At 40.7% G+C, this 50,494-nt stretch carries 39 protein-coding genes, 15 tRNA genes, 2 rRNA genes and 1 pseudogene (1 of these 57 only partly in view); 13 read left to right on the plus strand and 44 right to left on the minus strand.

From position 1 onward, the window contains the following. Both AC1FXZ_RS08385 and AC1FXZ_RS08390 read left to right on the plus strand, forming a co-directional pair. Positions 1 to 33, plus strand: partial view of a hypothetical protein gene (locus AC1FXZ_RS08385; RefSeq protein ID WP_480052508.1) — the 3' end only. It extends 1,356 nt beyond the left edge of the window; 33 of the gene's 1,389 nt are visible here — the last part of the coding sequence; the start codon falls outside the window, past its left edge; the stop codon is at positions 31 to 33. A 205-nt stretch (positions 34 to 238) separates the two neighbouring features. Continuing rightward, positions 239 to 775 (plus strand): CueP family metal-binding protein, encoded by a 537-nt coding sequence (locus AC1FXZ_RS08390; RefSeq protein ID WP_480052510.1) that lies wholly within the window; start codon positions 239 to 241, stop codon positions 773 to 775. A 160-nt stretch (positions 776 to 935) separates the two neighbouring features. Here AC1FXZ_RS08390 and AC1FXZ_RS08395 read toward each other — a convergent pair whose 3' ends face one another. After that, positions 936 to 1,517, minus strand: coding sequence for a hypothetical protein (locus AC1FXZ_RS08395; protein ID WP_480052512.1), 582 nt, complete (start codon positions 1,515 to 1,517; stop codon positions 936 to 938). 445 nt (positions 1,518 to 1,962) lie between these two features. On the opposite strand from AC1FXZ_RS08395, the gene AC1FXZ_RS08400 reads away from it, so the two are divergent. Together AC1FXZ_RS08400 and AC1FXZ_RS08405 are read left to right on the plus strand one after the other, a co-directional pair. Continuing rightward, on the plus strand, positions 1,963 to 2,217 hold the full coding sequence (locus AC1FXZ_RS08400; RefSeq protein WP_480052514.1) for a hypothetical protein: 255 nt from the start codon (positions 1,963 to 1,965) through the stop codon (positions 2,215 to 2,217). Positions 2,218 to 2,384: 167 nt separating this feature from the next. Next, on the plus strand, positions 2,385 to 2,714 hold the full coding sequence (locus AC1FXZ_RS08405; protein WP_480052516.1) for a hypothetical protein: 330 nt from the start codon (positions 2,385 to 2,387) through the stop codon (positions 2,712 to 2,714). 66 nt (positions 2,715 to 2,780) lie between these two features. Here AC1FXZ_RS08405 and AC1FXZ_RS08410 read toward each other — a convergent pair whose 3' ends face one another. Further along, positions 2,781 to 3,722 carry an ATP-binding protein gene (locus AC1FXZ_RS08410; protein WP_480052588.1) on the minus strand — a complete coding sequence of 314 codons (942 nt, stop codon included), beginning with the start codon at positions 3,720 to 3,722 and terminating at the stop codon, positions 2,781 to 2,783. 6 nt (positions 3,723 to 3,728) lie between these two features. Further along, entirely contained in the window at positions 3,729 to 3,908 is a 180-nt protein-coding gene (locus AC1FXZ_RS08415) for a hypothetical protein (protein WP_480052518.1), read from the minus strand. Positions 3,909 to 4,135: 227 nt separating this feature from the next. Between AC1FXZ_RS08415 and AC1FXZ_RS08420 the strand changes: the two genes are divergently transcribed. After that, on the plus strand, positions 4,136 to 5,629 hold the full coding sequence (locus AC1FXZ_RS08420; protein WP_480052520.1) for a bifunctional metallophosphatase/5'-nucleotidase: 1,494 nt from the start codon (positions 4,136 to 4,138) through the stop codon (positions 5,627 to 5,629). 106 nt (positions 5,630 to 5,735) lie between these two features. Here the strand turns inward: AC1FXZ_RS08420 and AC1FXZ_RS08425 are convergent, their stop codons facing one another. From AC1FXZ_RS08425 to AC1FXZ_RS08455, 7 genes are all read right to left on the minus strand, one after another. Further along, positions 5,736 to 7,007 carry a TRAP transporter large permease gene (locus AC1FXZ_RS08425; RefSeq protein WP_480052522.1) on the minus strand — a complete coding sequence of 424 codons (1,272 nt, stop codon included), beginning with the start codon at positions 7,005 to 7,007 and terminating at the stop codon, positions 5,736 to 5,738. Beyond that, positions 6,985 to 7,524, minus strand: coding sequence for a TRAP transporter small permease (locus AC1FXZ_RS08430; RefSeq protein WP_480052524.1), 540 nt, complete (start codon positions 7,522 to 7,524; stop codon positions 6,985 to 6,987). Before AC1FXZ_RS08430 ends, AC1FXZ_RS08425 begins: the two co-directional genes overlap by 23 nt. Positions 7,525 to 7,591: 67 nt before the next feature. After that, positions 7,592 to 8,638: a TRAP transporter substrate-binding protein gene (locus AC1FXZ_RS08435; RefSeq protein ID WP_480052526.1), complete on the minus strand. Its 1,047-nt coding sequence runs from the start codon at positions 8,636 to 8,638 to the stop codon at positions 7,592 to 7,594. Further along, the gene (locus AC1FXZ_RS08440) at positions 8,635 to 9,963 is read right to left on the minus strand and encodes an allantoate amidohydrolase (RefSeq protein ID WP_480052528.1); all 1,329 of its coding nucleotides are present in this window, start codon (positions 9,961 to 9,963) and stop codon (positions 8,635 to 8,637) included. Before AC1FXZ_RS08440 ends, AC1FXZ_RS08435 begins: the two co-directional genes overlap by 4 nt. A 132-nt stretch (positions 9,964 to 10,095) precedes the next feature. Further along, the gene (locus AC1FXZ_RS08445) at positions 10,096 to 11,868 is read right to left on the minus strand and encodes a helix-turn-helix domain-containing protein (RefSeq protein WP_480052530.1); all 1,773 of its coding nucleotides are present in this window, start codon (positions 11,866 to 11,868) and stop codon (positions 10,096 to 10,098) included. 290 nt (positions 11,869 to 12,158) lie between these two features. Beyond that, the gene (locus AC1FXZ_RS08450) at positions 12,159 to 13,637 is read right to left on the minus strand and encodes a GGDEF domain-containing protein (protein ID WP_480052532.1); all 1,479 of its coding nucleotides are present in this window, start codon (positions 13,635 to 13,637) and stop codon (positions 12,159 to 12,161) included. Between the two features lie 42 nt (positions 13,638 to 13,679). Continuing rightward, on the minus strand, positions 13,680 to 16,055 hold the full coding sequence (locus AC1FXZ_RS08455) for a bifunctional diguanylate cyclase/phosphodiesterase (RefSeq protein ID WP_480052534.1): 2,376 nt from the start codon (positions 16,053 to 16,055) through the stop codon (positions 13,680 to 13,682). Positions 16,056 to 16,444: 389 nt separating this feature from the next. On the opposite strand from AC1FXZ_RS08455, the gene AC1FXZ_RS08460 reads away from it, so the two are divergent. Continuing rightward, entirely contained in the window at positions 16,445 to 17,599 is a 1,155-nt protein-coding gene (locus AC1FXZ_RS08460) for an MFS transporter (RefSeq protein ID WP_480052536.1), read from the plus strand. Between the two features lie 32 nt (positions 17,600 to 17,631). On the opposite strand, the gene AC1FXZ_RS08465 is transcribed toward AC1FXZ_RS08460, so the two are convergent. After that, a complete protein-coding gene (locus tag AC1FXZ_RS08465) occupies positions 17,632 to 18,603 on the minus strand; it encodes a C40 family peptidase (RefSeq protein ID WP_480052538.1) in 972 nt (323 codons plus the stop codon). Between the two features lie 329 nt (positions 18,604 to 18,932). Between AC1FXZ_RS08465 and AC1FXZ_RS08470 the strand changes: the two genes are divergently transcribed. After that, a complete protein-coding gene (locus AC1FXZ_RS08470) occupies positions 18,933 to 19,574 on the plus strand; it encodes a hypothetical protein (RefSeq protein WP_480052540.1) in 642 nt (213 codons plus the stop codon). A gap of 115 nt (positions 19,575 to 19,689) precedes the next feature. Here AC1FXZ_RS08470 and AC1FXZ_RS08475 read toward each other — a convergent pair whose 3' ends face one another. The 5 genes from AC1FXZ_RS08475 to xylE all read right to left on the minus strand — a co-directional run bounded on the left by AC1FXZ_RS08475 (position 19,690) and on the right by xylE (position 27,274). After that, complete coding sequence (locus AC1FXZ_RS08475) at positions 19,690 to 20,955, minus strand: trypsin-like peptidase domain-containing protein (RefSeq protein ID WP_480052542.1); 1,266 nt, start codon at positions 20,953 to 20,955, stop codon at positions 19,690 to 19,692. A 213-nt stretch (positions 20,956 to 21,168) separates the two neighbouring features. Next, the gene (locus AC1FXZ_RS08480; protein ID WP_480052544.1) at positions 21,169 to 22,206 is read right to left on the minus strand and encodes an aldose epimerase family protein; all 1,038 of its coding nucleotides are present in this window, start codon (positions 22,204 to 22,206) and stop codon (positions 21,169 to 21,171) included. 19 nt (positions 22,207 to 22,225) lie between these two features. Continuing rightward, positions 22,226 to 24,235, minus strand: a complete 2,010-nt coding sequence (tkt, locus tag AC1FXZ_RS08485) for a transketolase (RefSeq protein WP_480052546.1) — start codon at positions 24,233 to 24,235, stop codon at positions 22,226 to 22,228. 176 nt (positions 24,236 to 24,411) lie between these two features. Then, positions 24,412 to 25,737 carry a xylose isomerase gene (gene xylA / locus AC1FXZ_RS08490; RefSeq protein WP_480052548.1) on the minus strand — a complete coding sequence of 442 codons (1,326 nt, stop codon included), beginning with the start codon at positions 25,735 to 25,737 and terminating at the stop codon, positions 24,412 to 24,414. A 118-nt stretch (positions 25,738 to 25,855) separates the two neighbouring features. Next, entirely contained in the window at positions 25,856 to 27,274 is a 1,419-nt protein-coding gene (gene xylE / locus AC1FXZ_RS08495; protein WP_480052550.1) for a D-xylose transporter XylE, read from the minus strand. 369 nt (positions 27,275 to 27,643) lie between these two features. Here xylE and AC1FXZ_RS08500 point away from each other — a divergent pair, with 369 nt between their 5' ends. Continuing rightward, the gene (locus AC1FXZ_RS08500; RefSeq protein WP_480052552.1) at positions 27,644 to 28,822 is read left to right on the plus strand and encodes an ROK family protein; all 1,179 of its coding nucleotides are present in this window, start codon (positions 27,644 to 27,646) and stop codon (positions 28,820 to 28,822) included. A 51-nt stretch (positions 28,823 to 28,873) separates the two neighbouring features. Here AC1FXZ_RS08500 and AC1FXZ_RS08505 read toward each other — a convergent pair whose 3' ends face one another. The 3 genes from AC1FXZ_RS08505 to xylA (AC1FXZ_RS08515) all read right to left on the minus strand — a co-directional run bounded on the left by AC1FXZ_RS08505 (position 28,874) and on the right by xylA (AC1FXZ_RS08515) (position 32,771). Further along, positions 28,874 to 29,857, minus strand: coding sequence for an aldo/keto reductase (locus tag AC1FXZ_RS08505; RefSeq protein WP_480052554.1), 984 nt, complete (start codon positions 29,855 to 29,857; stop codon positions 28,874 to 28,876). Between the two features lie 63 nt (positions 29,858 to 29,920). After that, the gene (xylB, locus tag AC1FXZ_RS08510) at positions 29,921 to 31,420 is read right to left on the minus strand and encodes a xylulokinase (RefSeq protein ID WP_480052556.1); all 1,500 of its coding nucleotides are present in this window, start codon (positions 31,418 to 31,420) and stop codon (positions 29,921 to 29,923) included. A 25-nt stretch (positions 31,421 to 31,445) separates the two neighbouring features. Then, complete coding sequence (xylA, locus tag AC1FXZ_RS08515) at positions 31,446 to 32,771, minus strand: xylose isomerase (RefSeq protein ID WP_480052558.1); 1,326 nt, start codon at positions 32,769 to 32,771, stop codon at positions 31,446 to 31,448. Positions 32,772 to 32,965: 194 nt separating this feature from the next. Between xylA (AC1FXZ_RS08515) and AC1FXZ_RS08520 the strand changes: the two genes are divergently transcribed. Continuing rightward, entirely contained in the window at positions 32,966 to 33,574 is a 609-nt protein-coding gene (locus AC1FXZ_RS08520) for a YesL family protein (protein ID WP_480052560.1), read from the plus strand. Between the two features lie 40 nt (positions 33,575 to 33,614). Here the strand turns inward: AC1FXZ_RS08520 and AC1FXZ_RS08525 are convergent, their stop codons facing one another. From AC1FXZ_RS08525 to AC1FXZ_RS08535, 3 genes are all read right to left on the minus strand, one after another. Continuing rightward, positions 33,615 to 34,436: a carbohydrate ABC transporter permease gene (locus AC1FXZ_RS08525; protein WP_480052562.1), complete on the minus strand. Its 822-nt coding sequence runs from the start codon at positions 34,434 to 34,436 to the stop codon at positions 33,615 to 33,617. 15 nt (positions 34,437 to 34,451) lie between these two features. Further along, positions 34,452 to 35,330, minus strand: coding sequence for a carbohydrate ABC transporter permease (locus AC1FXZ_RS08530; protein WP_480052564.1), 879 nt, complete (start codon positions 35,328 to 35,330; stop codon positions 34,452 to 34,454). A gap of 237 nt (positions 35,331 to 35,567) precedes the next feature. Continuing rightward, a complete protein-coding gene (locus AC1FXZ_RS08535; RefSeq protein ID WP_480052566.1) occupies positions 35,568 to 36,893 on the minus strand; it encodes an extracellular solute-binding protein in 1,326 nt (441 codons plus the stop codon). 248 nt (positions 36,894 to 37,141) lie between these two features. Between AC1FXZ_RS08535 and AC1FXZ_RS08540 the strand changes: the two genes are divergently transcribed. Together AC1FXZ_RS08540 and AC1FXZ_RS08545 are read left to right on the plus strand one after the other, a co-directional pair. Beyond that, entirely contained in the window at positions 37,142 to 38,329 is a 1,188-nt protein-coding gene (locus AC1FXZ_RS08540) for an ROK family protein (RefSeq protein ID WP_480052568.1), read from the plus strand. Positions 38,330 to 38,425: 96 nt separating this feature from the next. After that, positions 38,426 to 40,036, plus strand: a complete 1,611-nt coding sequence (locus AC1FXZ_RS08545) for a glycoside hydrolase family 43 protein (protein WP_480052570.1) — start codon at positions 38,426 to 38,428, stop codon at positions 40,034 to 40,036. Between the two features lie 63 nt (positions 40,037 to 40,099). On the opposite strand, the gene AC1FXZ_RS08550 is transcribed toward AC1FXZ_RS08545, so the two are convergent. Further along, positions 40,100 to 41,311: an FAD-dependent monooxygenase gene (locus tag AC1FXZ_RS08550; protein WP_480052572.1), complete on the minus strand. Its 1,212-nt coding sequence runs from the start codon at positions 41,309 to 41,311 to the stop codon at positions 40,100 to 40,102. An 862-nt stretch (positions 41,312 to 42,173) separates the two neighbouring features. Between AC1FXZ_RS08550 and AC1FXZ_RS08555 the strand changes: the two are divergent. Continuing rightward, positions 42,174 to 43,323 (plus strand): annotated as a pseudogene (locus AC1FXZ_RS08555) (MFS transporter). 143 nt (positions 43,324 to 43,466) lie between these two features. On the opposite strand, the gene AC1FXZ_RS08560 reads toward AC1FXZ_RS08555, so the two are convergent. The 5 genes from AC1FXZ_RS08560 to AC1FXZ_RS08580 form a co-directional block, all read right to left on the minus strand. Beyond that, positions 43,467 to 44,678, minus strand: coding sequence for an FAD-dependent monooxygenase (locus tag AC1FXZ_RS08560; protein ID WP_480052574.1), 1,212 nt, complete (start codon positions 44,676 to 44,678; stop codon positions 43,467 to 43,469). 35 nt (positions 44,679 to 44,713) lie between these two features. Continuing rightward, complete coding sequence (locus AC1FXZ_RS08565) at positions 44,714 to 45,829, minus strand: cupin domain-containing protein (protein ID WP_480052576.1); 1,116 nt, start codon at positions 45,827 to 45,829, stop codon at positions 44,714 to 44,716. A gap of 579 nt (positions 45,830 to 46,408) precedes the next feature. Continuing rightward, on the minus strand, positions 46,409 to 47,617 hold the full coding sequence (locus AC1FXZ_RS08570) for an MFS transporter (protein WP_480052578.1): 1,209 nt from the start codon (positions 47,615 to 47,617) through the stop codon (positions 46,409 to 46,411). Beyond that, positions 47,618 to 48,034: a MarR family winged helix-turn-helix transcriptional regulator gene (locus tag AC1FXZ_RS08575; protein ID WP_480052580.1), complete on the minus strand. Its 417-nt coding sequence runs from the start codon at positions 48,032 to 48,034 to the stop codon at positions 47,618 to 47,620. A 195-nt stretch (positions 48,035 to 48,229) separates the two neighbouring features. Continuing rightward, a tRNA-Lys gene (locus AC1FXZ_RS08580) sits at positions 48,230 to 48,305 on the minus strand. Positions 48,306 to 48,359: 54 nt separating this feature from the next. On the opposite strand from AC1FXZ_RS08580, the gene AC1FXZ_RS08585 reads away from it, so the two are divergent. After that, on the plus strand, positions 48,360 to 48,548 hold the full coding sequence (locus AC1FXZ_RS08585) for a hypothetical protein (protein WP_480052582.1): 189 nt from the start codon (positions 48,360 to 48,362) through the stop codon (positions 48,546 to 48,548). Positions 48,549 to 48,643: 95 nt separating this feature from the next. Here AC1FXZ_RS08585 and AC1FXZ_RS08590 read toward each other — a convergent pair. From AC1FXZ_RS08590 to AC1FXZ_RS08665, 16 genes are all read right to left on the minus strand, one after another. Next, a tRNA-Leu gene (locus AC1FXZ_RS08590) sits at positions 48,644 to 48,728 on the minus strand. Positions 48,729 to 48,748: 20 nt separating this feature from the next. Next, positions 48,749 to 48,824, minus strand: a tRNA-Thr gene (locus AC1FXZ_RS08595). A 7-nt stretch (positions 48,825 to 48,831) separates the two neighbouring features. Then, positions 48,832 to 48,908: transfer RNA gene (locus tag AC1FXZ_RS08600), tRNA-Asp, on the minus strand. A gap of 8 nt (positions 48,909 to 48,916) precedes the next feature. Continuing rightward, positions 48,917 to 48,990, minus strand: a tRNA-Met gene (locus tag AC1FXZ_RS08605). A 165-nt stretch (positions 48,991 to 49,155) separates the two neighbouring features. Then, positions 49,156 to 49,231, minus strand: a tRNA-Val gene (locus AC1FXZ_RS08610). A gap of 7 nt (positions 49,232 to 49,238) precedes the next feature. After that, positions 49,239 to 49,313: transfer RNA gene (locus AC1FXZ_RS08615), tRNA-Glu, on the minus strand. 45 nt (positions 49,314 to 49,358) lie between these two features. After that, a tRNA-Ile gene (locus tag AC1FXZ_RS08620) sits at positions 49,359 to 49,435 on the minus strand. A 15-nt stretch (positions 49,436 to 49,450) separates the two neighbouring features. Further along, a tRNA-Gly gene (locus AC1FXZ_RS08625) sits at positions 49,451 to 49,521 on the minus strand. Positions 49,522 to 49,541: 20 nt separating this feature from the next. Beyond that, positions 49,542 to 49,613, minus strand: a tRNA-Cys gene (locus AC1FXZ_RS08630). Positions 49,614 to 49,619: 6 nt separating this feature from the next. Continuing rightward, positions 49,620 to 49,694 (minus strand) — tRNA-Gly (locus AC1FXZ_RS08635). Positions 49,695 to 49,701: 7 nt separating this feature from the next. Continuing rightward, a tRNA-Gln gene (locus tag AC1FXZ_RS08640) sits at positions 49,702 to 49,776 on the minus strand. Positions 49,777 to 49,850: 74 nt separating this feature from the next. Continuing rightward, positions 49,851 to 49,924 (minus strand) — tRNA-Trp (locus AC1FXZ_RS08645). Positions 49,925 to 49,928: 4 nt separating this feature from the next. Next, a tRNA-Tyr gene (locus AC1FXZ_RS08650) sits at positions 49,929 to 50,013 on the minus strand. Between the two features lie 10 nt (positions 50,014 to 50,023). Beyond that, a tRNA-Ala gene (locus AC1FXZ_RS08655) sits at positions 50,024 to 50,099 on the minus strand. A gap of 45 nt (positions 50,100 to 50,144) precedes the next feature. Beyond that, a 5S ribosomal RNA gene (rrf, locus tag AC1FXZ_RS08660) occupies positions 50,145 to 50,260 on the minus strand. Positions 50,261 to 50,377: 117 nt separating this feature from the next. Beyond that, positions 50,378 to 50,494 (minus strand): 23S ribosomal RNA (locus tag AC1FXZ_RS08665); the annotation flags it as partial.

Genomic DNA, 50,494 nt, shown 5'->3' on the forward strand with positions numbered 1-50,494 from the left:
CTTCTTACACAACTACAACGGCGAACTTCATAGTCAAATTCCAAGCTAATTTGACGAACATTTTATCTTTTCCACTCAAGTAATTCGTCCCAAATCACTCTAGACACACAAGCTATAGTATGTCATCAATTTGACATACATAGATGTAGATATTGTGAACACCTATACCCAAATAAACGGATTGGAGTTACACTATGTAATAGAGTATTGGGACAAAGAGTGGGAGGTAAATACAACAATGAAACGAAAAGTCTTTGCGAGTATTGGAGTTATTTCCGTAGCTCTTGTAGTATTTTTTCTTTTAGCAACCGGCAATACTAATGCTCCAACCGATCAAGAAGCACAGGACATTAAAGAATTAGTCCATGATTATAGCGTAGGAAATATTAGCAACCAAACTGCTTCAATCACAGGTCTGGAACTCATTGTGACCGACAGCGATGATACGAAGGTAACGTATGATTTACCTGTAGATGAATTTTTTGTTTCTATCGCACCATATGTCGATCAAACCCATCCTTGAACATTCCATAACTTGACAGGTTGTCAAGGAGAGCTGGTAGAAGAAGAGTTTGACTTATATATTGAAGATATGGAAGGCAATGTAATACTGGACGAATCCGTAACATCCCTTCCTAATGGATTTATCGATTTATGGCTACCACGAGATCAAACGTACCTCGTTACGATTGCGCATAATGGAAAAACTGTCGAATCAGAGTTATCTACTTTTGATGACGACGCTACTTGTATTACAACTATGCAGTTGTTGTAGCACAAAGAGGTTTTCTCATTAGGATCTGTCCCTCAACTAGGAGACAGATCCTTTTTGCTTCCAAAAATGTAACTTTCCTCCTCCACTCTAATAAAAAAGCAACTTATCCACTTCAAAATTGGTTAAGTTGCTCCTCGGTACAGTCAGTATTGCTTTTTCTTCAATTTTTTCCAGCTTGTTTGGCTTCTCCTTGCTGTCTTTTAGCTTCCGCTTTTTGGTTTCTTTTCTGTCCCTTTTGTGCCTCTTGTTGCTTTTTTCCAGCCTTTTCCCATGCTTCTTTTTGTTTTTTAGCCGCTTCCCGTTTTTTCTCTTCCGCTATTTGCAACCCTTTTCCACGATTTCCCGGATGAGCACTCGCATTACTCCGTTCATCTTTGCTTTCTAGAGTTTCCTCAGCTTCCTCAGCTTCCTCAGCTTCCTCAGTTTCCTCAACTTCTACTTCTTCTTGTTTCTCAATTTCCTTTACCTGTTCTACGCCTTCTTCAACAATTTCTTCTTCTTCTGCAACAGTTGCAACCGCCAAAACTGTCTTAGATTGCTCAAGTTCATCTGCTTCATCTTCTATTATAGGTTGCGTCTCGCTTTTTGGCTCCATTACTTCAGTCACTTTCGTTATTTCCTCACTAGAAGTGCTAGCCAAAATTTCTGTCGATTCTGTTACTGGCTCCCCCGCAAATGCTAGTCCTGTCACGAAAATAATAACTAGACCCACACCAAGAAAACATGCTACAAGCTTTGCCATTAAAACTCCCTCCTTATCCTCAAAAAGCAGACTGAATTCCTCAGCTTCCCTTTGAATGTTATTACAACCTTCAAAATCAAATTTCTTCTCGTTCTGAAACGATCTATACTGCCTCAAAACAACTATACTTCATCATAGAAACAGAGCATATAGACGATTTTTCCTGTTATCTTATCCAACTAAGCTCTTATTCTCCTAAATGCTTACTTGTAAATGACTTTCTTCACGTTCTGGCCATAGGTCGCAGGACTAGTAATCGTTGAATCTAAGACAAACCATCAAAAAATGAAAGAAACTCAGAAAGTTTAGGAGAGATATCGCAAACGTTGTAAAAATCTATAAGAGAAATGTAGAAGTCGTGGATTTACTATACTTCTCGCAAAAAAATAATACACTGATATCACAATTAAATAATTCAACAAAAACATTTAGGAGGTTTTTTATTATGAAAAAGTTATTTCTTTTGTCAGCTACAGCTATTCTTTCACTAGGTGTTCTTGCAGCTTGTGGAGACGATGCTGAGGATCCAACGTTAAATGAAGACGCAGAGATTGAAACAGAAACAGAAGGGATTGAAGATCCATTTGATTCTCAAGAAGACGAAACTGGTCTTGATGCAGAACCTGAACTAGACGGAGCAGAGGACGATGCCATTGAATTTGATGTAGACGAACCTGTTGAAGATGAAATACAAGAGTAAGACTATAATGGCAAAATAATGAGGACTACTGTTTCCACCTCTTTAAAGGTTCCTACACGATAGAGAGGTGTTTATATAGATCTCACTCAACATGTTTGAGTTATCTTTATCCGGGTATCATTAGATTACGAGCGCTCCTAATCAATTCAACAAAAGGAAGGATTGTAATGGAACAAAATGAACGTAATCACTCCAGCAATACTGGATATGAAAGTGGATCTAACAAACGAAGTAGAAAACCTTGGTACAATAAAGGCTGGATTTGGTTACTAGTTGTGACAATCGGGGTCAGCGTTTTGTTTTATGCTTTATCTGGGTTAACTGATGAAGTAGCAGATGTAAATGACTCGCTCCAGGAACAAACAGAAGCAATGGAAGATCAAACAGAAGCGATAGAACATCAAACACAAGTGTTCGATTCAATGAAAGAAGGACTAAATGACCTCGTTGTCGTGATTAAAGATGCACTCAATACTATGACCGATTCAGATCGTTAAACAAGTAACAAAACAGGAGTTGGCAAAATAATGCCGACTCCTGTTTCATTGAATCTAACGTTGCGCCTACACAACCAACGGTAATGTCACCACAACCTTCGTTCCATCGTTGAAATTCTCAAAGCTGATTCTCCCTTTATGCTCTTCGATAATTCGCTGAGAAATAGACAGCCCTAAACCAGTTCCTTCCTCTTTCGTTGAAAAGAATGGTTCTCCTAACCGTCCGATAATGGAGACAGGAATTCCTGGTCCGTTATCGATAATTTCAAGGACAACCTGATGTTTTTTGTCAACTTTCACATCGATTATTACTTTCCCATCTTGAGTGCCAGCAGCTTCAATCGCATTTTTTACTAGATTGATAAGAACTTGTTTCATTTGTGATTTATCTACATGTACGATTGCTATCGGTTCTTTGAATGACAGTGACACCTCTACGTTATGTAGGGTTGCTTCATTTTTCATAAATTCAGCTGTTTCACTCACAAGCTCATTTATATTATAAAAGTCTCTCTTAGGAGCCGTAGGCTGAGTTGCCATTAAAAAGTCATTAATTAACTCATTCATTCGATCCATTTCACTTAAGACAATATCCCTAAAGTGATTGTCCTTTTGATCTTCAAACAAAAACTGAACAAAGCCTCTTACGGACTGCATCGGATTACGCAGCTCATGGGCTAGACCTGCAGATAATTGCCCTAGCAATGATAATTTTTCGAGCCTCATCAGCTTATCATCAAATTCTTCATAACTTGATTGCTGAGCATTTTCTAAGATGACAGAAACAACATGCGATAACCGTACAATTGTTTCGATTTCTTTTTGTGTAAAAGCATAAGGTTCCGGGTCAATTGCGCAAACGGTTCCATAAAACTTCCCGTTTGAAAGATAGACAGGCATCCCTAAATAGGATCCTATTCGCGCGTCATAAATAGCATCAAGCACACTCGTTCTATCGTCATTCTTTGTATCATTTATAATTAACGGTTCACGACCGTCACAAGGAATTAAACTTCATATGGCATGATCTTTCGGCAATTCTATTCCCTCGTCCAATAAACAGCCATCTTGATTAAACACCTTTATCACTTTAAACGTTTCTTCAATATGACTAACGAAAAGCGTCCTTGCACCGATCGCTTGGCTTGAAAACCATAGCATATCATCCAATGCTTGTTCATACCGATTTGACATACCCTCACCCCCTTATAGCCAAAATCAATAAGTCGCCAATTCGTACCTATTACTTGCTAGCTCCTCTTTATTATAATTTATTGATCTTTCTCGCGACCAGCTATTCTTACCTGTATTAGAGAATTCCCAACTAAAGTTGTAGGATCATTAAACTGAGTTAAGGCGCAAACCCAAATACATATTTCAGCAGTAACTGGAAAAAATACATGTCACATTGGAGGTTGCTTATGTATCTTACGAAGAAAAAAACTTGGTTAGCATCAGCCCTAGCTATGTTCACTTTTTTGTTTGCTACAGTTGGTCTACATGTGTTTGCAAGCGAAGACGAAACAGTTTCGCTTACGATTTTGCATACGAACGATATCCATGCTTCGATTGATGATTTAGGAAAAGCAGCTGCGTACATTGAAAGTATACGCGCAGAATCTGAACATACTCTTTACGTCAATGCTGGTGATTTTTTCAGTGGAAACCCTGTTGTTGACTTGCAACACGGGAAGCCGATTGTCGAGCTGATGAATGAGATGAAGCTTGATGCAACGGTAATTGGCAATCATGAGTTTGATTACGGCCAGAAGCACTTAGCTTCTCGCATTGATGAATCAAATTTCCCTTGGTTAAGTGCCAACACAAAAGTCGTCCAGGACATTCCAGTTAAACAGCCTGAACCTTACTGTATTTTTGAGTTTGACGGTATAAAGGTTGGTGTGATAGCTCTAACACAAAGCCCTCCGGCTTCAGCACCAGCTAGTGTTGACGGCCTTGAGTTTTCTGATTATGTCGGAACCGCCACTGAATACATTTATGTAGCTGAGGAAGTCGATATCCTGATCGCACTTACCCACATCGGGTACGGAGATGATCGCCAGTTAGCTGAGGAAGTGGACTTTTTTGACTTAATTATTGGTGGGCATACCCATACTGTACTTGATAAACCAGTTGTTGTAAATGGAACGCCCATCGCACAAGCCGGCAGTAATGGACGCTATGTTGGCAACGTCACGATTGAATTTAACAAGACAACTGACAAAGTGAATGTGACTGGTTTTTTACAAGATGTTACGGAATTAACGGAAGTCGATGATCAAATCCAAACCAAAATTAATCAGTATAATTCTGAGATGGACGAGCTCTTAAGTGAAGTGATTGCATACACGAACACAGGCCTTAATCGTGATGCTCGTTTTGAAATGGACGTTTCAATCGGAAACTTTTGGACAGATTCAATGGTAAATCTATTTGATGCTGATGCGGCCTTTATAAATAACGGTGGAATTCGCGCCAGCATTGAACAAGGAGAAATGACACCAAGAGATATTTACACAATCGAACCTTTTGCAAATGAGGTCGTCGAAATACACATGACCGGTGAGGCAATCAAAGAGGTCATCGAATACTCGTATAAAAGGCAAAATAAAATTGACCTACAAGTTGCAGGCCTTACCTATAAAGTGATTACAGACAAAGAGGGCTACCTGAACTCGTTAGAAGTATTTGAAGCGAACGGACAACCGATTGATTTAGAAAAAATTTATGTGGTAGCGACATCCGATTTCCTAGCATCTGGTGGAAATGGCTACAATTTGGATGGTGAACTCGTTCAAGGAAACGCTGGTTACATGACAAATGCGATGATTACGTACGCTAGAGAACTAGGAATAGTCGATTACGAACCAACGGAAGGTCGAATTACAGTAGACGTAGAAGAAACTCTCAATTAATAAGTGAAAAAAGCTCCCCCAAGGTAAACAGATTTTTATTTTTTAATCTGTCTACCTTTAGGGGAGCATATCAGACAAGGACAGCTTTTTTCTGTTACACGAGCTCTTAATTAAAGAACTCTGGTAACCACAACGTAAAGAATGGAATATATGCAACTAGGATAATGACAATAATTCCTGCAATGAAGTACGGCAGAATATCTTTAATCGTCTTCTCTATGCCTATTTTTGCAATGAAACATGAGATAAATAGTGTTGCGCCCACTGGTGGCGTGAACATCCCTAGCGCAAGGCTGATTAACATCACGATCGCAAACTGGATTGGATCCATACCGATTTCAGTAGCAATCGGGAAGAAAATTGGAATAAATAAAAATAAGTTTGGAACAAGCTCCATGATCATTCCAGCTACTAACATGATGGCAATCATCACTAAAAGAAGCGCCCAAGCTGGTAGTCCAAAACCGTGTAGCGTATCTGAAATTAACGCTGGAATTCCTTCTGAGATTAACACCCATGTAAAGATCATTGATGTACAAACGGTGACCATAACAACACTTGTCCCATGAACGGTTTCCTTAAGGGAAAGCATAATATTTTTAAAATTTAACGTGCGATATACAAACAACCCTACAAGCAACGCATAAATAACAGAAAGTGCTGCTGCCTCGGTCGCTGTAGCAATTCCTAAAACAATAGAACCGATTAGGATAATTGGCAGTAGCATCGCCCACGACGCTTTACGAAGATTTGTGAGAAACTCTCCTAACGTTGGTTTCGTTTCTCGTGGATACCCTCTTTTTATCGCAATTAAGACCGTCGTAATTAAATAAACAATTCCAATTAACAAACCTGGTAAAATACCAGCGATAAACATTTGTGCGATTGATAAATTCGATAGCCACGCAATGATGATCATTGTACTACTCGGTGGAATGATGATCCCAACAACAGAACTAGATGCATTGATCGCGGCAGCAAACGAAGCCTTATAGCCTTTTCGCTTCATTTCTGGAATTAAGACACTTCCCGTTGAAGCAGCATCGGCAACTGAAGAACCTGAAACACCGGCCATCCCCATACTCGTAACAACCGATACACATCCTAAGCCACCTGGAAGCTGACGAACCATGGAATCAGCGACGCTTATAATCTTTTGTGCAATTTTTCCGTGGATCATTAAGTTTCCGGCAAGGATAAAAAACGGAATCGCTAAGAATGCGAAGGACTGCGTGTTTGAAAAGAAGCGTTGGGCAACCATTTCAAGTGGAATTCCAGCAACCATAATATACATAAGAGCAGATGCTCCCATCGCAAAGGCAATTGGAACGCCAAATACAATTAATGCGAAAAAACTAAGAATCATTACCCAAATCATGCATGATGTCCTCCTCTCTTGGTGGCTCTAACCGTTTTAAAATAATTAACACAATTTGATAGACTAAAATAATAACAATAAGGGCAAAGGATACGGTCAGTGAATAAAACAGCCATACTCTTGATATACGCAATACCGGCATTACTTGGTTGGCAACGGACTGCGCTAGGTTGTAGCTTGATAGCATCATATAAAAAGAAAAATACAGCATGACAACCTTTGATAATAAAAACGCCCATCTTTGCATCGCAACCGGCAGCTTTTCGCGAAACACATTAATGGATAAATGCCCTTCATTTTTGGTAACAGATATCGCTGCGATAAAAATGACCCATGGAAATAGCAGCATCGTCAACTCATTCGAAAAGGCCATCGGTAAGCTGAAAAAGTAACGACTCACAACCTCAGCAAAGACAACGAGCGTTAAAAGTGCCATCATAATACTAGCTACTACATCAATTACATCAATAAATCGGTCAACCACAACAGAGATGACGTTCCTTTTCCCATGTTCCATAAAATGTTCCCTCCTTTAAGCAAGAATGAGGCCCCGATGAGGCCTCATCTAACAAAGCTATATAAAATTACTGACGGTACTCCTCTAGGAAGTTTTGCATATCAGCGATAATTTCAGCACCCATGACATCTTCCACTTCTGTATATACAGATTGAACTGCTTCTTGGAATGGAACTAAATCAGGATAAGTCACTTCTACAAATTCTTCCTCTGCTCTTTCAAGATTTACTTCTTCATCTTGTGCAACTACTGCACGTGAAGCTTCTTTTGCTTTTTGTGAACCTTCTAATACGACTTGTTGCAAATCTTCATCAAGACTGTCAAACACATCTTGGTTAATGATTAGGTAGCAGTAGTAGTACGTGTGGTTCGTAATTGTTAAGTAATCTTGAACTTCATGCATATTTTGATCAAAAATATTTCCTAATGGGTTGAATTGAGCGTCAATAACCCCTTGTGAAAGACCACTATAAATTTCTGTATAAGCCATTGTTGAAACTGATGAACCGAGTGCGTTAAACGTTTCGATTAAACTTACATCGTTCGGAGATCTCATTTTGATTCCTTCTAAATCTTCTGGTACGTTAATCGGACGTACGCTATTTGTAATTTGCGTAAAGCCAAGCTCTGTATCTGCTAACGCTTTAAAGGCATGTTCCTCACTTAAGTCCAATAACTTTTGCCCAACAGGCCCGTCTAAAATCGCATGCGCTTCTTCAAAGCCTTCCGTTAAGAACGGAAGAGATAACGCAGCATATTCAGGAATAACATTAGCTAGCTCATTCGAACCAGGAATCGCAAGCTCAAGCGCACCGACTTGAACAGCATCGATCATCTCAGGTGATGTTGCATACGTTTCATTCGGGAAAAATTCAATTTGAATACGACCATCTGAATGCTCCTCAACGTATTCTTTGAACGCGATCGCTGCTTCCCCTTTTGAATCTCCTTCTAGCCCAGAGTTCCAGCCAAGCTTCCACTCATAAACCTCTTGACCGTCTCCAGCTGCTGGAGCATCTGCTCCTGCCTCTTCACTTCCACTATCACTGCCGCAGCCTGCAAGAGCTGTCATCGCAGCAATTGCCATAACGCCTACCCATTTAAATTTTTTCATGATTGTTCGCCCCCATTATTTTCACATAATTTCTCTATAAATTTTTTCAATACATGTATCGTTTCGACACAATCTCCAAGCGTTGACCATTCTTTCGGATTATGGCTAATTCCGTCTTTGCTTTGTGTAAAAAGCATCGCCATTGGCACATGACGGCCCACTACCATCGCATCGTGCCCAGCTCCACTAGGTAAATAATAAGGATTTACATTTAGGGCACTTTGCGCAGCATCTGCCGCCATCTTTTGCATTTTTTCTCCTACAGCGACAGGCTTTACGTTCAGTGTTTCCTCAATTTCAATGGTAGCACCATATTTCGCAGCAATTTTTTCAGCTGAATCGATCACAAGACGAACCACTTCCTCCTTCGTCTCGAAATGAATATCACGAATGTCCACAGTCAATCGCACTTCACCCGGAATGACGTTGACGCCATTTGGCAGCACTTCGACTTTTCCAACTGTTGCGACTGCAGAGGAACTAACTTTTGGAGGAAAGTCCTTTACACCAGCAATAAATTCACTTGCTGCAATTAGTGCATCTTTGCGATCGTTCATTGGTGTATTCCCAGCATGACCGGCTTCCCCTTTAAAAGAAATGCGCAGCCATGATGGACCAGCAATTCCTGTCACAACTCCAGTTGATAACTCTTCTTTTTCAAGACGCTTTCCTTGTTCAATATGGACCTCAACAAAAGCAGCAATCTCAGCTAAATCTCTCTTCGCTTCACCAAAGCCTGCTACTGTCAACCCATCACGTCCGACCACTTCTTCAAAGGAATCACCATTAAAATCTTTTAACTGCTTTAAGTCTTCTAGGTTGAGTTCGCCAACCATTGCCTGACTTCCAAGCAGCCCCCCATTAAAGCGAGCACCTTCCTCATCGGTAAAAATAACAACTTCAAACGGCTTGTCCGGTTGATAGTTAGAATCATCCCAAGCAGATGCAACTTCAAGCGCCGCGATCACACCGAGTGGCCCGTCAAAATGTCCACCTGTTGGTACACTATCAACATGGGAACCTGATAAGACTGCAGGTTGATCATATTTTCCTTCAAGGCGACCAAACACATTCCCAGCGCCATCTTCTTTTACTGTGAGCCCTGCCTCCTTCATCCACGTTTTGACTAATTCTTTCGCTGCACGCTCTTCTTTAGAGAAGGCAATCCGGTTGCATCCCCCTTCAACCGTACGTCCGATCTCAGAAAGCTTCGCTAATCTCTTTGCAACACGTTTTCCATTTATCCCAGCGCGATCGAGTGTTTCATCATAACCATCTAGTAATTTCAACAGGAAGTCATCTTGAACTTTCGCTTGCTGTGACATCCAACTCCCCCTCCCGATACTTTTTTAGTATATTTAATGTTATTGAAATTATAAGATAATTCTATCAACTTTGTAATGTACGGAAAGCACAAACAAAACTGTAGGTTTTTGTCGAATTCGGACAATGGAAAATTATTGAACATGTAAGTATTCATAGATGGACAGGCCCAATTGCAACTCAAAAGCTTTTTTACCGTCTAACGAATCCAGATCTAACATTTGTTTAATCGTTAACAAGCGATACTTAATTGTATTGGTATGCACATATAATTCTTTTGCGCTGCGAGCCATATTTTGATTGCATTCTAAATACACTTGTAACGTCTTAATAAGGTCCGTCTCATTTTCCCTGTCGTAGGCAATGATGAGCCCAAGTGTATCATCGACAAAGTCTTTTAATTCATCGATTTCCGTTTTTAAAAACAAGCGTTGAATCCCGAGCTGTTGATAGGAAAGGACCGTATCGCTTACTTGAGTTGTCTGCAAATAATCAATGCATTTTCTTGCATCTCGGTACGAAATCCTAACATCATCTAATTCCTCTACCAAACGACCAATCCCAATCAAAAGATCAAGGCCAATGCTCACTTTAGCTCGCTTTTTAATGATTTCAAACACTTTTCGGATCTGCTCATAAAATCGCGAATCCCCCTCTGTCACAACAAACATAAATGTTATTTCCATGTTCTTATCAAGCGTTAATGTCTTCACATTACTAGTTGAAATTTCTCGATAAATAAGGCGAAGTAGATGATGCTTCTTTTCAGACATGCTTTTTAACGACACCATCGGATCTTTGATTTCCAATTGCGCGATAATGTATTGGTGATTTTCACCTTCAAGCAAGTTAACCTTGGATAGTTGCTGCATCGAAAGTTGGCTCTTTTGATTATGTAAAAGCTGCTCCAACATATAACCTGAATACTTCAAGTCTTCAAAGCTTGTTCGCTCGCGTCGGTTCATTTCAAGAGCAAAAATGACACTCGCTTGTTCAATCGCAAATCGGTCAAGTGGGTCAAAATCAGCATCTTCATCCAAAAAGACGGCCAATAGTCCAATCGTATAGTCACCGGACTTTATTGGGAAAAAATAAGCATCCTTTTTCTTTTGATCGATCTCTATGCTTCGATTCATCACCTTATCTGGATGAATCGGATCATCAACTAAATTATCAAGTTGTGAGGCCATTTGCTCTGCTGCTTTTCTCGCTTGCATTGACGATGACTCCAAAACATCATAAAATTCGTTATATAGAGCAACCTTGCAACTGACAAGATCAGCCAAGGCCTTTGTCATTTCACTGAGTCCACCTTGTGCTAATGACACCTTCGACAATTCTTCATGGACTTTCTGTATTCGCTCATTCCGTGAAAACAACATCGCATTTTCAACGGCAATCGAAGCTTGAACCCCAAATGTTTCGAGCAGCTTTAAATCATGCTCATTAAACTCGTAATTTTTATCGAAAATATCTATCGTCAACACGCCAATACACTCCCCCTTTAAAATGAGGGGGACACAAAGTGTGCTGACAGGATATTGAAGGTCACCGAGAGATTTCCCATATAACTCTCTTGTCTTTGGACTAATATCTTTCATTCCTTCAATCGTATCTTCCTTTGAATGAAAGATCCGACCTTTTCCCGACAAAAATGTTTTTCCACTCATCCCTTCACCTGGTTCTAGTAAAATATGCTTCAAATACTCCATATTAAAGCCAACTCCAGCTTTTGGGTACAGCTTATTAAGCTTTGGATCATATAAAAATAATACGCTTGCATTCGAGCCCTCGATGACATTCAACACCTCTTTAATCAACTGATGCAGCACTTTATCTAAATCAAGGGTTGATGTTAAGACCCTAACTGAATTGATGAGACTCATTAGTTTTTTCTCTGTATTCATGCTCTTCCTCCTATATGATGCCTTTACGTTTCTCCGGCACTAGGCATCATTTTACCACATAGTGCTTACATTTTATTCTATTTCTAGTTTTGACGATTTTATTAAAATCAAAAGAGAAGGGGTGTCTCAAAAGGTTTAGTTTTTAACCTTTTGAGACACCCCCGAAGCAATGAGCTAAGCCGTCGCAATCTTTTAAGTCAGTTATAAGTGGGCTTCTTATAAATGGCGCGCGACGAGCATGCCATTGCCTTTAATGCAAAAGGTTTGGTTCTTAACCTTTTGAGACACCCTCACAACGAATTATCCCAAATACAAAATTGGTTTTTCCCCTTCGCTTTTGCTTCATACAAGGCAAGATCGGCTTTCTTAAAAAGTGTTACGTGGTCGTTTCCGTGCTCTGGCGCTAAGGCAGCACCTATGCTCACCGTCACATTCTTCCCATTTAAGTTATAGCGCTGCTTGCTAACTTCTTGAACGGCATCGATCATGCGCTGTGCAACCTTACCGACATCCTCTTTTGTTGCCTTTCGTATCACCATCGCAAATTCATCGCCCCCAAGTCGGGCGGCGATATCCTCTTTTCTGGCATTCGTCCGTAATACTTGCGCAATGCTTTTTAACAGTTCATCTCCCAAATCATGGCCATAGCTGTCATTTACTAATTTAAAGTTATCTAAATCAATCATGAGCAGCGCAGTTGACCCTTTCTTTTCTGCTAGTGTTGATTGGAGCAATTCATCAAAGGCAGCTCTGTTTCTAAGTCCTGTTAAGCTATCATGAAAAGCAAAATACATTGGCCTTGCCAGCCATCTTGATAGAAACACTGAGATTCCTATCGCAAAAGCAAGCACTACACTTAATTGAATAAAGAATGTCTGTCTATGTGATAATAGAACAGCCTCTAAGTTCTGTTCATTGTAAACCAGCTCAATTACTTTATGTTGTGTCGTTCCTTTATCGAATTCTGACTTATATGGAATATAGCGAAAGACGACAGGTTCCCCCTCCCACTCACTTCGTAGTTCTGTTACGGCTTTACTTGTGAGTGTTTGTTCAAACGCCTCTCGCCTTTCTTGTGTCAGTTTCGCTTCTTCAACCGGTTCCCCTAGCGAAAAGCCCCCAATGTTAAGTATATTGATTTCATTGATTTCCGAATACGTTTCGGCAAGTTCTTCTACCGTATGAAGAAAATTAAACTCCTCAAAGATCGGACCACCTTCCAGAGCATACCCTAATTGAATGATATAGGTTTTATCAAGAGTTGACATATAGCTATACTTTTTAATTTCTCCCGTATGCTGTTCGATGTCCATCCCGTCAGAATAAAACTCACCAGTAGCTCTTCTTTCTTCTAAAACATGCGCCAACTTCTGGCAACACGCCCAAAAATCAAGTCCAATATCTGCTTCAAAACTGCTGTGTGTAATCACTAAATCCTCATCAATGATGTAAATATCAAATTCCAATATCTCTTTCAACTCTTCGAAATCCCATTCGTCAAAGGAAGGCTGTTCATCATATAACTTTAACAAATGCGTAGAGCTTGACTCCATTTTCGCCGCTGTTTCTTCCTCAAATAAGAAATATGCTTTTTCTATCGTCCCTAACGAATACTCGACCATACTCTCGATCTGTTCAATTTGGAATTGTTGACTGTTAATCACTTGTTGTTTCAATCTCATATGATCGATAAGAGCAATAGTAAGTGAAATGACAATCGCAAAAGCAATCATAATAAGAGATAGTTTTAGTCTAAAGCGCGACTTCATTCTCTCACTCCTCTGCTGCATACTTACTCATATATAATGAAATTATCGGAAAGATTTCATCTCTTGTTCAATATTGTGAACTGTTTCAATCACATCTTCTGGTTTTACTGGCTTACTATAAAGATAGCCTTGAATTTTGTAACAGCCTTTCTCCTGTAAAAGCTTAGTTTGATCAACATTCTCGACACCCTCAGCAATGACATCCATCTGCAAATGGCGAGCCATCGATATGATCATTGAAACAATTGTGCCATTATTTTCTTGCCGAGTATCACAGTCTCGCACAAAGGAACGATCAATTTTCACAAGATCAAACGGCAAATGCTTTAAGTAGCTTAACGACGAATAACCAGTCCCAAAATCATCTACGGCAATGCTAACTCCTACTTTTTTTAGTTCATTTAAAATCCGAATTGAATGCTCAACATTAACCATTGCCATGCTTTCTGTTATTTCAACTTCCAAACAATTCGCAGGCAGCTCATACTCATGTAAAATCTGTTCAATGCGACTAACTAAATTGTCCTGATAAAATTGTCGAGTAGATAGATTCACAGAAACACTTAAGTTAATCAAGCCTTGATCATGCCATGCTTTCAATTGCTGGCATGCTGTTTTTATTACCCATTCACCGATTGGAACGATTAACCCACTTTTTTCTGCAATTGGAATGAATTCAGCTGGCGAGATAAGCCCCCTAGAAGGATGCTCCCAACGAATTAACGCTTCAAGTCCATAGACTTCACCCGTCTTTACATTGACTTGTGGTTGATACACTAAGAAAAACTCATCATTCGCTAAAGCCCGGTGAATATCACTTTCTAGTACCAATTGGTCTTGTATTTCATCCGACATACTAGGCTCATAGACTGCAATCAGACTTCCTGATTGTTCAGCCTGCAACATCGCAATATTGGCATGTTTCAACAACTCATCAATATTGCTGCCATGTTTAGGATAAACAGCAATCCCGATATTGACTGACACTTTTAAAAGTAAATCTTCTACTTGGATTGTCTCTTTTAATCGTTTTTGAATATCGTAACAAACCTGCTTGGCTTCTTCTTCCTTTTCAATTTCTAGCAAAAGTGCAAATTCGTCACCCGTCAGCCTAGCCAATTGAGCATTTTGGGGAATAGATTGACGAAGGAGAGTCGCAAATGACGTTAAGAGTTGATCGGCAAATGCATGTCCAAATGCCTCGTTAATGCTTTTGAAACGATCAACATCAATGAGTAGTACTGCTTTTCTTTGGAGTGGTTTGGTTTTTACACTCTCAAGCAAACTCTCTTTGAAGTAGCGCCTGTTTGGCAACTCAGTAAGTTCATCGTAATAAGCCATATATTCAATTTTTTCTTTATCCTGCTTTTGCTGGCTAATATCTCGAAAAACGATAATGGCCCCTTTTTTAAAACAACCTTCCTCATATGGAGCAATGCTATAGGAAACAGGAACCATACTTCCTTTCCACTTTATAAACCAATCCTCATCGACCCGGTAGCTTTTGCTTTCGAGTTTAGAGAGCTTCGTGAACTGTGAAATTGATGGTTGCTGAACGGTTTGAAAGAAATCCTTGCCTAGTAAATTTTCATTCTCCCATTGCAAAATTTGTTTTGCCTCTCGATTCGAAAAAGTTACCTTTCCGTCTCCATCAAGAACAATAATCCCTTCTCCCATATTGGACGTAACAGCATGAAGAAATGTCTCATTTTGCTTCAAATTTTCCTCAGCTTGCTTTTGAATAAAGAAAGGCTCTTCAACCGCCGTGTAATAAAGCGCTCTCAATAAAAAGTAAAACCCAAATATTTGAAAAATATGACCTAAGAAGTTCTCAAAACCGAATACACTTACATACGCAGTGAACATTACATCACTAAACACCATATAAACAGATGCGACCGTAATCGTTAAGTAAAACTCATTTTTTACTGCTTTCCTTTTGAGAATCACAAAAATAACCAGAGCCTGGATAACCAGTGCGACATATTGCAATCCGTTCTTCAAAGCCGTTGTACCGACACCTTCAATAACTAATTCAGGTAAAAGCTTCTCTGGCGCATAAACCGTGATAATCGACACGACCGCAAACAAAAGAGCAAGCCCATAAGCCCATTTTCGATTACGAAGCGATGTTTGCTTCTCATTCATCAACACAATCACAAGTAAGCCGATCGCAAGGCTCAACCTGCTAATCATGTAAAACCAAGTAGCCTGATATGGTGAGCTTTCAATAAAAAAGTAAGGCATTCCTTTATACGTAATCGTATGCACAATCTCCCAAATTGTTATAGAAAAGAAGATCGCGCCTAACCACAGTTGCTTCTTTGATAATGTATAAGGAAAAATAGCCCACGCCTGCAAAAATATCGTTGCACAAACGACAACAATAAAAAAGTGCATAATCAAATGGGTTGTCACGAAATTTTCTCCCAAGAACAATTTCAAAAAAGCATCGTGCATGAAAACTAGCAAAAGTATCATACAAATTTGTAATACAAAACTATATCGATACTTGTTAATAAAATGGTTTACTTCTCTCCCCTGTAACACCATTTCCCCCCCAATAACAAGATTTAACATCATCCCCCTCTATGTTACTAGTTCATTTTAACTAAAATCCACAGATTATACTACAACTTTTGACATATTTTTAAAACATTGTCATTATGTTCCCATCGGGGTCTGACCCCGCTTCACTGCACAACAGTGGTAAAGTGGGGTCTGACCCCGTTTCAAAACGTTTTCTTGCTTTAATCAATGAAACATCATATCCTTTTTGTACGTTAACTTGAAATTAGGTGAGTAAATTGATATTACTTTACATGATCATTGCCGTAGCATTCATTGATACATTTTCACAGCTGCCGATTATTGCTCCATTTTCAATTAGCCTTGGAGCTAATCCGATGACAGTCGGGATCATTATCGGAGCTTATTCATTTTCCAATATCATCGGAAACATTATTTCTGGCATTTATATCGATCGCATTGGCGCTAAAAAAATCCTTTTTGCCGGAATGCTTTCTGTAGGGATCATCCTTTTGTCCTATACGTTTGTGACTGATCCGAATCAGTTAATCGTCGTGCGCTTTTTACATGGACTTGCAGGTGGATTAATTGTGCCTGCTGCTTTCACATTTTTAGGTTCGATGAAAAAGAAGCTGGCAAAAGGAAGAGTAATGGCTCTATCTGGTGGTTCCGTTGGAGTAGCCGCTGTTGCAGGTCCTGCACTTGGGGCAATCATCAGTGGACGGCTAGGCTTTCATTCGTTATTTTATTTGATCACAGTCTTAATGGTCGTATTTGCATTTCTTGCTCTCTTCTTTCTAAAAGAACGCCCAATACAGGCACAAACGCAAGAAGCATCTCAATTCAACCAAAACGGTTTCTTGCTAACAAGACCACTTCTCTACTCGTATATTTCAATCTTTTTATTGGTTTTCTCGTTAGGGATCTTAACCTTTGCTTTGCCGCTAAAAGTTGAAGAACTCGCTTTACAAACTGAACTAACAGGTTTATTGATCAGTACTTTCGGTATCGTCGCTATCTTAATTTTTGTTCTCCCGACAAATAAATTGTTTGACCGCATCAAAAAGCCACGCCTCATGGCCATCGGCTTATTAACAATAGCAATGGCCTTAAGCGCACTTTCTGTTTCGATTAGCTTTATTCAAATACTAGTAGCAATGATTATTTACGGAGTAGGTTTTGCTTTTATTTTTCCTTCTACGAGTGCGACGGTTGCAGAGAGCTCCGGAGAAACGAGACGTGGGAAGGCATTCGGAATCTTCTACGCATGCTTTTCGTTCGGTGTCGTGGCCGGCTCTTTTTTCTCAGGCGCATTAGCATTGCAACCTTCAGCGTTATTTTTAACGGGGGCGATCATAATCGTCGTGGTTGTGTTGATCGTTGGTTTGAACATAGTGTTTAACCGAAAAAAACGACAAAAAAACTCTGTCTAGCAATAGAGCTATGACAGAGTTTTTCATTTGTATTATCGAACCGTTTTCGCACCTAAATAACGAGGCTTCCAATATGAATTGTTCATATCACTAATCGTCACACCAGTGCTTGATCCGGCATGGATGAACTTATTATCTCCCATATAAATCCCTGCATGAGACGCTCCTGGAGCATACGTTTCAAAGAATACTAAATCGCCCTTTTTCGGGGATGATACAGGCGTTGTTGCATTCCAGATTTGCGCAACCGTCCGTGGCAACGTGATCCCTTGTGTTCTGTATACGTGATTCAAAAAGCCCGAACAATCAAAGCCAGCAGGGGTACTTCCTCCCCACACATACGGCACTCCGATATAGTTTCTAGCTTCAGCGATTAATGCATCAGCATTGAATGATCTCACTTCAGGGGCCGGTGCAGGTGCAGGTGTTGGCGCTGAGCCTGCAGTTAAGCGTAACACTTGTCCAACATGAATCGTATCTGAAGTTAAATTGTTAAATGTTCTTACTTGTTGAACTGATAGATTGTGATTTGTTGCGATTCTCCATAACGAGTCACCAGCTTGTACGGTATAAGTATTTGCTGATGAAGAAGACGTTGATGTTGTTGGTGCCTGTCCTGCTGCATTAGGAATTCTCAAAACTTGGCCTACGCGAATGAGATCAGAAGGTAAGTTGTTCAGCGATCTCAATTCTGTGACTGTCGTATTGTGATTTCTAGCAATCACTGAAAGGCTGTCACCTGATTTAACAGTATAAGAGATTGTACTATTAGTAGCCGTTCGCTGTGTTGTTAATGATAGTTGTTGGCCAACGTGAATTGTTGATGATGATAACTGGTTGTATTGCATTAATTGATCAACAGTCAAATTATTGCTCGTTGCGATTCTCCAAAGCGTATCACCGGATTGTACAGTATAGGTGCCTACACTAGCAGAAGCTTTGTCTGATAACCCTGCAGTCATAAATCCAAAAGCAGCAACAGCAATAATAATATGTTTTTTCAATGAACAACACACTCCTATGGAAGTTTTTTGTCTCGTACCATTTGCTTTTCTTTCAACGAGACTCATCATAACCCGATTAGGAGTGTGGCGATAGCCCTCTTTTGTTGGGTGAGTTACCTGAAATCACCAGGTCATATATTAGTGAGAGGTGCATTCGCCTATCCGCTCTTTCGCAATTATTTTCGAAAAACCACAAACTTCCAGAGAGCGTTTCCATGCTAAAATAATGGTAAGTGCTACTGGCACTTACTAAAGAAACACAAGCTCTCACTAAATTTTTGATTACGCTTTCTATTTTTACCATTTTAAAAAAGAGGAGGTCAGATGAAATGAAAAGATTTAGTTTTGTATTCATTCTATTGCTGTTTGTTTTAGCTGCGTGTGGAACAAATGACCAAACTGAAGAAACAGAGATTCCTGAAGATGTAGAGGAGCAATTGAATGAAGAGGTTGAAGAATCAGTAGACGTCGAGGTACCTAGTGAAGAGGCTGAGGCTGAGCAACCGTCATTACCTGTATTAGATGCAACAAAGACAGTCATTATGCAAATTGAAGGAATGGATGAGGAAATGACAGTAAGTCTTCATCAACATGAAACGTTAGGTTTCTCAACGTATATACCAGAGGACATGACAGTCGAATCCGATGAACTAACATTCAACGTGTACACAAATTATCAAGGAAATAAAAACGAGGATGCTAGACTATTTATTACGAAACAAACAAAAGAAGAAATAACTGATAGCTTTGAATCAGAAGGGGTTGTATTGACTGATGCCGATGAACACGCATTTAGCTTTTCTGAAGAAGAATATTTAGTAGAAAAAGAAGGGTTTTCTGGACGCGTTTCACTCTTTACACAAGGTGACGAACATTATCTAGTAGCCTATTACTATCCAAGTGAATTTGCTGACGGCTTTAGCGCCCGTTCACAAATTATTATTGATGAATTGGTCTGGCACGATAAGTAAGTTTTGAATTAAAGAAATGCCCTCAGTGTAAAACGGAAACTAGATCATTCCGGTTTCCGTTTTACACTGAGGGGAAGACATATGTTGAAACTTTTTTCAATCTAACAGCAACTACCTATTCTTCAACTTCCTCATCATCATCATCATAATCATACTCATTCTCGTATTCCTCTTGAACACTAGCGTCATAATCATGGCTAATCTCGTATTCATCATCTAAATCGTAATCGTAGTCATACTCCTCTTCAGAATAGTCATGCTGGTGCCCTTCTGTATCATAGTCATGATACCATTCATCTTCATACTCATACTCATCATACCAATCATATTCTTCATATTCGTATTCATCGTACTCGTATTCATCGTACCAGTCATAGTCATACTCCCAGTAATCATAGTCGTAGTAATCCTCTGAATAGTCTCCCCCGTCAAAGTAGCCACCATCGTAATATTCCCATAAATAATCATAATAATATAGATCATCAGAATAAAAGAATTGCGCATAGACTTGCTCTTCTGTCATTGGGGCGCTGATCCAAGATTCTATTAAATCATATACTGTGTAAATCGGAATACTAAACCCAATGCCTACTTCCCGTGTGTCCTTTGCAGAGTTAATCGCAATGATCCGTTCGGTTTTTTGCGATAAGAGAGGTCCTCCACTGCTGCCTGGTGAAATCGGAGCAGAAATTTGATACAGGTTTGAGTAAACAAAATTTCCAATATGAAAATCTCGGTTCACTCCAGTCACATATCCCATTGTAGCTGTATTCTCAAGACCATGTGGACTTCCGAGCGCAATTACATCTTCCCCAATTAAAGTCGGTTCAGTATACTCAATTTGTGAAGGCGTCCTACCTGAAAAGTCAGGTACTTCAATAACAGCAACATCTGTTTGATTGGAATAGCCAATGACTGTGCCGGAATGATTAGTGCCATTCATCGTTCGAACCGACACATACCGGCTCCCCTCTACAACATGGGCATTGGTAATGACGATTCCTGAGTCATTATATAGGAAACCTGAACCTTGGCTGTAGGGAGTTTCAACTGTAAAGACATTTTCTTGCGCATCAGCAATAATATCGGTCAGTTCACGGGTTTCACTCTCCTTCTCAGGTCGATCTATATTTTCATCCTGGCTGTCATCAACCGGTAGAGGAGCTAATTCTCTATCACTCTCTAATACTAGTGGTGCAGGTTGAACAGTTTCCGTCACCATTTCACGTCCGATATACAGATAACTGCTAACCATCAGTAAGATGACAACCCTTGCAGTAGTGATTACCGGTACTACCGGGAATCTTTTTCGCTTATTCCCACATCCACTACAGAACCTCATTTTTTCTTTTAGCTCTGTTCCACAATTTGGACAGTACATTTCAAGTACCTCTCCTTCTTCTAAAGATATTACTTTTACTCTAGCATAAAAAAAGGAAAACAACGTCCATTTTCATAAAATACCAGAAACGCTTTAGGTTACCAGCCTTTGCCTCTTTTATTGGGCACGTATCGAAAAAGACCTCTCCAATGCAAAAAAGAGTGGCTGCATCACTGGCAACCACCCTTAAAAGTCAAACTTCTATTTTCCTTCTTATTTTTCCACCGAAAAACGGTACACCGTCGCCGTTTCATACACCTCATTCTCATTTAGGACAATCTGTGGAAAGTCCGGATGATGAAGGGCGTCTGGGTGATGTTGCGTCTCAAGACAAAGCCCTAAATGTTTGCGCGCTCTTACGCCTCTTATATGAAAGTCATCATCCATCATGTTTGATGTATAAAAGACCACCGCCGGCTCATCTGTTTCAATCGTCAATTTCCGACCACTAGAACGTTCGGTTACTTGAATTTCTTCTGAGTGGTTAGCACGTAACACAAAGGGGTGATCATACCCACCACCGACAAGCTCAATTTGTGGGTGAGCCGATCCAATCCCTTCCCCGATTCGTTTCCCGTCCCTAAAATCAAATGGCGTCCTCTCAACAGCAAGGGCTTCGCCTGTTGGCAGCAAGGAATCATTCAGCTCTAAATAACGTTCACTCTTCATGGTGACTTCATGATCAAGGATGTCACGTTTCGCGTTTCCACTTAAGTTAAAATACGAGTGGTTCGTCAGATTAACAGGCGTCTTTTGATCAGTTGTTGCTCGGTAAGAGATAATCAGCTCATTTTCATTGGTTATGCGATAGGTGATGGATACCCGGAGATTTCCCGGGTAACCTTCCTCACCATCCTTGCTTACATAGGAAAAGCAAACAGCATCGTCCTCTATCTTTGAATCCCAAATGACCTTATCAAAACCACGCAGACCTCCATGAAGATGATTGCTACCTTCATTACGTGCCAACTCGTATGTTACACCGTCTAGTTCAAACTGTGACGAGCTGATTCTCCCTGCCACACGGCCGACAACGGCACCAAAATACGGAGAGTATGAGCTATAGTCTTCGATTGTGTCAAAACCAAGCACAACATTCTCGATCGTTCCATTTTTATCTGGCACATTGATTTCCGTAATCGTACATCCATAATCTAGGCAGACAACTTCCATTCCATTGTCATTTTTCAGCCGGAACGATGTTACTTCCTGTCCGTCTAACTTGCCAAATATCGCTGCTTGAACGTTCATGGAACTTCTCCTTTATTTACTATTTCTTTAAAGCTTGTTTCATTTTGGCCACAACATTCTCAACCGTAAACCCATACTCTTTTAAAACTTTACTAGCTGGAGCCGATGCGCCAAATTGATCAATCGAAAGAATTTCTCCTGCATCGCCGACATATTTACTCCACCCTAGTGATGAACCCATCTCCAAGCTGACGCGCGCTTTCACATTTGGAGGAAGGATCCGTTCCTTATAGTCTTGCGATTGCTTATCAAAGCGATCCCAACTCGGCATGCTGACAACTGACACTTGAATTCCTTCTGCTGCTAATTGTTTCTGTGCTTCAACAGCAAGCTGCACTTCAGAACCTGTTGCTAGCAGCAGCCCCTCTGCTTTTCCTTTTGCTTCTGAAACAACATACGCTCCTTTTTTCACACCCTCGTAAGCGACATCAACTGATTTCGCTGCTGTCAGTAAATCTTGGCGACTTAATACGAGTAACGTTGGCTCGTCACGGCTCTCCAGTGCGATCTTCCAAGCTGCGACCGTTTCATTGCCATCGGCCGGACGGATGATACTCACACCTGGCATCGCACGAAACGATGCTAACTGCTCAACCGGTTCATGAGTCGGGCCGTCTTCTCCAACAGCAACGCTATCGTGCGTAAACACAAACGTAACAGGGAGCTTCATAAGAGCTGACAAACGTACAGCCGGACGTAAATAATCAGAGAAAACAAAGAATGTCGCGCCAAATGGTTTAACGCCACCATGAAGCGCCATCCCGTTCACCATTGCTGCCATTGCAAACTCGCGAACACCGTACCAGACATTGCGTCCACTGTAATCATCACGGCTAAAGTTGGCTTCTCCTTTTAACATCGTCTTATTAGATGAAGCTAAGTCAGCCGAACCTCCAAAAATAGCCGGTATCTTTTTCGCAAACGCATTAAGTGCAACTCCTCCGGCAGAACGAGTTGCAACTTTTTCAACTCCTACTTCGTATGACGGCAAGTTCAGATCCCACCCAACCGGCAGCTCACCACTCATTGCTTGTGCTAATTGATCCCCTAATTCAGGGAATGCTTGCTTGTAGCTTTTCAATAATTCATTCCAACGCTCTTCTTGTTTTTCTCCTTCTTCCTTCACCTGTCTAAACAGCTCATTCACCTCACTCGGAACATGAAACTCATCAGCTGATGTCCAACCGTAGTTTTCTTTAACAAGCTTGATTTCGTCAGCACCTAATGGGGCCCCGTGAGAAGCTGACTTACCACCTTTATTCGGAGAACCGTATCCAATTGTTGTTTTCACCTCAATAAGAGTCGGGCGCTCATCTTCTTTCGCTCGTTCAATCGCTTTATTGATTTCTTCAAGATTATTACCATCAGCAACACGGAGATAATGCCATCCATATGCTCTAAAACGATCTTCTACACTCTCAGAAAACGAAAGATGCAAATCCCCATCCAACGAGATATCATTGGAATCATATAACACAACGAGACGTCCAAGCTGTAAGTGACCTGCAAGTGAAGCCGCTTCGGCTGATACCCCTTCCATTAAGTCGCCATCGCCACAAATGCTATATGTATAATGATCGACAATGTTGTATCGATCACGGTTAAACTTCGCTGCTAGATGTCTTTCTGTCATCGCCATTCCGACAGCCATTGCAAAGCCTTGGCCTAGTGGTCCCGTTGTCGCATCAACACCAGCCGTATGGCCAAATTCAGGGTGTCCCGGCGTTTTACTGCCCCATTGACGGAAATTCTTTAAATCTTCCATCGTGACATCATAACCTGATAGATGTAAGAGGCTGTATAACAGCATCGATCCATGACCTGCCGATAAGACAAAACGATCACGGTTAAACCAATTCGGATTTGCTGGGTTATGCTGCATATGCTTTCCGTAAAGAGAGAATGCCATCGGAGCTGCCCCCATCGGCATACCAGGATGCCCAGAGTTGGCTTTTTCGATGCTGTCAATCGACAGTGTTCGAATTGTGTTAACTGCTAATTCTTCAATTGTTCCTTGTTTTATCGCCATAAAAAATCACTCCTTAAGATTTATCTATATTTTAATTTTTCTTGATCCTATTTTCCCTTAAAAAAATGCACTGAAAACTATTAAGCATTCAGCGCATTTATTGTGGTTTATTTGTCCCCGCTTTGTAAATTTTCTAGTTGTTAAAACAAAACACTAGGGGCATGGTGTTACGGTCCTTATCTTAGCGCAAATGTATCTAACAGATATTTGTTTACAATCGCTTTTAACTGTTCTTGTCTTCCAGATTTGTTTTGAATCTTTTCTAGTTGCAGTGCGTGTTGCTCTAATTTACGGAAATCTGTTTTGCCTTCCACAATCTCAAGGCCAATTCCTTCCGTATAGCTCTTATAACGGTCAGCAATGAAGTCATCTAGCACTTTATCTTCGATTAAACGCTGCGCCACCTTTGTACCAATCGCAAATGCATCCATTCCAGCAATATGCGCGTGGAAGAGATCATCTGTATCAAATGAGCCACGTCTTACTTTCGCATCAAAGTTCAAGCCCCCTGTTCCAAGTCCGTCATTTTTTAAAATTTCATACATTGCTAATGTCGTAGAGTATAAATCTGTTGGGAATTCATCTGTATCCCAACCAAGCAATGTATCGCCTTGGTTCGCATCAACCGACCCTAACATGCCGTTAATACGCGCCGTGCGCAGTTCATGCTCAAATGTATGGCCAGCAAGTGTCGCATGGTTTGCTTCGATGTTAAATTTGAACGTGTCTTGTAGGTCATATTTTTGTAAAAATGCTAGGCCTGTTGCAACATCAAAATCATATTGATGCTTTGTCGGCTCCTTTGGCTTTGGTTCAATTAAGAATTGCGCATCGAAGCCAATTTCATTGGCATAGTCTTTTGCCATATGGAAAAAGCGTGCTAGATTATCAAGTTCAAGTCCCATATCTGTGTTTAAGAGCGTGTCATACCCTTCACGTCCACCCCAGAATACATAGTTCTCAGAACCTAGCTCTTTCCCGACTTCAAGGCCTTTTTTCACCTTTGCAGCTGCATAAGCAAACACATCAGCATTTGGCGCTGTCGCAGCTCCGTGCACCCAGCGTGAATGCGTGAACATATTGGCTGTATTCCAAAGGAGCTTCACTTTACTCGTTTTCATATATTCTTTAATCATCGCCGTAATTTGATCGATATTTTTAAATGTTTCACTTAAAGATTCAGATTCAGGAGCGACATCAATATCATGGAAGCAAAAGTAAGGCACACCTAACTTCTCATAAAACTCAAACGATGCTTCCACACGTGCCTTAGCTAAGTCCATACCAGAAAGGCGATCGTATGGACGTACAGCTGTCCCTGCACCAAACGGGTCTGAGCCTTCCCCTGTGAATGTATGCCAGTACGCTACGGAAAAGCGTAAGAACTCTTCCATCGTCTTTCCATTAATGATCTCTTCTGGATTATAGTACTTATATGCAAATGGATTAGTAGATTCAGTACCTTCAAACTTCACTTGGTTCACATTTTTAAAATAGCTCATTTTCAATCCCCCGTTTATATTTGTTTTTATAGTAATCGCTTTCAATAACTAGATTATATCACCTTCAACTTAGTTTGTACATTGGATAAACTAAGTTTTTATACAAAAAATATTTCCTTTAGCTTACCTTTTTCTTGTTGGTCCCTGAACTTTTTTCAATCCAAATGTTTTCCATTTGTTCAAGAGTCTTCCCTTTTGTTTCCGGGATAAACTTCCATACGAATAAGGCAGATAGCACACTCATTAACCCGTAGAAACCGTACGTCATCCCACCACTAAATTCCATCATCATTGGATATGTTGAGGAAATGAAATAGTTTGCAGCCCACTGTGCAGCAACCGCAATCGCCACAGCTTGACCACGAATTCGGTTCGGGAAGATTTCAGAAATTAATACCCAGCAAATCGGTCCCCAAGACATCATAAAGGAAGCAGTGTATATAATGATAAAGAACAAGGTGCTAATTCCAATAATATTTGAGAAGGCGAGCCCTGCAACACCGAACATTCCTATCGCCATTCCGATAGAACCGACAATCAACAGTGGTTTACGGCCCCATTTATCTACCGTTAAAATCGCAACAATTGTAAAGATAACATTGACAAGCCCCATAACAATCGTCTGTAACATCGAAGCATCTGCAGAAGCACCCATGCTTTCAAAAATACGTGGTGCATAATACAATGCTACGTTGATCCCAACAAACTGCTGGAAGACTGAAAGCATAATACCGACAATAATCACAAGCTTTCCATATTCAAACAGTTTTGCAGCCGTAACATTTTTATTTAATGTGACTTTAATTTCTGCTAATACAGATTTCGCTTCTTGTGGTCCGTTAATCTTCGTTAAGACATCTAACGCTTTTGTATCTTCTTTTTTCATTACTAAATACCGCGGTGTTTCCGGGACAAATAGTAAGAGAGTGAAGAACAATAGTGCCGGAATTGCTTCTGATGCAAACATATATCTCCAGCCAATCTCTTGGATCCACTGCATCGATTGACCGTTAGCAATTGACCAGTTCACAAAATAAACGACTAGCATACCAAAAATGATTGTAAATTGATTGAACGAAACTAAACGACCACGGATTTTAGCCGGAGCAATTTCCCCGATGTACATCGGAACAATTGCTGAAGCGAGACCGACCCCGATTCCTCCGATAATCCGGTACAGGTTAAATGTCAGTAAAAGAGCAATCGTCGGCTCGCCTCTTTCAAAGAACAAGAACTCCGGATAAGCTGAGCCAAGTGCTGATAATAGGAAAAGCAACGACGCTAAAATAAGAGATCTTTTACGCCCAAATTTTGATGCAAAGAATCCAGATAAAAGCCCCCCGATAATACAACCGATTAACGCACTCGATATCGTTGCACCATGAGCAAATGAACCTAACCCTAAACTATCAGTAAAATAAGCTTGTAATGATCGTTCAGCACCAGATATAACAGCCGTATCATACCCAAATAACAACCCTCCTAAGGCCGCCACCAAGGTAAGGGCAATAACATATACTAATTGTTGTTGCTTCATAGCTTATTTAAGGACAGTAGTTAAAACGCTTTCAACAGATGGTAACAATTTACCTTATGTGATTACATTCTGTCCTTAATCCTCCCTTCCTTAAATTAGTTATCTTTTCACATATAAACTTAAAGCGTTTTCAAATTCAATAAAAATAGAAGTAGGTAATGCAATGAATACTAGTAAACCGTTATTGGCTCTAAATAATCCGTCTATTCCCTTAGTCCCTATCCCCCCAATCTGTACTATTCTTTTTTACTATGACTCTATTATAACAATAAACACTTAGTTAGTCTATCGGATGAACTAAGTTCCCTATTTTGACACATTATGATATAAATAAAAACATACGACTAACGGAATCGAGGAGAAACGATCATGTCATGGAATCAACAAGTTGTTAAGGTGAAAAATAAAAGCACCATCCTGCATACGATTAAGGAACATGCTCCCTTATCTCGTGCTGATCTCTCCCAACAACTAGGGTTAACAAAAGGAACAGTCTCTTCTTTAGTAAGTGAGCTCTTACAGGAGGATTTGGTCTATGAAACCGGCCCGGGGGAATCTAGTGGAGGTAGGCGACCCGTTATGCTGTTATTTAACGAACATGCGGGATATTCAATTGGAATCAACTTAGGCGTCAACTACATACTCGGTGTTTTAACGGATTTATGTGGAAAAATTATTAGTGAAAAATCAATCCCTTTTAAAAAACTAGAATACAAAGAAAGTGTTGAAACCGTCAAAGAAGTGATTAATCATTTATGTGATCAAGCGCCAGATAGTCGCTATGGGATCGTCGGAATTGGCATCGGGGTTCCAGGTATTGTGAGTTATGACGGAAAGATTTTAATCGCTCCAAACTTAGGGTGGAAAAATATCAACCTGAAACAGGACATGGAAGAAGAATACAAGATCCCGATTATAGTCGACAACGAAGCAAATGCGGGAGCTTATGGCGAGAAGCGCTTTGGTACAGGTAAAGATTATGAAAACCTCGTTTACGTCAGTGCAGGAATCGGCATCGGTGCAGGCCTTATATTAAATGGGGAACTGTACAAAGGAGCACACGGTTATTCTGGCGAGATGGGGCATACCGTTATCGAAAGAAATGGAAAAGAATGTCGCTGTGGTCGCAAAGGTTGCTGGGAAACGTATGCATCAGAACAAGCCGTTTTTGAAAAAGCCGCAAACGCGCTGAATACACCATCGGATGAGCTCACATTAGAGTTTATCCTCGAACAAGCAAGAGAAAACGATCAAGTGAAAGCGATATTCACTGATATTGGCGTCCATCTCGGCATTGGCATTACTAATATCATTAACACGTTTAATCCACAACAAATTATCATTGGCAACCGTTTAGCGATGGCAAAAGAGTATTTGCAAGAGCCCATTAACGAGCTCATTGCAAACCAAACCTTACCATTCACTCAAACCCAATCGAGTGCAGAGCTTACCTTTTCTCAATTAAATAAACACGCTTCAGCTCTTGGCATCTCAGCGTGTACGGTGGAACAATTTTTACAACATATATTGGAAAGCCATAAATCATAACCGGCCACCACAAATGGGCCACTCCAGGCGCCTGTTAGGACAAATTCACTCCTAAAGGGCGCCTCTTATATGTTGGTGGACTTTTTCTTTGTAGAATTGATCGAGCTGTTTTTGTTCTTCGTTTGTAAATCCTTTGACGTTTACGGCTTGTAAGTTGTCTGCTGCTTGTTTTGTGTCTTTGAAACCTGGAATCACACTTGTGATGCCATCGGTTTCCATAATCCATTTCAGTGCCGCACGGGTCATATTGCCTCTGCCTTCAGCAATCCAGCTAAGCTCACGGCTTAGTTCTACTCCTTTTTTAAACTCCAGTCCACCGAATGTTTCGCCGACATTGAACGCTGCGCCGTCACGATTGAAATGACGGTGGTCATCTTCTTCAAATGCCGTATTTGCTGTAAACTTCCCTGTTAATAGTCCACTTGCTAAAGGAACTCTGGCTAAAACTCCGACTCCTTTTTTCTTAGCTTCCCCAAACAGTTCAGCCTTAGGTTGTTGACGCAAAAGGTTAAAAATAACTTGCAGCGAGCTCGCCTTCGTATGTTCCAGACAGAACAACCCTTCCTCAATCGTCTCCACACTAACGCCATAGTAGCGAATTTTCCCTTCTGCTTTCAGCTTCTTAAGCACATCAAACACCGTGCCGTCTTGCAGGATCTCCATCGGTGGGCAGTGGATTTGGTAAAGGTCAATTGCCTCTCTTTCCACCCTTTTTAAACTTTGTTCGCAATATGTACGGACGCTTTTTTCCGAATACGTAGCTAGATCAAATATATCACCAGCCCGGCAAAACTTCGTGGCGATGTGAACCTTATCTTCCTTTCCTTTTGTCGCTTTTGCAAGAAGTTCTTCACTATGGCCGTCTCCGTAAACATCAGCTGTATCAAAGAAATTTACTCCTTGTCCAATTGCCAGATCGAGTCCTTTTAATGCTTCTTTGTCGTTAGTTTTCCCCCAAGCACCACCGATTGCCCAAGTTCCGAAGCCTAGTTCGCTAATCGTTAAGTCGGTATTTCCAAGCTGTTTATACTTCATTCAAATCCTCTCCCTTATGCAAAAAGGCTGCCTCTCTGTAATCTTGAGACAGCCTTGTATGCTTTATTTTCTAAACTTAACTAGATTTTCGTTTAATTCTTTTGTTTGCGTGTAAACATTTTGATACAGTTCGAAAAGTTCCTTGTACTGAAGGACATTTTCTTCTTTTGGCAGATATTCTTTATCAACTTGTAAGAACGTATCAGCACACTCCTTCAGTGACCCAAACCAGCCACATCCGAATGCTGCCAACATCGCAGCACCCATGCCTGGGCCTTGTTCGCTTGAGAGCTTAACGATTTTTGCATTAAAGATATCTGCTTGCATTTGCAGCCATACTTCATTTTTGGCCCCACCACCGATCGACACAACCGTATCAATCGTTTTTCCATGCTTACGGAAAATCTCAACCGAGTCGTTTAACGAAAACGTAATTCCTTCAAGAACGGCACGGACAAAGTCTTTCCGCTCATGCGAGCCGTCCATTCCAATAAAACTGCCTCGAATGGCTGAGTCAACATGCGGCGTCCGTTCGCCAACGAGATACGGGGTAAATAACAATCCGTTTGCGCCTGGTGGAACCGTATCGATGTCTTTTAAAAAGTCCGTAAAGTCCTCACCTTCAGCAAACACATTTTTAAACCAACTTAAGCTGTACCCTGCAGCAAGCGTTACACCCATTGTATAATAGGCACCTGGTGCACCATGGTTAAAATAATGAACGGTCCCTTGGAAATCTTTGTCGTCACTCGATTCATAGGAAAGCACGACGCCCGATGTCCCGATACTTGCCAATGTTTTGCCTTCTTCGAGTATTCCGGATCCGATAGCGCCACACGCATTATCGGCTCCTCCAGCAAACAAACGTGTTCTCTCGGATAGCCCCGTTCGCTCAGCCACTTCCGTAAGAAGCGTTCCGACTTCCTCATGTGATCCAACTAACGGTGGACAAAAATCAGCGTCAAGTTCGAATAACTCGCAAATTTCCTTGCTCCATTGCTTTTTTGACACATCTAGCAACAATGTCCCAGCTGCATCAGAATAATCCATATGAAGCTTGCCTGTAAGCTTAAGACGGACATAATCCTTCGGCAAGACAAATGTTTTCGCTTTTTCAAAAAGCTCAGGTTCATGTTTTTTCACCCATAGGATCTTTGGCAACGTAAATCCTTCTAACGCAGGATTTTTCGTTACTTCCAGTAGGCGCTCCTCGCCAACGGTTTGATAAATTTCCCGGCATTCTGCAGTGGTTCTCGTGTCATTCCACAATATCGCATTGCGAAGAGGTTCATTGTTATCATCTAAGAGAACGAGTCCATGCATCTGTCCTGAAAAGCTAATGCCTTCAATGTCTGACTTGTCACCAGGAAAGCTTTGCAAGAGCTCAGACAGTCCTTGAACTGTCTGATTCACCCACTCTTGTGGCTGTTGCTCACTGTATCCTGTTTTTTCTTGAATTAACGGATACTCTTTTGATACTTCTCTTGTCACTTCACCGTTCTGATTAACAAGCAGAATTTTCACCGCGCTTGTGCCTAAGTCTATTCCAATTACGTATTTCATCGCATATCCACTCCTGCTTTCAAAGTTACTCTCCTGCGTATGCTTTTAGTAAATATTGGTTAATTGTAGCTTTGATGCGCTCTTGTTTCCCTGATTTGTTCTTGATTTCTGTAAGTCCAAGCGCATGCTCTTCAAGCTTTTTCAGATCGGTATTTCCAGTAACGATTTCCTTGCCGATGCCTTGTGTGAAGCTTTCATAGCGATCTTCCACAATGCCATCCATCACTTTATCGTCAATTAGCTTTTGTGCGACTTTTAAGCCAACTGCAAATGCATCCATTCCGGCAATATGTGCTTCAAATAAATCTTCCGGCTCAAACGATCCACGTCTTACTTTCGCATCAAAGTTTAACCCACCTCGTCCAAGACCACCATTTTTAATGATCTCATACATCGCAAGCGTTGTTGAATACAAGTCTGTCGGGAACTCATCTGTATCCCAGCCAAGCAACGGATGTCCTTGGTTCGCATCGACTGACCCAAGCATGCCGTGGACTCGTGCATAGCGAAGCTCGTGCTCAAACGTATGGCCGGCAAGTGTTGCATGGTTCGCTTCGATGTTGAACTTCAAGTGGTCTTGTAAGCCGTAATGCTGCAGGAATGCATAGCCACTTGCCACGTCAAAATCATATTGGTGCGACGTTGGCTCTTTTGGTTTTGGTTCAATCAGGAATTGAGCGTCAAAGCCGATTTCCTTCGCGTAATCCACACACATATGGAAGAAACGTCCAAGGTTATCCATTTCTAGTTTTAAATCGGTATTTAACAACGTTTCATAGCCTTCGCGCCCACCCCAGAATACATAGTTTTCTGCGCCAAGCTCCTTCCCGATTTCAAGACCCTTTTTCACTTTTGCTGCAGCATAAGCAAATACATCAGCATTATTTGATGCAGCCGCACCGTGCACAAAACGAGGGTTTGTAAAGTTATTAGCCGTGTTCCAAAGCAACTTTGTCTTGCTGTCTTTCATATAATCCTTGATCATTGCTACAATTGTGTCTAAGTTATCATACGTTTCCCTTAGGCTGTCTCCTTCTGGTGCAATATCAACATCATGGAAGCAGAAATACGGGACTCCTAGCTTTTCGAAAAATTCAAATGCAGCTTCTACACGTGCTTTCGCTAAATCCATGCCACTGAATTTACTCCACGGGCGAATCGCTGTACCTGTACCGAACGGATCTGATAAGTCTTCCGTGAATGTATGCCAATATGCGACACCAAAACGAAGGTATTCCTCCATTGTTTTTCCACCAATGATTTCAGTTGGATTGTAAAATTTAAATGCATATGGATTTGTTGAATTAGAGCCTTCGTATTTAATTTTGTCGATGTTTGCAAAGTATGTCATAGAGGGTTCCTCCTGGAATTTTTAAATTTTATTCACATTTTCTAAATTACGTCGATCCCTTGTGTAGCAACTACCTTAGTTCATCCAATAGATAAACTAAGTATCAATGTTTGATCCCTAATCTGTTAGCGTCATGGTAAATTCTTTATTTTCCCTTATAATAGTACTAAGTTTTCTTTTAGGGAGGTACATCTATGAGTCGCACACTATACAGTATCCTTGAATGGATTTCACGCTTTGCATACGTAAATGTCTTATGGATCTTATTTACGTTAGCCGGCGCCATCCTTCTCGGATTATTTCCTGCTACAATCGCTATGTTTACTCTCGTCAGGCAGTGGCTGAGGGGAAACTCGGACATGCCCGTCTTTACATCATTCTGGCAATCCTATAAAAGCGAGTTTGTAAAAAGCAACCTGTTAGGAATACCGATATATCTTATTTCGTTTATATTCGTATTTAATGTTTTCTTTCTTCAAGCTAATATTGGTCAATTGTTAACTTGGACATCGGCTCCGTTACTAGCCGGAATGCTGTTGTTTCTCATTTTTCTCTTTTACCTTTTTCCGACTTATGTCCATTTTGATTTAAACGTAAGGCAGATTTATAAAAATGCCTTTCTAACCATGTTAGTCAGTCCGTTACACACTTTCTTGATTCTCATAAGTCTCGGAGCATTTTACTTAATCGTAACGGTGATTCCAGCATTGGGACTTATCTTCGGTGCTAGCTTTTATAGCTTTCTCACAATGTGGACTGCCATGAATGCATTTTCTCGCATCCAGCAAAAGCAACACACATAAGCCCTCACCTGTCTTTTCAATAAAAGGCAGGTGATTTTTATTACCCTTTTACCGCACTAGAAGAAATCCCTTCCACGATCTTATTACTGAAGAATAAGAATGCAATTAAAATGGGGAGTACACTAATAATAAGCGTTGCACCAATCGCTCCCCAGTCAGTCATATACTGTCCGACGAAGTTTTGGATTCCAACTGTCAGCGTTTTATACTTATCAGAACTAATGAACGTATTTACGAATACGAATTCATTCCAGTTATAGATCATATTAATAATCGCTGTTGTTGATAAAATTGGTGCAGAAATCGGCAATAATATTCTGAAGAACAATCTGTGAAGAGAAGCTCCGTCAATAATCGCGGCCTCTTCAATTTCCCTCGGAATCGTGTAATAAAAACCTAGTAAAATCATCATCGTAATCGGCAAGTTATATGCCGTGTAAGTCAGGACGATCGACAATGGATTATCAATTAAATTAAGATTTAAAAACATGCTGAATAATGGAATTAACGCAGAGTGAATTGGAATCATCAACCCGACCATGAATAATCCTAGCACGAGCTTGCTTAGCTTCCATTTCATTCTTGTAATAACGAATACAGCCATACTTGCAAACAACAGTGTAAGTGCAATCGATAAGCCTGTAATCCAAACACTGTTAAAGAAATACGTCCCGATTCCACCTTCCCAAACGGTTATATAGTTTTGCCATTTAATTTCTTGTGGAAGTGCAAAAGGAGAACCGGCAAAAATTTCGCGATTATCCTTTAGAGAGAAAAGGAATAACCAAACAATGGGAAAAATTTGAAAAACAGCAACAATGCTTAAACATACATATAGCAGAATGTATCCTATACGCCCCATCACGTAAACCTCCCTTTAATATTGGATCTCATCTTTATTAGCTGTAACCTTGCGAATAATAACAGTAACAAGTAGTGTAATTAGCAACAACATGAACCCTACGGCACTACCGTAACCGAAGTTATTCGTTGAGAAAGCTAATTTGTACATGTATGAAGCCATAACTTCACTTGCTCCATTTGGTCCTCCACCAGTCATGACCCAAATCAAGTCAAAGTACTTCAGAGATCCAACAATTGCAAGGACTATCGTGACTTTTACAACACCCATGATTAAAGGCAATTTGATCCGGTAAGCAATTTGGAACGGTGATGCTCCATCGATTTTTGCAGCTTCCATAATCGATTCAGGAATCCCTTTTAAAGCAGCATAGTAAATCAAAATATAGAAACCAGCATATTGCCATAAGATCGGGATAAAGATCGAGTACAAAACGATGTTTGGATCTGCCAGCCATAATGGTGGGTTTTGAACACCGAACCAGCTAAGAACGCTATTCAACATTCCATTAGAAGGATTATAAATTTTAATCCACAGCTGTGCGATCGCTACAGATGATAACAACATTGGAATTAAATAAATTTTCCGTAATAAATCAGAACCTTTAATTTTTGATGCTAGTATCATTGAAACGGCTAAATAGATCACAAGACTAAGAGTTGAAAAGATTGCTAGTAAAAATGAATGACCTGCACTGCTCCAAAATTTCCCGTCTTGAATGACGTTAATATAATTTTCTAGTCCGATGAACTGCATTGCGCCAATTCCATCCCATTTCATTAGCCCGTAATAACCTGTTAAGACCAATGGAATGAAAATGAAAATACCTACCATCAACAATGCAGGGAGAATATATAAAGATATAAACCATTTATTGGACATTACTTTGTTCATATCACTCAACCCCATATTAAAAGAATGGAAAAGGACAAGAGACAGCTGAAAAAGGGATGGCTTCCTCCTTTTTCAGTTGTCTCTGTGAGCGATGCCATTACTCACCCCTTAGGGCAACCGAAAAAGAGTGAGTTACTCTTTTTCAGTTGGTTTCCAGTAACGGTATCGTCCTTTTCATGTACTACTGGATGTTATCAATTATTGTATTAGACTATAGTAGATACACTTTTACTTGCCTTACTCAGCTGAAAGTGCTTCTTCGTGCATTTTTGCGAATTCTTCAGGAGTAATGTCTCCTCCAAATAATGCTTGGATCGCATCCAAATGAGCTTGTGCTACAGCTGCACTCATTTGTACATCAGCATAAAGAGTTAAATTTGTTGCATCGTTCAGATCTTGTAATACTTCAACATACATGTCAGGAAGATCTAAGTTGTCGCCATCAACAATTGTTGCCGGGATAACACCAGCTTGTGAAACGGCTCTTTCTCCCCACTGCTCTACAAAGTAAGCTGAGAATTGCTTCGCTTCTTCTTTAACATCAGAATCTTCAGCTACGAAAAGTCCAACTCCAGGTCCACCGACAAAGCTGTCTGTGTCACCTTCTCCGTTAACTGTAGGGAACTTAAAGTATCCAACGTTATCTCTGAATTCCTGTGGAACATCTTCATTTGTTGTATAGTTTGGTAGATCCCACGTTGCAATCATATACATTGCAGACTGTTCATTCATAAACATGCTCTTCGCTTCTTCATCAGCTAGCCCATTGAATCCGCTTACAAAAGCGTCATTTCCAACCATTTCTTGAACTTTTGCTGCAGCTTCTACTAAAGCTGGATTTTCAAATGAATCGTCTCTGTTAATCGCTTCAGTCAATAACTCAGCTCCACCGATGCGATCAGCAAAGTACATATACCACATAGATCCAGTCCAACTATCTCTGTTTCCTAATGCGATTGGTTGTACATTGTTTTCATTTAATGTTGCAACGACTTGCTCAAGCTCTTCGTAAGTAGTTGGTTCTTCAAGGTTATACTCATCAAAAATTGCTTTATTATAGTAAACATAAACTGTATTTAATTCTAATGGTAGTCCGTACGTTTGACCGTCTTTTTCATAAGCTTCTAGAGTACCAGCTACAAAGTGATCACGTAAGCCGTCTTCTAACATATCATCTAATGGAGTGAAACGATTTCCTTCAACAAAAGGATCTAAGTAGCCTGCTGCCCACGTCATCCCTACATCAGGAAGCTCATTAGAAGAAGCTAATACCGTCATTTGATCTTTGTACTGTTCATTACTTAGAACCTGTAATGAAACTTCAATATTTTCATTTTCTGCTTCGAAATCGGCAATGATTTCATTTACAATTCTATGATGTTCAGCAGAACTTCCTTGTGGCCATAAGTGCATGAATTCAACTGTTGCCACATCACCTGAGCCACCTCCTGAACCAGCTTCTGTTTCCTCATTTCCTCCCGAGTCTGAACCTGAACAGCCGGTAGCAATGAGTGCCCCTGCTAAAATAGCAGCTATTGATGTAAACGCTTTCTTCTTGAACATTGTGTAACCCCCCTTATATTTAGCGAAGCCAGCTATTGCTAACTACAAATCTAGAATATCATGCAAAACATCGTTTGTCTAGTGGATGAACTAAGTGTATAATAAATTTAGAAATGCTGTAATAGAGCGCTAGTAAACGCTTGCATTTTATCGTCAAAATGCCTTTACAATGGGCATCATTGTAGTAAACACAATATTAGTTTTCTATTAATCAATAAAAAATCTACAAATAGAAAGGGTGAGAAAAAGTGACAATTAGTCAAACATTTAATCAGCACGTCGTCAAAAAACGGAACAAATCACTTGTTCTTCATTCTATTAAAGAAGCCTACCCTATTTCTAGAGCGGATATCGCGAATAAAACAGGCCTAAACAAAGGAACTGTTTCGTCCCTTGTGAATGAATTGTTAGAAGAACAGTTAATACTTGAATCTGGGCCTGGTGTATCAAGTGGTGGGAGAAGACCTGTTATGTTGCTGTTCAATCAATCAGCTGGCTACTCCATCGGCATTGATATTGGTGTCAACTATATACTTGCCATCCTTGCTGACTTACAAGGTGTCATTTGCAATGAAAAGCTAATCAAAGTTCAAAACCTTACATTCTCACAAACAACAGACATTCTTTTTACCGTAATCGATGAACTCATCGCCTCCATGCCCCCTAGTGCTTATGGCGTTGTTGGAATCGGAATTGGCGTCCCTGGTACCGTTAGTAATTCTGAAGAAATTTTACTAGCTCCCAATTTAAACTGGAAAAACATTGACCTTAAAAGCGTGATTGAACAAAAATACAATATTCCGGTGAAAATAAAGAATGAAGCAAATGCAGGGGCCTATGGTGAAAAAATATTCGGTGCTGGACAAGAATTTCACAATATTATCTATATTAGTGGTGGGATCGGGATTGGTGTCGGACTCATCTTAAACGATACGCTCTATAAAGGGCATAATGGCTTATCAGGCGAACTCGGTCATATGACAATTAATACGGGTGGACCCGTGTGCAAATGTGGCAATCGAGGCTGCTGGGAGTTGTATGCTTCCGAACAAGCACTTTTAAAAATGGCAGAAGACGAAGGCATTAAGGCTGAAGGTGAGCAAGAACTAACTTTGGAACTACTCGTAAAGCTTGCTGAAGCCGGTGACGCGAAAACTCTTAACGTCATTCAAAAGCTTACCGACCATTTAGTCGTCGGGCTAAGCAATATCATCAATACCTTTAACCCAGAACAAATTATTATCGGAAACCGCCTTGTTGCCTTGCAAAGCTGGATCGTCGACTCATTGAAGGAGAAATTAAAAAAGCATGCGCTCGCAACCCATCATGGTAACTTGCAGGTTCGCTTTTCAAAACTCGAAAAACGTTCTGCTGCACTTGGAGTTGCTGCGTTCTCTACTAAGAATTTCCTTGCGATTAATTTAGACGAAGAGTAAAGGAGTGATGCTACTTTTGGAGACCTATAGGAAACAGGATTTTTTTGATCATGACTGTAAGCGTTTTTATACTAAAATAACAGAGGTGGATAAACTATGACAACAATTCAAAACCCAATTTTACCAGGCTTCAATCCAGATCCAAGTATTTGCCGTGCCGGAGATGACTATTATATTGCAGTATCAACATTTGAGTGGTTTCCTGGAGTTGGGATCTATCATTCAAAGGATTTAAAAAATTGGCGTCTTGTTTCAAGACCACTCAACCGTCTTAGCCAATTAAATATGATGGGAAATCCGGATTCGGGTGGTATTTGGGCCCCTGCTCTTTCCTACAGCGACGGCAAGTTTTGGCTCATATATACAGATGTTAAAGTGACCGAGGGACAATGGAAGGACAGCCATAACTATCTTGTAACATGCGACACAATTGACGGCGAATGGTCAGAGCCGATTCACATGAACAGTTCAGGCTTCGATCCATCTTTATTCCATCATGAAAACGGCAAGAAATATTTCGTTAACATGGTTTGGGATCACCGTATTGCCAATCATCCTTTTTACGGTATTGTTCTGCAGGAATACAGCGTAGAGGAACAGAAGCTTGTCGGCAAAAAAGAAATCATTTTTAAAGGAACAGATATCAAATTAACGGAAGCACCACATTTATATCAAGCAAACGGCTATTATTATTTACTAACGGCAGAAGGTGGCACAAAGTACGACCACCAAGCAACCATAGCTCGTTCAAAGGATTTATGGGGACCATATGAAGTTCATCCTAAAAATCCGTTAATTACATCATTCCCATACCCGAGAAACCCTCTGCAAAAAGCTGGACATGCATCGATCGTGCAGACACATACAGATGAGTGGTTCCTCGTGCATTTAACAGGACGTCCACTCCCAAAAGAAGGTCAGCCTCTTTTAGATCCACGTGGTTTCTGTCCACTTGGTAGAGAAACGGCAATTCAACGTCTTGAATGGAAAGATGACTGGCCGTATGTTGTCGGTGGCAACCAGCCTTCACTTGAAATTGAGGGGCCGGCCATCGAGGAAGTTAAATGGGAAAAAGATTTCGACGAGAAAGATCATTTTGACGCAGACGAGTTGAACCTAAATTTTCAAACATTACGTATTCCTCTTGGGGAACAGACCGTTTCGTTGAAAGATAACCCTGGGCACTTGCGTCTTTACGGAAAAGAGTCCTTAACGTCGAAATTTACCCAAGCTTTTGTAGCAAGACGCTGGCAACATTTTACGTTTACAGCCGAAACAAAAGTTGCGTTCCAGCCGGAGACATTCCAGCAGGCTGCCGGACTGGTCAACTACTACAACACGCAAAACTGGACGGCTCTGCAAGTAACATGGCACGAAGAAAAAGGCCGGATTCTTGATTTGACAACTTGTGATAACTTTACGTTTGACCAACCACTTAGAGGAAATGAAATTGTTGTACCGGTTGACGTAGACTACATTTACCTACGCGTTGATGTAGACACAAATCTGTACCATTATTCGTATTCATTTGATGGCAGCAACTGGACACAAATCCCGATCGATTTCTATTCGTATAAATTGTCTGATGACTACATTCAGGGAGGCGGCTTCTTCACAGGAGCATTCGTCGGCATGCAGTGCCAAGATACATCCGGACAACACTTACATGCAGACTTTGATTATTTTATGTATAAAGAAAAAGAATAATATGAAACAGGGGTCAGACACCTCTTTACCAGAGTAAAGTGGTGTCTGACCCCCTATCCATAATTAGTTTGTTACTTTTGATTTCGCATCTTTTCCGTATTTTTGTGAATAAAGCCAATCAGTGTAGCTGAAGTCTTTTGAATCACGGTTTCTGAAGATCGTGTTACGTAATAGGATCGATACTTCATCCTCTGCGTGGATGATTTCACCCCATGTACGAGCACTTGTTTGAACTCTCGCTGTACGAGGTTGACGCTCTTCTTGGAACGCTGTAAATGCTTTTGGATAATCACCTTTATTCTCTTTTAACACATCAGCTAAATAAGAAGCATCTTCTAATGCTTGAACGCCACCTTGTGCCAAGTACTGAAGCATTGGGTGAGCCGCATCACCAAGTAGACAAACATTGCCTTTTGTCCAGTTCTCAATTGGCAAACGGTCATACATTGGCCAACGAATTTGACGAGAAATGTAAGATAAAGCTTTTTCTACTTTCGGGTGCGCACCTTCGAATACTTTATCCATTTCTTCTGGAGTACCCCACTCACTATCAGCAATACCTTCTTTGTAGTTGAAGCTCTTGAATACTACAACCTGGTTGTAAAGCTCACCACGACGAACAGGATATTGAACTACGTGAAGATTAGGCCCGATCCACATGATTACATCATCCATGTTTGCATCGTCACTGATTTCTTCAATAGGAATCGTACCACGGTATGCCACATACTCAGAGCAAATTGGCTCATCATCAACAAATAGTTTACGAGTTTTAGACTTTAGGCCGTCTGCTCCAATTAATGCTTTTCCTACTAATTTTTCGCCACGATCATTTGTTACGACAACACCTTCAGCGTTTTCTTCAACTGTTTCGATGTGCTGGTTTGTAACTAAGTTAACTAGTGGATTTTTCTCACATGCTTCTAAAAGGACACGGTGTAAGTCTGAACGGTGTAATACGATATACGGGAAGCCGTATCTTTCTTTGAATTCATCGCCTAAGTCTAAAGCTGTTAACTCTTCAGCTGTGTATACATCTTTTAATACTAATCTCTTAGGAAATACAGCGATTTTAGCAATTTCTTCACCTACACCAAGACGGTCAAGTACTGCCATCGCATTCGGTGCCATTTGAATCCCTGCACCAACTTCTCCGAATTCTGGAGCTTGCTCAAGTACCGTTGTTTTTTCTCCCGCTTCAGCTGCACCAAGAGCTGCTGCTAAACCACCGATTCCGCCACCAACAATAATCATTGTATCTTCAGTCTTTACCATAATAAAATCCTCCTTTAAATAAGTAAAATTTTAATTTTCCCTGCAGCAATCAATCTCCCAATCTGTAAACGGATTCATTTACAAGAGTCCTAGCTTCTGTGTTCATCGATTGATTCACAGCAGTTATAAAACCTCAAGCGATAATGTACAGCGTGATTACCGTTAAAAGTTTAATCACTCTTTATTATCGTTTTAGGTAACTTTGTTCTCTATTTGTATAATAAATGTAACCGATTTCTTTTAAGTTGTCAATATTTTTTCAGAATTTAATTATTAATTGTGAGCTTGATCACAGCCCACACTAGGGATTTCGGCCAATTACTGCAACGATAAAGACTATTAATCTACTTAGAACGGGTACTACTAAATACGACATAGATATTATAAAAAGTTAATTAACATAGTTTCTTCTCTATTAAGTAGTGGATTAGAATTTCACGAAATTTATCCAAGGTGTCTGAAAAAGTAAATCTCGCCAAAATATTACACGATTGAATATAATCACTATTAAAGAAATCATTTCACTATTTAGATATTTTAGTGTAATCGTTTTCCAAAGTCTAGTTTATTTTATAGTGAAATCTCTACGCTTACATCTCTACAAAAAGAAACAATGTAATCGATTTCACTATTGTAATTAAAGGAGGAAAAACAGATGGCAACTATTAATACTACAGAGGTTATTGGTAACAGTAAATTCAATCGCTTCCATTTTTTATTGTTGTTTTGGTGTACATTTATTATTGCATTTGATGGGTATGATCTCGTCTTATACGGTTCTGTCGTTCCATATCTCATTGAAGAGTGGTCCCTCACGACTGTCCAAGCAGGCGCCATAGGTAGTTATGGATACATTCGCGTTATGGTAGGTGCAATCTCATTTGGTATCATAGCAGATAGAATTGGAAGAAAAAATGTTATTTTGCTTTGTATTGCGTTATTTAGCTTATTTACAGCATTATGTGGTTTGGCTCCAAACCTGAATTGTGTTTTCAGTTTATCGCTTTATTGCAGGCTTAGGACTTGGTGGAATTATGCCAAACATTATTGCGTTGATGACCGATTATTCACCTAAGACAAGCCGAAGTATGCTCGTTTCTATTGTGTTGTGTGGTTATTCTGTTGGTGGGATGATGGCGCCGACTTTAAGTATTTTCTTAATCCCCCATTTTGGCTGGGAAATTATCTTTTTAATCGCTGCAATCCCACTTTTATTTTTACCGTTAATGTATAAGCAGCTACCGGAAACTCCCAGTTATTTGATTGCCAGTGGGCGAAACTTGGAACTTAGCCGTACGTTAATGAAAGTTAGCCCAACATTTACTAAAAACGATCAGTTTGAAAAACAGGCTCTTGCTGAAAAAGGCTCTTCTGTTGCTAAATTGTTCAAGGATAAGCGTGGGTTAAGTACAAGCATGATTTGGGTTGCCTACTTTATGAGTCTGTTGATGGTTTACGGATTAAATACGTGGCTTCCTCAGTTAATGTTTGAGGCAGGATATACCCTTGATTCAAGCTTAACATTTTTAATCGTACTTAATTTCGGGGCTATTGTTGGTACAATTTTTATTGCTAGATTAGCAGATAAGGGAGGAGCAAAACGATTGCTTGCTCCAATGTATATCATAGGATCAATTGGCTTAATATTATTAGGTTTTAACAGTCCTATCTTTATTCTTTATATCCTTGTTGCCGTTGCAGGAGCTTGTACAATTGGGGCTCAAAATATCGCAAATGCGTACGTGTCACAGTTTTATCCACCTTCGATCCGTTCAACCGGTCTTGGTGTTGCCTCAGGTGTAGGAAGAATCGGAGCAATCGTCGCTCCAACTCTTGGTGGGGTCTTGCTTGCGGCAAGCTTACCCATTCACATGAATTTCATAGCGTTTGCTATTCCTGGTGTTATTGCTGCTACTGCTTTCTGGATTGTCCGAGATAAATATGGCTTTTCTACACAAGAAAACAACAGCCATGACGATCCCCCACCATTAGATAAAGTTTCAGGCAGTTAGTAGATGGGGTCAGACACCTCTTTATTGCTGTGCTGCAGTACTGTGGGGTCTGGCACTGCACCTTTGCTGTACAGTGATGGTGTAGTGTCTGACCCCACTTTATCCAAATAAAGAAAAGAAGAGGGGGCTGTCCCCTCTTCTTATTAGTTTGTTACCGTTTGTTTTGAGCCTTGGCCGTATTTCTTAGAATAGAGCCAATCTGTGTAAGTGAAGTCTTTTGCATCACGGGATTTGAAGATTGTATCACGCAGTAAGATAGAAATCGGATCCTCTGCATGAATAATTTCTCCCCATTTACGCGCCGTGGTTTGGACTTTCGCTGAACGTGGTTGACGCTCAGTTTGGTATTCTTTGAATGCTACTTCATAGTTTCCTGGATGTTTTTGAAGCATATCAGAAAGGAATGAAGCATCTTCTAACGCTTGAACTCCACCTTGAGCTAAGTATTGAAGCATTGGGTGAGCTGCATCGCCAAGAAGCGTGATGTTTCCTTTTGTCCAGTTTTCAATTGGATTACGGTCATACATCGGCCATTTGAACTGGCGCTCGATAAATGATAGAGCTTTCTCCACTTTTGGATGTGCACCTTCAAATACTTTATCCATTTCCTCAGGTGTACCCCAATCTTCTACAGGAATATCTTCCTTGTAGTTGAAACTCTTAAATACAACAACTTGGTTATATAACTCACCACGACGAACAGGATATTGAACAACGTGTAGATTTGGACCAATCCACATGATTACATCATCCATGTTCGCATCATCACTGATTTCTCCAATCGGAATTGTTCCACGGTAAGCAACATACTCCGAGCAAACTGGCTCATCGTTTGAGAAAAGTTTACGAGTCTTAGACTTAAGTCCGTCTGCGCCAATTAACGCTTTCCCTACTAATTTTTCTCCTCTAGCATTTGTCACAACTGGACCTTCTGGTGTTTCTTCAACCTTTTCAATATGCTGGTCAGTTACTAAAGTAATTAACGGATTCTTTTCACACGCCTCTAACAAGACACGGTGTAAGTCTGAACGATGCAACACGATGTACGGGAAACCGTATCTTTCTTTAAAGTCATCCCCTAAGTCTAAAATCGTTAACTCTTCAGCCGTATAGACATCTTTTAAAACCAATCTCTTTGGAAAAACTGCAACTTTTGCGATTTCTTCCCCTACACCAAAACGATCAAGTACTGCCATTGCATTCGGTGACATTTGAATTCCTGCCCCAACTTCCCCAAATTGTGGCGCTTGTTCAAGTACCGTTGTTTTCTCCCCTGCTTCTGCTGCAGCTAAAGCAGCTGCTAAACCTCCAATTCCTCCACCAACAATAATCATTGTATCTTCAGTCTTTAACATTTTAAGTCCCCCTCTTAAAATTTATAATTTTTATGTTAAACCAATGGTGGTTTAAACTCGCTTGTTACCTCTTGATATCCATTTCCTTTTTCAAGTGCTTCTTCTCTTTCTACATCGAAGTGCTCCATAATCGGTAAATCACTTGTTGAGAAGAATAATGTATCTTCGCTTGCCACATGCTCATGCCATGCCCAGTTCGGAACGATGAAATAGTCACCTTGTGCCCAATCAAAACGCTGGCCATTAATAACCGAGTAACCAGAACCTCTAAATACTTGATAAATCGTCGAATGCGTATGGCGATGTGCTTTTGAGTGGAAGCCTTTTGGAAGCTTCTGCATCCATGCCGCAATCGTTGGGTTTGCTGTTTGGCCATTTGATGGGTTAATGAATTCCACTGCATAACCGTCAAATGGATCTGGCTCAAAACGACTTAATCCTTCAAGCGCTGCCATCGTTTGCTTATGTTTAAAAGAACCAAGTGGTGCTTTTTTCGGATGACGGTCGGAAATCGGACGAACCATTCCACCCTCATAACGCTGTGCATTGTAGTTATCAGGAACTTTCGGGCTCTCAAGCTCTTCTGGATAATGATCAAAGAATGTTCCACCAAGCATATACTTCGTTGGAATATCAAGTACATCCATCCAAATCATCGGTTCAGTACCTGGGTGACCATGTCCATGCCAGAGGTCCTTCGGTGTAATCAGAAAGTCTCCCTCTTCCATGAAAATACGCTCACCTTGCACAATCGTGTATGCACCTTCACCGTTTGTAATAAAACGAAGCGCATTTTGTGAGTGACGGTGTGACGGCGCTTCTTCACCCGGCAACAGCATTTGAACAGCTGCATAGAGCGTTTGACTCGTTGATGCCCAGCCCCATGGTTGACGGTAATCAAGCCCTGGGTTCTGAAGGTAGATCGCTCTTCTTTCCCCACCCCGTTCCGGTGTAAAAATTTGTGCCGCTTCATCCAACTTCTTTTTCAATAGATCCCACTTCCAAAGATATGCTTGCGCATGAGGCTCCGGCGTCTTATGCATTAACTCTGGAATCGCTTCCCAAAGTGGCCCGAGATTATACTGCCTAATATCTTTTGTAAAATCTTGAACTATTTTACTTTTAAAAAAATCTCCACTTGTAACTGCCATTCTTAATCCACCTCTCTTTTTGTAATTAGTTACATCTAAGCGTTAAGATAACGCTTACACTTCATGCTTAGTTACATATACCCCTGTAACTGATCATCATGAAAAAATGTTTTAGGTTGCTAGCTTCACCACCTCAAGTTAATACGCCGAAAGTAGAAGTCTCTTATGGGGCAATACTGTAAACGGATTCAATTTCTTTACTTTTGAATTGAACCTGTACTCCATAGCGAACCCTCAACATCTCGATTGGCAACTGACTAGATGAAATTAAATTGCCTATTTCATTCTCGTAAAAATGATGATGACTTACGCAGCAAGCTTCCATAGGTGTGATGTTTCTCTCCACTATTACAAGAAAGTTTCTTAGTTCTCTAACATAAGTGTGATTTTTTACACTATTAGATAACTAAGTTCTCTATTTATATAATAAATTTATATGATCCCCTGTAAATTGTCAATATATTTCTAGAACTTCTTCTGCAAAAAATAAGAATATTTTGTCACAAACAAAAAAAGAGGGGCCTCTTAGCCCCTCTTTCCTACGGTGAAGTACTGATAAGGGGACTGTCCCCACATACTTTAACGTGTCAAAGCAGTGTCTGACCCCAACTCCTTTTCTTCCATTCTTTTGTTCATAAAAATATAGAGTACCGAAATAATTACTACAAAGATTGCTAGGTAGCCAAATAAATTTGAGAACCCCGTATATGCGACGATGATTCCTAGAATGAAAGAACCTAATGCGATCCCTGTATCGTATAACATAAATAATGTCGCCGTTGCATGTCCGGTTCGTTTCTTAGAGACAGATTGAACGGCTAAAGTCATGAAAAATGGCAACATCGATCCATATCCGATCCCGAGCACCCCAGCTGCAACCAAATACAACACAGCCGATTCGGCAACACTTAAGAGGACTAACCCTACAGCAAACAACACAAAGCAAGGAAGAAGCACAATTTTTGGCCCTCGTCGATCAAATAACCTCCCTAAATACGGTCTAGTTACAAGCATTGTAACTGCAAAGACAATAAAAAAGTATCCTGAAACTCTCTCTATTCCTAGCTCCACCGCATAAACCGAAGAAAACGAAAGAATACTAGCGTACGCAAAACCAACAAACATACTAATAACTGCTATAGGCAATGCCTTCATTTCAAATAACTCATAGAAAGAAAGTCTCTTTTTCATGGAGACATCGACCTTTGGCATCGGAGCGTCTTGCACTTTAACTAATAGAGCACCAAACACACTTATTAGTAACAAACTACTTAGAATCATAAACACATGTTCAAATGAAACAAATTGAATGAGGCTAAGACCTAAGAACGGACCTAATACCATAGCCAAATTCAAAAACATCGTAAAATATCCGAGCCCTTCTCCTTTTCGCTGTTTAGGGACAATATCCACGGCAATCGCTGAAGTCGTCGTCGTTAATACAGCAAACGACAAACCATGAATAAAACGCAAAATTAAAAGAGGCATAAATTCATCTACCCATATATAACTAAACGATGTTACCGTGTACAGCACCGTCGCAACTAATAATACTTTACGTTTTCCAAAACGTTCTAAAATGCCTCCTGAAAACGGCCTTATCAAAATCGCCGATAACATCATGAGCGTTACAACTAAACCTCCTTGTGCGTTGGTTCCACCCAAATTATAGATTACATACACCGGTAACGTTGTTAACAACGCATAAAAATTAATAAAAACCATCAAGTTCACTAAAGAAATACTAAAGAAATCTTTCGTCCAAATCGCTTGATTATTAGTTGTCATTTAATCATTCCTTTTTGTTTCAAGCTTCGCCAAAAGCTTGAAAAGTTGCTGTTGCTCCTGTTCCGATAACGCATTTGTATATTCATCTTCAAGATCTTCAACAGCTGATCTTACTACTAAGTAAAGTTCTCGCGCTTTCTCCGTTAACTCCACAATCCGTTCACGTTTGTCTTTTCCTTCTTTTCTAACGATCCAGCCATTCGCTTCCATTCGCACAAGCGTCCTCGTTACTGTTGGTGCTTCAACCTTCAAGTATTGCCAAATATCAGTCTGCGTCATTGGCCCTTTCTCGCTAAGTACATAAAGAATAGTCCACTGAGACGTGTACAACCCATATTCCTGCAGCTTTTCATTTAAACTCTTCGAAAACAAACGTACCTTTTGATTTAACATATGAAAAAGATTATCGGCAGCCATTTTAAATCCTCCAACCATTATTTACCTAGCTAACTATCTACTTTATATATCGTAACAAAAATTGACCAACCTGTATATTAGACTAACTGACTAACAAATCAATAAGCTACTTTTAAAAACAGTCATTAGGTAAGCAAACAAAAAAGACCAACCGAAGTTGATCTTTGACTATGTAATAAACATTACATTCTAAAATGGTGAGCCATGAAGGACTCGAACCTTCGACCCTCTGATTAAAAGTCAGATGCTCTACCAACTGAGCTAATGGCTCTTGCAGATATTTCATTGAAGGATTTCATGATGCCTACGGACGATGCTCTGCTCCGTGGTCCTACCTGTTCTTTCCTCTTCTAGTAACACTCTGTTGCCGGCTGCGTCAGAACAACTCGTAGATGTTCAAGTAGCTTTGCTCGTAACTGAGCTAATGGCTCTTGCAGATATTTCGTTGAAGTATTTCATGATGCCTACGGATGATGCTCTGCACCGTGGTACTACCTGTTCTTTCCTCTTCTAGTAACGCTCTGTTGCTTGCTGCGTCAGAACAACTCGTAGAAGTTCAAGTAGTTTTGCTCGTAACTGAGCTAATGGCTCTTGCTGCTATACATGAAATGGTGCGGGTGAAGGGAGTCGAACCCCCACGTCATAAGACACTAGATCCTAAGTCTAGCGCGTCTGCCAATTCCGCCACACCCGCATTTCAACAAAACAAAAAAATGGTGCCGGCCAGAGGACTTGAACCCCCAACCTACTGATTACAAGTCAGTTGCTCTACCAATTGAGCTAGGCCGGCATAAAGATGGCGGTCCGGACGGGACTCGAACCCGCGACCTCCTGCGTGACAGGCAGGCATTCTAACCAACTGAACTACCGGACCATTTGGTATTGCGGGGGACGGATTTGAACCGCCGACCTTCGGGTTATGAGCCCGACGAGCTACCAGACTGCTCCACCCCGCGTCGTTATAAAGTATTCGGATGATGCTGTTTCGAAGAAGTTGTCTCTTCCTCTTCCAGTTTTGCGTTGTAGTATATGCGTCGAGACATGTCGATGTTGCTTCGACGATGTTTCGCTCCATGCTCCACCCCGCGTCGTTATTAAATAAACAAAAAGTAATATGTTTATGGTGGAGGATGACGGGATCGAACCGCCGACCCCCTGCTTGTAAGGCAGGTGCTCTCCCAGCTGAGCTAATCCTCCGATATATTGGTGACCCGTACGGGATTCGAACCCGTGTTACCGCCGTGAAAGGGCGGTGTCTTAACCGCTTGACCAACGGGCCAATCATATTTGATGGCAAATGTCTGCCAATGAATACTGTGGAAAATGGTGGGCCTGAGTGGACTCGAACCACCGACCTCACGCTTATCAGGCGTGCGCTCTAACCAGCTGAGCTACAGGCCCACAGCATTACTAAAGAGCGGGTGATGAGAATCGAACTCACGACATCAGCTTGGAAGGCTGAGGTTTTACCACTAAACTACACCCGCATAATAAATATTATAAATGAAGGCGGCACCCGGATTTGAACCGGGGAATAAGGGTTTTGCAGACCCGTGCCTTACCACTTGGCTATGCCGCCAAAAAATGGAGCGGAAGACGAGATTCGAACTCGCGACCCCCACCTTGGCAAGGTGGTGTTCTACCACTGAACTACTTCCGCATATAAATGGCTGGGCTAGCAGGATTCGAACCTACGCATGACGGAATCAAAATCCGTTGCCTTACCGCTTGGCGATAGCCCAACGTTCAGTAACAATTTTAAATACGCGTCTAACCAGAAGCATCTAAAAACAACAAAAATAAATCTAATAAGATTTGGCAGGGGCAGTAGGAATCGAACCCACACTGGAGGTTTTGGAGACCTCTGTTCTACCGTTAAACTATGCCCCTAAAGTGGTGGAGGGGGACGGATTCGAACCGCCGAACCCGTAGGGAGCGGATTTACAGTCCGCCGCGTTTAGCCACTTCGCTACCCCTCCAGATTTTTAATGGTGGAGCCTAGCGGGATCGAACCGCTGACCTCCTGCGTGCAAGGCAGGCGCTCTCCCAGCTGAGCTAAGGCCCCATCGTCAAAACAAAATGGGACTAACAAGTTAGCCCCATATATTTAGCCTGGCAACGTCCTACTCTCACAGGGGGAAGCCCCCAACTACCATCGGCGCAAAAGAGCTTAACGACCGTGTTCGGCATGGGAACGGGTGTGACCTCTTCGCTATCGCCACCAGACTATAATGGTGTTTTCAAGAAAACACCTTGAAGAAAATGTGATTCCTTCAAAACTAGATAATGCTTTTATAGAAACAATTGTCACACTTCACGAAGTATGACGTCAAGAATCATTTATTGGATAAGTCCTCGACCGATTAGTATCTGTCAGCTCCACGTGTCGCCACGCTTCCACACCAGACCTATCAACCTCATCATCTCTAAGGGGTCTTACTGGATTAACTCCATGGGAAA

The sequence above is a fragment of the Halalkalibacter sp. HAAS-P014 genome (assembly GCF_056619965.1).

What these genes read in the sequence shown, in the direction of transcription:
- AC1FXZ_RS08445 (WP_480052530.1), bottom strand. Translation starts at nt 11,868, where the DNA reads ATGAATACAGAGAAAAAACTAATGAGTCTCATCAATTCAGTTAGGGTC.
- xylE (WP_480052550.1), bottom strand. Translation starts at nt 27,274, where the DNA reads ATGAAGCAACAACAATTAGTATATGTTATTGCCCTTACCTTGGTGGCG.
- AC1FXZ_RS08470 (WP_480052540.1), top strand. Translation starts at nt 18,933, where the DNA reads ATGAAAAGATTTAGTTTTGTATTCATTCTATTGCTGTTTGTTTTAGCT.
- AC1FXZ_RS08440 (WP_480052528.1), bottom strand. Translation starts at nt 9,963, where the DNA reads ATGTCACAGCAAGCGAAAGTTCAAGATGACTTCCTGTTGAAATTACTA.
- AC1FXZ_RS08400 (WP_480052514.1), top strand. Translation starts at nt 1,963, where the DNA reads ATGAAAAAGTTATTTCTTTTGTCAGCTACAGCTATTCTTTCACTAGGT.
- AC1FXZ_RS08575 (WP_480052580.1), bottom strand. Translation starts at nt 48,034, where the DNA reads ATGGCTGCCGATAATCTTTTTCATATGTTAAATCAAAAGGTACGTTTG.
- AC1FXZ_RS08420 (WP_480052520.1), top strand. Translation starts at nt 4,136, where the DNA reads ATGTATCTTACGAAGAAAAAAACTTGGTTAGCATCAGCCCTAGCTATG.
- AC1FXZ_RS08430 (WP_480052524.1), bottom strand. Translation starts at nt 7,524, where the DNA reads ATGGAACATGGGAAAAGGAACGTCATCTCTGTTGTGGTTGACCGATTT.
- AC1FXZ_RS08530 (WP_480052564.1), bottom strand. Translation starts at nt 35,330, where the DNA reads ATGAACAAAGTAATGTCCAATAAATGGTTTATATCTTTATATATTCTC.
- AC1FXZ_RS08395 (WP_480052512.1), bottom strand. Translation starts at nt 1,517, where the DNA reads ATGGCAAAGCTTGTAGCATGTTTTCTTGGTGTGGGTCTAGTTATTATT.
- AC1FXZ_RS08480 (WP_480052544.1), bottom strand. Translation starts at nt 22,206, where the DNA reads ATGAACGTTCAAGCAGCGATATTTGGCAAGTTAGACGGACAGGAAGTA.
- xylA (WP_480052558.1), bottom strand. Translation starts at nt 32,771, where the DNA reads ATGACATACTTTGCAAACATCGACAAAATTAAATACGAAGGCTCTAAT.
- AC1FXZ_RS08520 (WP_480052560.1), top strand. Translation starts at nt 32,966, where the DNA reads ATGAGTCGCACACTATACAGTATCCTTGAATGGATTTCACGCTTTGCA.
- AC1FXZ_RS08415 (WP_480052518.1), bottom strand. Translation starts at nt 3,908, where the DNA reads ATGTCAAATCGGTATGAACAAGCATTGGATGATATGCTATGGTTTTCA.
- AC1FXZ_RS08570 (WP_480052578.1), bottom strand. Translation starts at nt 47,617, where the DNA reads ATGACAACTAATAATCAAGCGATTTGGACGAAAGATTTCTTTAGTATT.
- AC1FXZ_RS08535 (WP_480052566.1), bottom strand. Translation starts at nt 36,893, where the DNA reads ATGTTCAAGAAGAAAGCGTTTACATCAATAGCTGCTATTTTAGCAGGG.
- AC1FXZ_RS08505 (WP_480052554.1), bottom strand. Translation starts at nt 29,857, where the DNA reads ATGAAGTATAAACAGCTTGGAAATACCGACTTAACGATTAGCGAACTA.
- AC1FXZ_RS08550 (WP_480052572.1), bottom strand. Translation starts at nt 41,311, where the DNA reads ATGGTAAAGACTGAAGATACAATGATTATTGTTGGTGGCGGAATCGGT.
- AC1FXZ_RS08565 (WP_480052576.1), bottom strand. Translation starts at nt 45,829, where the DNA reads ATGGCAGTTACAAGTGGAGATTTTTTTAAAAGTAAAATAGTTCAAGAT.
- AC1FXZ_RS08500 (WP_480052552.1), top strand. Translation starts at nt 27,644, where the DNA reads ATGTCATGGAATCAACAAGTTGTTAAGGTGAAAAATAAAAGCACCATC.
- xylB (WP_480052556.1), bottom strand. Translation starts at nt 31,420, where the DNA reads ATGAAATACGTAATTGGAATAGACTTAGGCACAAGCGCGGTGAAAATT.
- AC1FXZ_RS08525 (WP_480052562.1), bottom strand. Translation starts at nt 34,436, where the DNA reads ATGGGGCGTATAGGATACATTCTGCTATATGTATGTTTAAGCATTGTT.
- AC1FXZ_RS08425 (WP_480052522.1), bottom strand. Translation starts at nt 7,007, where the DNA reads ATGATTTGGGTAATGATTCTTAGTTTTTTCGCATTAATTGTATTTGGC.
- AC1FXZ_RS08475 (WP_480052542.1), bottom strand. Translation starts at nt 20,955, where the DNA reads ATGTACTGTCCAAATTGTGGAACAGAGCTAAAAGAAAAAATGAGGTTC.
- AC1FXZ_RS08450 (WP_480052532.1), bottom strand. Translation starts at nt 13,637, where the DNA reads ATGAAGTCGCGCTTTAGACTAAAACTATCTCTTATTATGATTGCTTTT.
- AC1FXZ_RS08560 (WP_480052574.1), bottom strand. Translation starts at nt 44,678, where the DNA reads ATGTTAAAGACTGAAGATACAATGATTATTGTTGGTGGAGGAATTGGA.
- AC1FXZ_RS08435 (WP_480052526.1), bottom strand. Translation starts at nt 8,638, where the DNA reads ATGAAAAAATTTAAATGGGTAGGCGTTATGGCAATTGCTGCGATGACA.
- AC1FXZ_RS08545 (WP_480052570.1), top strand. Translation starts at nt 38,426, where the DNA reads ATGACAACAATTCAAAACCCAATTTTACCAGGCTTCAATCCAGATCCA.
- tkt (WP_480052546.1), bottom strand. Translation starts at nt 24,235, where the DNA reads ATGGCGATAAAACAAGGAACAATTGAAGAATTAGCAGTTAACACAATT.
- AC1FXZ_RS08405 (WP_480052516.1), top strand. Translation starts at nt 2,385, where the DNA reads ATGGAACAAAATGAACGTAATCACTCCAGCAATACTGGATATGAAAGT.
- xylA (WP_480052548.1), bottom strand. Translation starts at nt 25,737, where the DNA reads ATGAGCTATTTTAAAAATGTGAACCAAGTGAAGTTTGAAGGTACTGAA.